The 57,671-nt window shown below is 35.0% G+C and carries 51 protein-coding genes, 2 tRNA genes and 4 pseudogenes (1 of these 57 running past the window's edge); 33 read left to right on the forward strand and 24 right to left on the reverse strand.

The features are described 5' to 3' along the window. Positions 1 to 15, forward strand: partial view of an AsmA-like C-terminal domain-containing protein gene (locus AAGD59_RS03270; protein ID WP_015589123.1) — the 3' portion only. 3,111 nt of this gene lie to the left of the window's left edge; 15 of the gene's 3,126 nt are visible here — the last part of the coding sequence; its start codon lies beyond the left edge, outside the window; it ends in the stop codon at positions 13 to 15. 294 nt (positions 16 to 309) lie between these two features. On the opposite strand, the gene AAGD59_RS03275 is transcribed toward AAGD59_RS03270, so the two are convergent. The 4 genes from AAGD59_RS03275 to AAGD59_RS03290 form a co-directional block, all read right to left on the reverse strand. After that, positions 310 to 717, reverse strand: coding sequence for a transposase (locus AAGD59_RS03275; RefSeq protein WP_051062209.1), 408 nt, complete (start codon positions 715 to 717; stop codon positions 310 to 312). Between the two features lie 19 nt (positions 718 to 736). Continuing rightward, positions 737 to 937 carry a hypothetical protein gene (locus AAGD59_RS03280; RefSeq protein ID WP_010082383.1) on the reverse strand — a complete coding sequence of 67 codons (201 nt, stop codon included), beginning with the start codon at positions 935 to 937 and terminating at the stop codon, positions 737 to 739. Beyond that, positions 921 to 1,250, reverse strand: coding sequence for a transposase (locus tag AAGD59_RS03285; protein WP_007548762.1), 330 nt, complete (start codon positions 1,248 to 1,250; stop codon positions 921 to 923). Before AAGD59_RS03285 ends, AAGD59_RS03280 begins: the two co-directional genes overlap by 17 nt. A 191-nt stretch (positions 1,251 to 1,441) precedes the next feature. Next, complete coding sequence (locus AAGD59_RS03290; protein WP_015589122.1) at positions 1,442 to 3,529, reverse strand: hypothetical protein; 2,088 nt, start codon at positions 3,527 to 3,529, stop codon at positions 1,442 to 1,444. Positions 3,530 to 4,229: 700 nt separating this feature from the next. Between AAGD59_RS03290 and AAGD59_RS03295 the strand changes: the two genes are divergently transcribed. The 3 genes and pseudogenes from AAGD59_RS03295 (at position 4,230) to lpdA (ending at position 6,600) form a co-directional block, all read left to right on the forward strand. Then, positions 4,230 to 4,397: a hypothetical protein gene (locus AAGD59_RS03295; RefSeq protein ID WP_153296805.1), complete on the forward strand. Its 168-nt coding sequence runs from the start codon at positions 4,230 to 4,232 to the stop codon at positions 4,395 to 4,397. Between the two features lie 433 nt (positions 4,398 to 4,830). After that, positions 4,831 to 5,151 (forward strand): annotated as a pseudogene (locus tag AAGD59_RS03300) (transposase); the annotation flags it as partial. A gap of 75 nt (positions 5,152 to 5,226) precedes the next feature. Then, positions 5,227 to 6,600, forward strand: coding sequence for a dihydrolipoyl dehydrogenase (lpdA, locus tag AAGD59_RS03305; RefSeq protein WP_015589121.1), 1,374 nt, complete (start codon positions 5,227 to 5,229; stop codon positions 6,598 to 6,600). A 5-nt stretch (positions 6,601 to 6,605) separates the two neighbouring features. On the opposite strand, the gene AAGD59_RS03310 is transcribed toward lpdA, so the two are convergent. Then, positions 6,606 to 6,998 (reverse strand): hypothetical protein, encoded by a 393-nt coding sequence (locus tag AAGD59_RS03310; RefSeq protein ID WP_006279962.1) that lies wholly within the window; start codon positions 6,996 to 6,998, stop codon positions 6,606 to 6,608. A gap of 69 nt (positions 6,999 to 7,067) precedes the next feature. On the opposite strand from AAGD59_RS03310, the gene murG reads away from it, so the two are divergent. Beyond that, on the forward strand, positions 7,068 to 8,099 hold the full coding sequence (gene murG, locus AAGD59_RS03315; protein WP_015589119.1) for an undecaprenyldiphospho-muramoylpentapeptide beta-N-acetylglucosaminyltransferase: 1,032 nt from the start codon (positions 7,068 to 7,070) through the stop codon (positions 8,097 to 8,099). Here the strand turns inward: murG and gshB are convergent. Further along, a complete protein-coding gene (gene gshB / locus AAGD59_RS03320) occupies positions 8,084 to 9,013 on the reverse strand; it encodes a glutathione synthase (protein WP_015589118.1) in 930 nt (309 codons plus the stop codon). The genes murG and gshB overlap by 16 nt on opposite strands. Before the next feature lie 60 nt (positions 9,014 to 9,073). Beyond that, complete coding sequence (locus AAGD59_RS03325) at positions 9,074 to 9,670, reverse strand: BON domain-containing protein (protein ID WP_006279461.1); 597 nt, start codon at positions 9,668 to 9,670, stop codon at positions 9,074 to 9,076. A 140-nt stretch (positions 9,671 to 9,810) separates the two neighbouring features. Here AAGD59_RS03325 and AAGD59_RS03330 point away from each other — a divergent pair. The 9 genes from AAGD59_RS03330 (at position 9,811) to recJ (ending at position 21,658) form a co-directional block, all read left to right on the forward strand. Next, a tRNA-Leu gene (locus AAGD59_RS03330) sits at positions 9,811 to 9,892 on the forward strand. 158 nt (positions 9,893 to 10,050) lie between these two features. Beyond that, on the forward strand, positions 10,051 to 11,385 hold the full coding sequence (tig, locus tag AAGD59_RS03335; RefSeq protein WP_015589117.1) for a trigger factor: 1,335 nt from the start codon (positions 10,051 to 10,053) through the stop codon (positions 11,383 to 11,385). A gap of 11 nt (positions 11,386 to 11,396) precedes the next feature. After that, positions 11,397 to 12,023 (forward strand): ATP-dependent Clp endopeptidase proteolytic subunit ClpP, encoded by a 627-nt coding sequence (gene clpP, locus AAGD59_RS03340; RefSeq protein WP_006280254.1) that lies wholly within the window; start codon positions 11,397 to 11,399, stop codon positions 12,021 to 12,023. After that, entirely contained in the window at positions 12,023 to 13,300 is a 1,278-nt protein-coding gene (gene clpX / locus AAGD59_RS03345; RefSeq protein WP_006279985.1) for an ATP-dependent Clp protease ATP-binding subunit ClpX, read from the forward strand. The genes clpP and clpX overlap by 1 nt, the downstream gene beginning before the upstream one ends. Positions 13,301 to 13,315: 15 nt before the next feature. Next, complete coding sequence (gene lon / locus AAGD59_RS03350; protein WP_141456951.1) at positions 13,316 to 15,769, forward strand: endopeptidase La; 2,454 nt, start codon at positions 13,316 to 13,318, stop codon at positions 15,767 to 15,769. Positions 15,770 to 16,052: 283 nt separating this feature from the next. Further along, positions 16,053 to 17,348, forward strand: coding sequence for a Na+/H+ antiporter NhaC family protein (locus tag AAGD59_RS03355; protein ID WP_141456953.1), 1,296 nt, complete (start codon positions 16,053 to 16,055; stop codon positions 17,346 to 17,348). A gap of 34 nt (positions 17,349 to 17,382) precedes the next feature. Beyond that, the gene (locus AAGD59_RS03360) at positions 17,383 to 18,633 is read left to right on the forward strand and encodes a cbb3-type cytochrome c oxidase subunit I (protein WP_174516867.1); all 1,251 of its coding nucleotides are present in this window, start codon (positions 17,383 to 17,385) and stop codon (positions 18,631 to 18,633) included. 1,003 nt (positions 18,634 to 19,636) lie between these two features. Then, the gene (locus AAGD59_RS03365) at positions 19,637 to 19,858 is read left to right on the forward strand and encodes a hypothetical protein (RefSeq protein ID WP_041573526.1); all 222 of its coding nucleotides are present in this window, start codon (positions 19,637 to 19,639) and stop codon (positions 19,856 to 19,858) included. A gap of 60 nt (positions 19,859 to 19,918) precedes the next feature. Further along, positions 19,919 to 21,658, forward strand: a complete 1,740-nt coding sequence (recJ, locus tag AAGD59_RS03370) for a single-stranded-DNA-specific exonuclease RecJ (RefSeq protein WP_010962506.1) — start codon at positions 19,919 to 19,921, stop codon at positions 21,656 to 21,658. A gap of 992 nt (positions 21,659 to 22,650) precedes the next feature. Here recJ and AAGD59_RS03375 read toward each other — a convergent pair. After that, the gene (locus AAGD59_RS03375) at positions 22,651 to 23,457 is read right to left on the reverse strand and encodes a YgfZ/GcvT domain-containing protein (protein ID WP_015589111.1); all 807 of its coding nucleotides are present in this window, start codon (positions 23,455 to 23,457) and stop codon (positions 22,651 to 22,653) included. Between the two features lie 186 nt (positions 23,458 to 23,643). On the opposite strand from AAGD59_RS03375, the gene AAGD59_RS03380 reads away from it, so the two are divergent. The 3 genes from AAGD59_RS03380 (at position 23,644) to AAGD59_RS03390 (ending at position 26,852) form a co-directional block, all read left to right on the forward strand. After that, positions 23,644 to 23,925, forward strand: coding sequence for a co-chaperone GroES (locus AAGD59_RS03380; RefSeq protein ID WP_173862882.1), 282 nt, complete (start codon positions 23,644 to 23,646; stop codon positions 23,923 to 23,925). Positions 23,926 to 24,025: 100 nt separating this feature from the next. Continuing rightward, the gene (gene groL, locus AAGD59_RS03385; RefSeq protein WP_141456977.1) at positions 24,026 to 25,675 is read left to right on the forward strand and encodes a chaperonin GroEL; all 1,650 of its coding nucleotides are present in this window, start codon (positions 24,026 to 24,028) and stop codon (positions 25,673 to 25,675) included. Positions 25,676 to 26,348: 673 nt separating this feature from the next. Next, positions 26,349 to 26,852 carry a protein-disulfide reductase DsbD domain-containing protein gene (locus tag AAGD59_RS03390; RefSeq protein ID WP_015589109.1) on the forward strand — a complete coding sequence of 168 codons (504 nt, stop codon included), beginning with the start codon at positions 26,349 to 26,351 and terminating at the stop codon, positions 26,850 to 26,852. A 156-nt stretch (positions 26,853 to 27,008) separates the two neighbouring features. Here AAGD59_RS03390 and AAGD59_RS06945 read toward each other — a convergent pair. Both AAGD59_RS06945 and AAGD59_RS03400 read right to left on the reverse strand, forming a co-directional pair. Then, a pseudogene (locus AAGD59_RS06945) lies at positions 27,009 to 27,564 on the reverse strand (transposase). Positions 27,565 to 27,683: 119 nt separating this feature from the next. Further along, the gene (locus tag AAGD59_RS03400; protein WP_007552972.1) at positions 27,684 to 27,953 is read right to left on the reverse strand and encodes an IS110 family transposase; all 270 of its coding nucleotides are present in this window, start codon (positions 27,951 to 27,953) and stop codon (positions 27,684 to 27,686) included. Between the two features lie 457 nt (positions 27,954 to 28,410). Here AAGD59_RS03400 and AAGD59_RS03405 point away from each other — a divergent pair, with 457 nt between their 5' ends. Both AAGD59_RS03405 and AAGD59_RS03410 read left to right on the forward strand, forming a co-directional pair. Continuing rightward, entirely contained in the window at positions 28,411 to 29,754 is a 1,344-nt protein-coding gene (locus tag AAGD59_RS03405; protein ID WP_265027797.1) for an alanine:cation symporter family protein, read from the forward strand. A 346-nt stretch (positions 29,755 to 30,100) separates the two neighbouring features. Further along, positions 30,101 to 32,779 (forward strand): hypothetical protein, encoded by a 2,679-nt coding sequence (locus AAGD59_RS03410; protein ID WP_174516893.1) that lies wholly within the window; start codon positions 30,101 to 30,103, stop codon positions 32,777 to 32,779. Here AAGD59_RS03410 and AAGD59_RS03415 read toward each other — a convergent pair. The 5 genes and pseudogenes from AAGD59_RS03415 to AAGD59_RS03435 form a co-directional block, all read right to left on the reverse strand. Next, complete coding sequence (locus AAGD59_RS03415) at positions 32,771 to 33,367, reverse strand: Maf family nucleotide pyrophosphatase (protein ID WP_007550161.1); 597 nt, start codon at positions 33,365 to 33,367, stop codon at positions 32,771 to 32,773. The two genes, AAGD59_RS03410 and AAGD59_RS03415, sit on opposite strands and share 9 nt — an antisense overlap. Continuing rightward, positions 33,345 to 33,608 carry a translation initiation factor IF-1 gene (infA, locus tag AAGD59_RS03420; protein ID WP_007550159.1) on the reverse strand — a complete coding sequence of 88 codons (264 nt, stop codon included), beginning with the start codon at positions 33,606 to 33,608 and terminating at the stop codon, positions 33,345 to 33,347. The genes AAGD59_RS03415 and infA overlap by 23 nt, the downstream gene beginning before the upstream one ends. 112 nt (positions 33,609 to 33,720) lie before the next feature. After that, positions 33,721 to 36,207 (reverse strand): hypothetical protein, encoded by a 2,487-nt coding sequence (locus tag AAGD59_RS03425; RefSeq protein WP_141456969.1) that lies wholly within the window; start codon positions 36,205 to 36,207, stop codon positions 33,721 to 33,723. A gap of 251 nt (positions 36,208 to 36,458) precedes the next feature. Then, positions 36,459 to 37,187, reverse strand: a pseudogene (locus AAGD59_RS03430) (IS5 family transposase). Positions 37,188 to 37,290: 103 nt separating this feature from the next. Then, on the reverse strand, positions 37,291 to 38,568 hold the full coding sequence (locus AAGD59_RS03435) for an adenylosuccinate synthase (protein WP_015589105.1): 1,278 nt from the start codon (positions 38,566 to 38,568) through the stop codon (positions 37,291 to 37,293). A gap of 180 nt (positions 38,569 to 38,748) precedes the next feature. Here AAGD59_RS03435 and AAGD59_RS03440 point away from each other — a divergent pair, with 180 nt between their 5' ends. Then, positions 38,749 to 40,344 (forward strand): hypothetical protein, encoded by a 1,596-nt coding sequence (locus AAGD59_RS03440; RefSeq protein WP_264378105.1) that lies wholly within the window; start codon positions 38,749 to 38,751, stop codon positions 40,342 to 40,344. Here the strand turns inward: AAGD59_RS03440 and AAGD59_RS03445 are convergent. Beyond that, entirely contained in the window at positions 40,298 to 40,624 is a 327-nt protein-coding gene (locus tag AAGD59_RS03445) for a hypothetical protein (protein ID WP_015589103.1), read from the reverse strand. The two genes, AAGD59_RS03440 and AAGD59_RS03445, sit on opposite strands and share 47 nt — an antisense overlap. 26 nt (positions 40,625 to 40,650) lie before the next feature. Next, a complete protein-coding gene (gene ccmC, locus AAGD59_RS03450; RefSeq protein WP_015589102.1) occupies positions 40,651 to 41,361 on the reverse strand; it encodes a heme ABC transporter permease CcmC in 711 nt (236 codons plus the stop codon). A gap of 135 nt (positions 41,362 to 41,496) precedes the next feature. Between ccmC and AAGD59_RS03455 the strand changes: the two genes are divergently transcribed. From AAGD59_RS03455 to AAGD59_RS03480, 7 genes are all read left to right on the forward strand, one after another. After that, complete coding sequence (locus tag AAGD59_RS03455; protein ID WP_015589101.1) at positions 41,497 to 42,327, forward strand: pyruvate, water dikinase regulatory protein; 831 nt, start codon at positions 41,497 to 41,499, stop codon at positions 42,325 to 42,327. Between the two features lie 49 nt (positions 42,328 to 42,376). Beyond that, positions 42,377 to 42,505, forward strand: coding sequence for a type B 50S ribosomal protein L36 (gene ykgO / locus AAGD59_RS03460; protein WP_006279631.1), 129 nt, complete (start codon positions 42,377 to 42,379; stop codon positions 42,503 to 42,505). 49 nt (positions 42,506 to 42,554) lie between these two features. Beyond that, positions 42,555 to 42,869, forward strand: coding sequence for an FtsB family cell division protein (locus AAGD59_RS03465; RefSeq protein ID WP_015589100.1), 315 nt, complete (start codon positions 42,555 to 42,557; stop codon positions 42,867 to 42,869). A gap of 287 nt (positions 42,870 to 43,156) precedes the next feature. Continuing rightward, entirely contained in the window at positions 43,157 to 43,459 is a 303-nt protein-coding gene (locus AAGD59_RS03470; protein ID WP_081600753.1) for a transposase, read from the forward strand. Between the two features lie 71 nt (positions 43,460 to 43,530). After that, positions 43,531 to 43,878: an IS3 family transposase gene (locus AAGD59_RS03475; RefSeq protein ID WP_081600752.1), complete on the forward strand. Its 348-nt coding sequence runs from the start codon at positions 43,531 to 43,533 to the stop codon at positions 43,876 to 43,878. A gap of 3 nt (positions 43,879 to 43,881) precedes the next feature. After that, complete coding sequence (locus AAGD59_RS06950) at positions 43,882 to 44,043, forward strand: DDE-type integrase/transposase/recombinase (protein ID WP_010082071.1); 162 nt, start codon at positions 43,882 to 43,884, stop codon at positions 44,041 to 44,043. After that, entirely contained in the window at positions 44,036 to 44,200 is a 165-nt protein-coding gene (locus AAGD59_RS03480; protein ID WP_010082072.1) for an IS3 family transposase, read from the forward strand. The genes AAGD59_RS06950 and AAGD59_RS03480 overlap by 8 nt, the downstream gene beginning before the upstream one ends. Positions 44,201 to 44,300: 100 nt before the next feature. On the opposite strand, the gene AAGD59_RS03485 is transcribed toward AAGD59_RS03480, so the two are convergent. From AAGD59_RS03485 to AAGD59_RS06955, 4 genes and pseudogenes are all read right to left on the reverse strand, one after another. Then, positions 44,301 to 45,383, reverse strand: a complete 1,083-nt coding sequence (locus tag AAGD59_RS03485; RefSeq protein ID WP_174517006.1) for an efflux RND transporter periplasmic adaptor subunit — start codon at positions 45,381 to 45,383, stop codon at positions 44,301 to 44,303. Positions 45,384 to 45,592: 209 nt separating this feature from the next. Continuing rightward, on the reverse strand, positions 45,593 to 46,675 hold the full coding sequence (locus tag AAGD59_RS03490) for a Fic family protein (protein ID WP_006280480.1): 1,083 nt from the start codon (positions 46,673 to 46,675) through the stop codon (positions 45,593 to 45,595). A 237-nt stretch (positions 46,676 to 46,912) separates the two neighbouring features. Continuing rightward, a complete protein-coding gene (gene dnaG / locus AAGD59_RS03495; protein WP_015589099.1) occupies positions 46,913 to 48,661 on the reverse strand; it encodes a DNA primase in 1,749 nt (582 codons plus the stop codon). Positions 48,662 to 49,279: 618 nt separating this feature from the next. Continuing rightward, positions 49,280 to 49,366 (reverse strand): annotated as a pseudogene (locus AAGD59_RS06955) (WPE palindromic element domain-containing protein); the annotation flags it as partial. Positions 49,367 to 49,561: 195 nt separating this feature from the next. On the opposite strand from AAGD59_RS06955, the gene ubiG reads away from it, so the two are divergent. Next, positions 49,562 to 50,737, forward strand: coding sequence for a bifunctional 2-polyprenyl-6-hydroxyphenol methylase/3-demethylubiquinol 3-O-methyltransferase UbiG (gene ubiG / locus AAGD59_RS03500; protein ID WP_015589098.1), 1,176 nt, complete (start codon positions 49,562 to 49,564; stop codon positions 50,735 to 50,737). 11 nt (positions 50,738 to 50,748) lie between these two features. On the opposite strand, the gene AAGD59_RS03505 is transcribed toward ubiG, so the two are convergent. After that, positions 50,749 to 51,171, reverse strand: coding sequence for a TrbC/VirB2 family protein (locus AAGD59_RS03505; protein WP_233395601.1), 423 nt, complete (start codon positions 51,169 to 51,171; stop codon positions 50,749 to 50,751). A gap of 157 nt (positions 51,172 to 51,328) precedes the next feature. Here AAGD59_RS03505 and metG point away from each other — a divergent pair, with 157 nt between their 5' ends. Further along, positions 51,329 to 52,966 carry a methionine--tRNA ligase gene (gene metG, locus AAGD59_RS03510; RefSeq protein ID WP_015589097.1) on the forward strand — a complete coding sequence of 546 codons (1,638 nt, stop codon included), beginning with the start codon at positions 51,329 to 51,331 and terminating at the stop codon, positions 52,964 to 52,966. A gap of 73 nt (positions 52,967 to 53,039) precedes the next feature. Here metG and AAGD59_RS03515 read toward each other — a convergent pair whose 3' ends face one another. Beyond that, complete coding sequence (locus AAGD59_RS03515) at positions 53,040 to 54,230, reverse strand: hypothetical protein (protein WP_244662733.1); 1,191 nt, start codon at positions 54,228 to 54,230, stop codon at positions 53,040 to 53,042. Positions 54,231 to 54,345: 115 nt separating this feature from the next. Then, positions 54,346 to 55,797, reverse strand: a complete 1,452-nt coding sequence (locus AAGD59_RS03520) for a replicative DNA helicase (RefSeq protein ID WP_141456959.1) — start codon at positions 55,795 to 55,797, stop codon at positions 54,346 to 54,348. A gap of 114 nt (positions 55,798 to 55,911) precedes the next feature. On the opposite strand from AAGD59_RS03520, the gene AAGD59_RS03525 reads away from it, so the two are divergent. The 4 genes from AAGD59_RS03525 (at position 55,912) to radC (ending at position 57,637) form a co-directional block, all read left to right on the forward strand. Further along, positions 55,912 to 55,994 (forward strand) — tRNA-Leu (locus AAGD59_RS03525). A gap of 24 nt (positions 55,995 to 56,018) precedes the next feature. Next, positions 56,019 to 56,615: an RDD family protein gene (locus AAGD59_RS03530; protein WP_174516777.1), complete on the forward strand. Its 597-nt coding sequence runs from the start codon at positions 56,019 to 56,021 to the stop codon at positions 56,613 to 56,615. A 142-nt stretch (positions 56,616 to 56,757) separates the two neighbouring features. Beyond that, positions 56,758 to 56,988 carry a hypothetical protein gene (locus tag AAGD59_RS03535; protein ID WP_041573522.1) on the forward strand — a complete coding sequence of 77 codons (231 nt, stop codon included), beginning with the start codon at positions 56,758 to 56,760 and terminating at the stop codon, positions 56,986 to 56,988. After that, complete coding sequence (gene radC, locus AAGD59_RS03540) at positions 56,963 to 57,637, forward strand: RadC family protein (protein WP_197907349.1); 675 nt, start codon at positions 56,963 to 56,965, stop codon at positions 57,635 to 57,637. Before AAGD59_RS03535 ends, radC begins: the two co-directional genes overlap by 26 nt. Positions 57,638 to 57,671: the final 34 nt, after the last annotated feature.

A 57,671-nucleotide genomic window follows, 5' to 3' on the forward strand; every position in this document is an offset into this window, starting at 1 on the left:
TTTGGTTCGATATGACCAAAAGGGAAGTTATTTAACAAAATTATGGACAAAAATGCAAGAATTTCAGAATGATCTACCTGGTTTTTTATTTAGTTGTTTAAGTAATACCACTCCCTTTAACCTCTCTATATTTGCTGAACAACTAAAAAGGGTAGGGGGGTGGTTGTAAATTGTATCTGTTCAGCAGAGTGGCAAAATAAGGTAGACGAGAAAAGACAACTATAGGAACAAATGGGTGTCATGCCAGTGCGTGACACTGGTTTGGCTTTGTTGCATCGCTCTTCGGATAGTAGGTAACGCACAATAAATTTATGAAGCTATCTCAAATTTAGCCATGCCTATTTCAGTAAATTTGTTAAGCAAATAACATTTGAGTAGCAGTTCCCTCTCACGATTCATTTCAGATTTGTTCCTAAAACTAAATCCAAATGTCTTTTTTAATCGCGAGAAAAAACCTTCTATATAAGATCTTTTTCCATAACTCATCTCTTTTTTCCACTTCTTTATACCATCTTCATCATATGACTTTATGAGCTTGACTGCAGAATTTCTCTCAGCCATATAGTCTAACTTTGGATGCTCTGCTGCGTTGTTTTTCGGAGGAATTTTCGTTTTTATACCATATTGATTACACAGCTTATAGAGCTTTTCTCTGTCATATGCCCTATCTGCATATAGTACTTTTATGACATACTGAAAATCGACTTCTTTTAGCAAATCACAAGCTCCATAGTGATCAGCCGTTACTGTATTTTACAGCTATGGCTTTTTTGCTGTTTGTATTCAACATTACATGCAATTTTCTTGTCTGTTCATAGCTGCGATACTTTCTATCTTCGCTATTTTCTTTGCTATGACCAGGAGTGTTGTTGTATATACTAATTCCTGTACTGTCTATAGCAATTTCGATATCTTCCATATTATTTTCTGCAATCATTGATCTTAATATTGAGTTTCTTAAACCTTCTTGATGATTGTGAATAGCTGATAACTTGCAAATTTTTCCCAATTTGCTCAAGGTATCCTGCTATAAACCCAACTGTTTGCCTCAGGCCTATTCTAAATAAACAAGTTATTATGTGCACCAAAATTACAACTTTATCGCTATAAATATTGTTGCCACCTGGTATTTTTGGACCATTCTCGTACCACTTTTCTATGGCTTCGTTGATATAATGAAAAATATTTCCTCTTTTTTCTAGAAATTTGTTATATTCGCTATGGTTACTGACCCTCATTTTTTGTGGCATATTTTTTCTTTCAAGGTTAAATGGCTATTTTATAATGAATTTTGTCAGTAGCCACCAGATTTTTTCAGTTGCTATGCAACAAAGCCATCCCAGTGTCAAGCACTGGAATGACATCACAGGGGCACTGGAATTTTTGTTTCAATATTTGTACATTAGCCATGCATCTGAACAGATACTGTAAATTAGCTATATTACATTAGCCCATCAGATGAGTTGTAATGGTTATAATTGTCTGATAAGTGATCTCTAACATCGTGACCTAACTCATTGGCATCAGGCTTAACTTCGTGATCTAACTCATTAGCATCGAGCTTAAACAAAGAAGGATTATCATCAGATTGTTGATTAGACTCTTTCTCTTTCGACCCAAATAACCATGAAAAGAGTGATGAGATAGAATCAATAATGGATTTAATTGCTGAAAAAATATTGGATAAGAAATTACTGGGTTGCTGAGTATCCTCTTCGGCTGATTCTGGTTCAGGCTCTTTTCCTGCTGTGTCATCCACATCTTGTTCAGGCTTACTTCTGCTTATGAGTGTCTTATCTAACCATTTGGACATATTCTTGTCTGGATTATGAAAATACATTTTCTCTATGTCCTTGTTTTCATCAACAAAAATTACTACAGTTGCATTCTGACTTAATGACCCTTCATTTAATCTATAACGTTCACTAACGAGCGATTCATGAGAGTTCTTTATATCTTGAATCAATCGAAGTTTTTCTTCTTCTACTAAAAGGTAACCTCTGTGTTGTATAGCATAATTGGTCCCTTTGTACTTAAATTGCAACATTCCTGTAACCTCTGTGTAGTCATCACCTTTTTGTTCTTCTTCTGGCTCTGGATTCGTGCGGTTTTCATTTACCTCTTCTTCAGACTTACTTCTGCTTATAAGTGTCTTATCTAGCTGTTTGAATATATTTTTGTCGGAGTTTCGAAAATACATTCGACTTATCTCCTTATTTTCATCAACGTGAATCGATAAAACTGTATTCTCATTCCCCAATCCATCACATTCACTAACGAGCGATTCATGAGAGTTCTTAATGTCTTTGATAAATTGAAATTTTTCTTCTTCTGAAAAGTACTTGCATCTTACGTTATAAGTGGTGCCTTTGTATTTAAAACTAAATATCCATCCATGGTCTTTATATTCATCTACTAGTTCATGAATATTCTTGACATTTTGTATAGCTTTAAATTTTTCATCTTCTGAAAAGTCCTTGTATCTTACGTTATAAGTGGTGCCTTTGTATTTAAAACTAAATATCCATCCATGGTCTTCATATTCATCTAGTCCAGAATTCTTGACACGTTGTATAATTTGAAATTTTTCATCTTCTGAAAGGTCCTTGAGGTATATACTACCAGTTGTATCTTTATATTTAAATTTAAACATCCATCCATGGTCTTCATATTCATCTAGTCCAGAACTCTTGACACGTTGTATAATTTGAAATTTCTCTTCTTCTGAAAGGTTTAGGCGGTATACACTACCAGTTGTACCTATGTATTTAAAAATAAAACTCCATCCATCGTATTTATATTCATCTACACCCATCTGCTTGCAAATAGCTTTATAATTTTTTTCTTCTACTTCTCGTCCAACAACATTTGCTATGAGTTCAGTATCCAGAATACTCAAAGTTTGGACTGTTGCCGATGGTGAAAAACACAATTGAAATATGTGGCCTAGCTCATGACCCAGAACAAAATCCATGGCACTTTGCTTATATGTCAGAGTATTCTGACAATCTGTTACTCCTCGTGTAATATATCCTGGACTACCATCTTCATCTATGCCGAGAAGATTGTTATACTTTGTATAATCGCTTCTATTATTGAAAATGTAAACCGTTATATTTTTACTTATGCTACTATCTTTGAAGCAAAACTTTTCTTTAAATGCCTCATAGGCAGTTTTAATGTCTGTTTCTATTTGGTTTTGTTCCTGCTCAGATAAGTTGTCGTATTTTATAGTACAATTTATATACCCGTATTTAACGGTAAAGCTGTTAGACAAAACATCATGTATATTTGTGGAAAAATAATTGAACTGCTTTGACTCGGCTTCTTTATACAATTGATGCCCATATTTATCACTAGAATACTTTGGTAGTTTAGGTACTTTGGCAATTAAGTTTTTGTTACTATCAAAAAAAGAAATATCAGAATTACCAATCCTAAAATCCTTTATAGATTGCCCGCAAGTGCCATCATTTGCACAATCATGATTATCTTTCTTATTAAACCATGCGTTGGTGTATTTTTCCATTTTGATACCTCACTACCAAACCTTACTATATTATTATCTTGGTAAAAATCATAATAATTCGTTAACTTGTATTTTAAATCTGTATCAAATGTGCTTTTCTCGTAAGGTATCAATTGTGAAGTAATTAACTTTATTTGTTTAAAATTTTGCTAAAATAGCTCTTTTTATACTATGTTTTATATAGCTAAACTGACTTAGATTTACTGACAATTTGAAAAACAAAAATTCGTCATTCCGCTACTATAGTATTTTCTAAAACGAATGATAAACGTCTAAAATGGTATTACCAACTAAAAGGTGTAAGTTTGTACATTGATGCATTAGAGGTCTGAGGCGACTTTTGATGGTGTGCCAACAATGCTCTATCGGATTTAGATCTTACTATTACCCACAAATATAAATGTTTGTTGCATAGCTCTTAATGGCATAACTTTTGCTTGAAATAACTGTTTATATGGTGCAATTTACAGCTTTTAGTTGCTAAAATTATAACTCTTAGTTTAATAATTTTAGTCTAATAAGCTTTCAGGTTAATAAAATTAAATTATTTGAGTAAATACAATATTATGTTTTTATTTGTGGGTAATAGTAAGGCTTAAAGCAAAATGTAGTACGAACGGTAGGTGGATCTAAAAGATCGAATTACAATCCTGTATACAGCATTTTGCATTATTGTTTGATTATATTTATAGGTACAAAAATGGCTAGAATAATTTTCATGGGAGTAGATGTTTCCAAGGAAGCATTGGACATCTCAATTAATGGCAAGCATAAGCGCATAGCAAACGTGAGTGATGCTATATCTAAGTTTATAGAAACAAATATAGTCGATTTACCCATCAAGTTATATGTAAACTGGTGGCTATGAAAAGCTCATTATAAAATTGTTGCAAGATAACTGTCCATAAAGCTCACCCGAATCGGGTATATGCATTTGCCAAAGCTTGCAATCATTTTGCAAAAACTGACAAGTTAGATGCTAAATTACTGGAAAAATACGCTGAATTTGTCAGTAAAGACGGTGAAGTAAAAGGATGTATAATTTCACAAAAGCAAGAGGAATTAAAGGAGCTGGGGGCAGTTGAGCGTAATTTAAATGATGCAATTCATGCAAACAAGTGTCGCCTGCAAAGTGCGACGGGAAAAGCTAGAGAATACATAGAAAGACAGATAGGGTTTGCTGAAAAACAATTGAAAGAAATTAGGCAAGACATAGAAGACACAATAGATTCTGACCCTGAATTGAAAGGAAAAAATGAGCTTTTAATCAGCTATAAAGGTATTGGTCAAAGACGGCGAGCGTTCTACTGACAGAGGTGCCTGAGCTTGGTAGATTAGAGAATAGAGAAATTGCATGCTTAGTTGGAGTTGCACCTAAAACTAGTGAAAGTGGAAGAAAAGTTGGCAAAGCTCAAATCAAAGGAGGCAGGTTTTATGCAAGGAAAGCACTATACATGTCAGCTCTTGTTGCTATGCGCCACAACAGAAAAATGAAAGCGTTTTATCAGCGTTTGGTTGATTCTGGCAAAGCTGCTAAGGTTGCATTAGTTGCTGTCATGAGAAAAATTATCGTTTGTTTAAATGCCATGATAAAAAATAACAACTTTTATCTTGACTCTTAAGACGGTAGATGACAGACCATTGATTGTATGGGTTCCATCTGTTATATATAATCTTTTTGAATACGAAGAAAACTGATGAATGAGTATGATATTACGGTTATAGGTAGCGGTCCTGGTGGTTATATAGCGGCAATTAGGGCGGCACAGCTTGGGTTTAAAACTGCAATTGTGGAAAAAGAAAAAAATTTAGGCGGTATATGCTTAAATTGGGGATGTATACCAACAAAATCACTGCTTAGAGCATCTGAGGTTTATAGGCTAATAAAAAGATCAAAAGAGTTTGGTATAGAAGTAAAGGGAGCGAATTTTGATATACAATCAATAGTGAAATACTCAAGAAACGTTGTTGATAAATTGTCAAGCGGTGTTGCATATTTGATGAAAAAAAATAATATCAAAGTTCATCAAGGTTTTGGTAAACTTGCAGGCAATGGTACTATAAAAGTCGTTAGCGATAAGGAAGAACAAGAAATTGTTTCCAAGCATATCATTTTAGCAACAGGCGTGAGGGCACGGAATCTGCCTGGAATAGAGGCAGATGGAGATTTAATATGGAATGCGCAGCACGCTATGACTCCAGAGAGATTACCAAAATCGCTACTAATTATAGGGTCTGGTGCAATTGGAATAGAATTTGCAAGTTTTTATAGTACTTTGGGGGTTGATGTAACAATCATAGAGATAAAGAGCACTATTTTGCCGCTGGAGGATAAGGACATTTCAGATTTAGCACAAGAAATATTCACAAAACAGGGGATAAAAATATATACAAACAGTAGCGTAAAAGCTCTTACTAAAAGTAAAGACTCTGCTCAAGTGCTACTAAGTAGTGGTGAAAGCAAAGAATTTGATAAGGTGATTGTTGCGGTTGGAATTCAAGCAAATATTGAAAATATAGGTTTAGAAAATACAAAAATTAAATTAAGCCCTTCTGGCTTTATTGAAACGAATGAATGGTATGAAACTAGTGAATCAAATGTGTATGCAATAGGTGATGTAGCTGGCCCACCATGTTTAGCACATAAAGCGAGCCATGAAGCCGTGATCTGCATTGAAAAGATTGCTGGTAAAAATGCTCATGCGTTAAAAAAAGAATGCATACCAAATTGCACTTATTCTCATCCACAAATAGCGAGCATCGGCCTTACTGAGGAACAGGCAATAAAAGGTGGGTATGATATAAAAATAGGAAAATTTCACTCTAATTTTAATGGTAAGTCTGTTGCACTCAGTGAAACTGAAGGGTTAGTGAAAACGATTATAGATAAAAAAACCGGAGAAATTCTGGGTAGCCACATGATAGGTGCAGAAGTAACGGAGTTAATTAGCAATTTTGCTCTTGCAAAGCAACTAGAAGGAACAGACTTCGACATAAAATCTACGATTTTTCCTCATCCAACCATTTCAGAGATGATACATGAATCAGTGCTTGCTGCAGATGTTAAATAGTTGAACTAACGTTCCATCGTTTTAGAGTTGTCAATGTCTTGAGTAGTAGTTTGATTAGGCACTTTAGTTTCAATAGATTGATTACCACCAGCATCAGAATTCTGTAACTCTTCTTTCAATCCCTTAGCTGCTTCTTTAACTTCAAGCTTTGCCTTTGGATGAAGATCTTCTGGGCCTTTTCCTTTAGTATCCAAACCTTGTTGTAGATTAGTGCTTTTCATTTTATTATGCTGCTCGTGCTCAGGTAGGTCAACGACCGAATTGAAAAGAATTTTTATTATATTTTTTAGCAGTTCTAAAAAACCTCCGCTTCTGCCTTCTCTTTGTTCTTGAGGTTTATTTTTCTCATTAGGTTCTTTTTTACTATTACTTTTAGGCATTTTTAACTCAACTATCATAACGCTTAATAAAATTCTACGTGCAAATTGTTAAATAACAGTTAACAATCTAGGATTTATTATTTACAGATGGATATTATTTTAGCAACAGGTGGCACAGGTGGGCATATCTTTCCGGCCATAGCTTTAGCAAAAGCACTAAAGACACAAGGATACAATTGCATATTATTCACTGATAAAAAAACAAATAAAAATACCGACATAGAAAGCTACACCTTACCATTACGTAGACCAAGCAGCAACAAATTTAAGTTTTTCCTTTTCTTGATATACAGCTCTATGTTAGCACTGTATCAAGTAAGAAAATTAAAACCAAAATCGGTCATTGGTTTTGGTAGCTATGCTTCTTTTCCAACTCTTCTTGCAGCAAGAGTTCTTTCTATACCTATAATTTTACATGAACAAAACACAGTTTTAGGGAGAGTAAATAGATTCTTTTTCAAGAGTGCAAAATTAATTGCAACCAGCTTTCCGGAGACTAAATATGCAGAGGGCAATAAATGTATTTTTACAGGAAATTTTGTTGATATAAAAGCACAGAGCCATTCTAGCACTGAGAAAATCCTAAATATATTGGTCATAGCAGGCAGCCAAGGTGCAAATTTTTTTGATGATGTAGTAAGCAGCGTAATTTGTGATTTACCTATTAAAATGAAAAAGAAAATTAGAGTGACGCAGCAATGTACGAAGAAAAATGTAAACAAGGTCAAAAGTCTATACAAAAGTGAAAAGATCGATTGTGAATTGAGTGAATTTTTTGATGATATGGAGAATAGACTGGCCAATGCTCACTTGGTAATTAGCAGAGCAGGAGCAACTTCAATAGCAGAGATCACTCTTGCTAGGCGTTCTGCTATATATATTCCTTACCCTTACTCAAAAGATAATCACCAATTTTATAACGCAAAATATATTGAAGACTCGAGAGCAGCTATAATAGTTGAGCAGAATAGTGAAGCAAAAAAAAATCTAACAGAGGTACTATTTGATCTATTAAATAATTCTCAAAAATTGCGTGATATGACCAATAGTACAGAAAAAACAGGGATAAAGAATGGGACTACTGAGTTTGTTAAGGTGATTGTTCACAGGTTTAGTTGATGGCTGCTTGCTTTTTCTTCAAACACGTCCCAAAGATCCTTTTCTAGCGATATATTATACAATTTATTGATATAAACTACTCCCGTGGGTGAAGTTGTGTTAATTTCGAGCAGGAAGTCATCTATAATATCAATACCAACAAATATTAGCCCTCTTTTCTTTAATTCAGGACCAATTTTGTTACATATTTCATTGTTTCTATCGTTCATTTGAGCGGGCTCAAAACTTGCTCCAAGTCGCATGTTTGTTCTGATCTCTCCACTGATTTTTGGAATTCGTTTCATTACACCAATTGGTTGGCCATAAAGTAGCAATATTCTTTTATCTTTATCTATGTTTTTACAAAATGATTGTGCAATCACAGGGCATTCGTATTTTGCTATCATGAGATCCACTACTACTTGAATACTATTCTCATCTTGTATTCTTATCACATCGTTTCCTCCATAACTATACAATGGCTTCAGAATAATATCTTGATAGTTGTAGTAGAAATCTCTAATCATTGATATATTTTCAGTAATCAAAGTTGGCGGAATTAGCTCTGGAAATAATGAAGTTATCAATTTTTCAGGACAATTTCTTATTTCTGTTGGATTGTTAATTACCAATGCGCTGGTTTTTTCTAAGATATATGTTGTTGTAATATAACGCATATCAAAGGGTGGATCCTGTCTGATAAATATGATGTCCATTTCATTCAAGTTGATTGCTACATCCTCTTTAGAGATAAAACTAAAATCATCAACGCTGACTTTCTGAGCCAGAGCAATTGGATGGTTTAGCTTTAGTGCTAAATTGTTAGGAGCATAGACAAAAACTTCGTGCTTCCTCCTTTGTGCTTCCTTTATTAGCACGAATGTAGTGTCAGTTTCAAAATTTATATTTTCATCCATCTGAAAGGCAATTTTCATTTATGTTCTCTACCTATTGTCACAACTGTACAAATGTTATAATTTGAAAGCGATTTTTGCCTAATGGCGTAACTTACTGTACCTGTATCGTACATAACTTACAACTTGTTTTACTCCCTTTACTTTTCTTGCAATTGCTATTACAGCTTTTAATTCCGCTTTATTTTGGGCTATACCCATCAAATAAACAACTCTATCAACCGTATTAACGCTATAATTAATTGACTTAATATTTCTTTTTCCCAGGAGTCTTGTTCTTATTTCCGCTGTTATCATGCCATCTACAGTGGTGTCTAGCATGGAAGCCATTTGAATTGGTATTACTCTTATTTCATTTATCACTTCTTTAATTTCTTTTTGCTGCCAAGCTATTTTTTCTGCTGTAAGTTGTTTTTCAGGAGTGTCAACACTTCCAATGAGCAATACTCTTCCTTCACTTACTTTAACCTTTATGGATGAAAATAGCCCATGTTTTAAGAGCCCCTTATTAATTCTGATGACCATAGTCGTATCATCAATGATATTTCCCAAGGATTTGTCCTGCATTGTTATTGCTGTTGCTGTCGCTGTAGCCACCACACCACCTATTATAAGGGTTGTGCAACCACTTTGTGTAATCAAAAAAATTGCGAGTAAGAAGCTTGTTATTAATCTCATTATTGATTTTCATGGTTTAGAGCTTTCATTAAGAAATGTTAATAAGCTTTTTTGATTGTGTAAATACCATAAATTAAGTAAGACTTTAAACCTTGAATATTTTTAATGGAATACCTATAATAGGGTACTGAAAATTTCTTGCGGATATGGCGGAATTGGTAGACGTGCCAGGTTTAGGTCCTGGTGAGCTTGCTCGTGGGGGTTCAAGTCCCTCTATCCGCACTTTAAAGTCATGTAACTTAGGTTTTAAGGGAAAATTTATAATCACTAAATACACTTTTGTTTGTGTAAAAACCTGTTCTTAAGGATTGTGTTTAACTTAAATTCTGGTAAAATGACTCTATTAAGATATGAATTAAAATGTTAATAAATGAATTATGATGTCTAATAATATACCTCAAAATACAGTCGAAGTAAGTAGCGTATATACCTACAAAGAGCTTAGTATAGATAAACTAAAGTATGAGTATGAAATCACAGTTGGTAGTGATTATATAAAACAAAAGGTAAATTCCAGGTTGCAAGAGATAGCAGAAAATGCAAAATCACCTGGATTTAGGGCTGGAAAGATGCCCTATGACCTTGTTGTTGCAAATTATAAAAACGAGGCTTTGGAATATGTGATAAATAATACAATTGATTATTGCTCAAGTGATTTGATGAAAAAAATTGAAGTCAAGTCTCACATTTATCCTAAGGTTGATGTTATATCATTACCAGATCTGGGCAAAGAAAATGAGGAGGGCAATTTTGTATACAAGCTATCTTTTGAGTCGATGCCTGAAGTACCGATGATAGATCTTGACAAAATAAACTTAAAGAAAATTGAAGCAAAGATTGAAGAGGAAGATATAAAAGAATTTATTGATTCTATCAAAACAAAGTTCCCCAATTTTGCCTCTGTTGATGATGCTTCTTATCAAGCGAAAGATGGGGATAAATTGATAATTGATTTTGAAGGGCGGATTAGGAATAAGCTCTTTCAAGGTGGAAGTAGCAAAGATTTTGCCGTTAATTTAGGGTCTGGCACATTTATTAATGGTTTTGAAGATCAATTAACTGGTATGAAAAAGGGAGAAACAAAGAACTTTAAGTTGAAATTTCCTGAAAATTACCAAGCCATTTCCCTTGCAGGACAGGAAGCTGATTTTTCTGTGCGAGTTAATGAGATTCAAATTGCCAAAGATTTTGAAAATGATGATGAAATAGCTAAGAGTATTGGGTTTAAAGATTATTCTTTGCTAATAAATCATGCAAAAAAAATGATTGGTGATCAGTGCACCGAAATGAGAAATCTCTTAATTAAAAAGGAGCTGTTTGATTATTTGGATGCTAATTATAGTTTTGATTTACCCACAGACATAGTAAAACAGGAGCAACAAAGAATGGAAGGAGAATTGGGTGCTCAAAATGATTCTCGTAAAGAAGCTGAAAAACGTGTAAAGCTTGCTATGTTATTTATGAAATTTAGTGCAGAACATAAAATATCATTAACTCAAAATGATGTTTTGAGTGTTATTGTAAATCAATATGTCAGTAAAGATGTGCAATTTGACAGAGTAATTAAGCATTTTGAATCAAATAAACAATTTCAAGAATTAGTTAGAGGGCAAGCGCTTGAGTATAAAGTGACAGATTATATAATAGAAAAAGTTAGTAAAGAAGAGCAGATTGTTTCTGTGAAAGAATTAAAGGAATTATTTGATAATATTTAATAGGAAAAGGTATGACTCTTATACCAATTGTAGTTGAACAAACTAGTCGCGGTGAGCGCGCTTATGACATATATTCAAGACTAGTGAAAGAAAGAATAATTTTTGTAACAGGTCCTATTGAAGACAATATGGCCAGTGTAATAGTAGCACAGCTTTTATTTTTAGAATCGGAAAATCCCGATAAAGACATTTGTATGTACATCAACTCACCAGGTGGTGTTGTAACTGCTGGTTTGTCGATCTACGATACAATGCAGTATATAAACCCAGACGTTTCAACTTTATGTATAGGTCAAGCTGCGTCTATGGGTTCTTTATTGCTTGCAGCTGGTACAAAAGGTAAGCGCTACTCTCTACCTCATTCAAGAATTATGATACATCAGCCATCTGGTGGTTATCATGGTCAAGCAACTGATATAGAAATACATGCTAATGAAATTTTGCGAGTTAAGAAAAAACTAAATCAAATTTATGAAAAACATACTGGAAATTCACTGAAGAAAATTGAAGGAATGATGGAAAGAGATAAATTCATGGATCCTGAAGAAGCAAGGAAAATTGGCTTAATTGACAGGGTGATAGCTGAGCGTACAGATATTGAAATTGAAAATATTAAAGTTAAACAAAAGGTGGGTTAATGGATAACAATAATGATTTACACTACTGTTCTTTTTGCAACAAGGCGCAAGATGAAGTAGATAAATTGATTACTAACTCTTCGGATGGTTTAAAGGTGTTTATTTGTAATGAGTGCATAGAATTATCCCATAAAGCAATAAGTCAAAAGAAAGATAGATCTTTTAATTCAGATCGTATATCTGATATGAAGCTATTACTAAAGAAACCTGAGGATATAAAAAACTTTCTCAGCAAGCATGTTGTAGGTCAAGAACACGCGCAACACGTTTTATCTGTAGCTATGTATAACCATTGTCAATCCATGGTACAATTTCATGCTATAAGTGATATTGAAATCGAGAAGTCAAATATAATGCTTATTGGTCCCACTGGTTCTGGTAAGACTTTGCTAGCCAAAACACTTGCTAAAGTTTCAGATGTGCCATTTGCTATGGCTGATGCGACAACTTTAACTGAGGCAGGTTATGTGGGTGATGATGTAGAAAGCGTGTTGTCGCGTTTATTACAAGCTGCAAATTATGACGTTGTAAAAGCACAGCGTGGTATAGTGTTTATAGATGAAATAGACAAGATTACAAGAAAATCTGAAAGCACTTCAATAACCCGTGACGTTTCAGGTGAAGGGGTCCAGCAAGCTCTGCTTAAGATTATGGAGGGTACAGTTGCTTATGTTCCGCCACAAGGAGGGCGAAAACACCCGCAACAAGAGTTTATACAAGTGGATACTAGTAACATACTGTTTATTTGTGGAGGAGCTTTTGAAGGCCTCGATAAAATTATTGAAGCGAGAAAAAAGGGAACGTCAGTTGGCTTTGGAGCAGATATAAGTCAGTCTAAAGAGCAAAAGAAAAAGAATGCTTTACATGATGTTCAACCTGAAGATTTAATCAAATTCGGTTTAATACCCGAATTTGTAGGGCGGGTTCCAATAACTGCTGTTTTAGATGAGCTGGATCATGAAGATTTAATACATGTGTTGACAGAGCCAAGGAATGCACTAATAAAACAGTACAAAGCATTGCTTGCGTTTAGCAAAGTAAACCTTGAGTTTTCAGATGAAGCAATATCAGCTATTGCTAAAAAGGCTATAAGCTACAAAACAGGTGCAAGAATGTTACGTGCTATCTTGGAGTCACTTTTGCTTGACATTATGTATACATCTGGAAACGGAGGCTTTGAAGGTAGCACTATAGTAATCACTAAGAAAATGGTAGAATTAGGAAAAGCAACGGTTAATCATAATAACAATGGCAATGTTATAACGGTTAATGATTAATTTGAGGCATATATTATGAACATTGAACGTGCTGTAAGCTCTAGTTTTACTGCATTGCCAGTATTACCTTTAAGAGATGTAGTAATTTTTCCAAATATAATGGTGCCTTTATTCATAGGCAGAGAAAAATCTGTTAATGCACTAGAGTATGCAATAAGTAGTAGTAATCACCAAAATGAGATTTTTCTTGTAGCACAGAAAGATGGCTCTGTTGATAATCCAGAGCCTGAAGATCTTTATGAAGTAGGTGTGTTAGCAAGCATTGTACAACCGTTAATAAAATTACCTGACAATGCAGTAAAAGTTATAATCCGGGGGATAAGAAGGGGAAGAGTTGTAGAATATATTAGCTCTCATACTTTATTACAAGCCAGGGTAGAGTTAGACAATCATTATAAAGAAGATGAAGACAATATTGATTTAGAAGCTTTAAGGCGGTCTGTTGTAGACGCGTTCGATAGCTGGTGTAAGCTAAACAAGAAAAATCAACCCGAGGTTGCCATTAACTCCATTGATCAAATCAAAGAAGTTGATCAACTTGTAGACACGGTAGCTTCACATTTAAATATAAAAGTATCAGATAAACAAAGTATACTTGAGGCTTATGACCCAGAAGAGCGTTTAAAAAAAGCTTTTGCTTTTATTGAGAGAGAAATGAGTATTTTGAACGCACAAAACCGTTTATATAAGACAATTAAATCGCAAGTTGAAAGCACTCAGAAAGTTTACTACCTTAACGAGCAATTGAAAGCTATACAGAAAGAATTAGGCGAATTTGAGAATGGTGATGAAGGGAATATACTCAATGAATTTGAAAAAAAGATAAATGAAACAAAGCTTTCTCAGGAAGCAAGAGAGAAAGCTATAACTGATTTGAAGAGATACAAGAAAATGAATCCCATTTCTCCTGAAGCTACAGTTATATCTAGTTACTTGCATTGGTTGCTTGAGTTGCCATGGGGAAAGTACAAAGATGCAAAAATTAACTTAAATGCAGCTAAGAAAATCTTAGATGAAAATCATTATGGCATAGAGAAAGTAAAAGATAGAATAATAGAATTTTTAGCGGTATTAAAAAGAGTAAAAGAGATAAAAGGTCCTATACTTTGCTTAGTTGGACCGCCAGGTGTTGGTAAAACTTCTTTAGCTAAGTCTATGGCAAGAGCAGTAGGAAGAGATTTTGTTCGCATAGCTCTTGGTGGTGTGCGTGATGAGTCTGAGATACGAGGGCATAGGAAAACTTATATTGGCTCAATGCCTGGTAAAATCATTCAACACATGAAAAAAGCTAATTCATGCAACCCGCTTTTTCTGCTTGATGAAATAGATAAGATGGGTTCTGATTCGCGTGGCGATCCTGCATCTGCATTACTTGAGGTTTTAGATACTGAGCACAATAAACACTTTACGGATCATTACTTGGAAGTTGAGTTTGATCTTTCAAGTGTAATGTTTGTAGCTACGGCAAACAGCTTAAATTTACCACATCCTTTGCGTGATAGGATGGAAATTATACAATTGTCCGGGTATACTGAAGATGAAAAAATCAGTATTGCTACACACCACCTTATTCCGAAGTTAAAGAAGGAGCATGGTTTGTATCAGAAGGAATGGGACATAACTAATGAGGCGTTATACGAGTTGATACGTTTATATACACGTGAAAGTGGTGTGCGGAGTATGGAAAGGGAGCTTGCAAAGCTCATGAGAAAGGCAGTTAAAGAAATATTGACTGATAAAAATAAGAAAATATCCGTAGGGGTTGACAATTTACAAGATTATTTAGGGGTACGTAAATATACCTTTGGCATTGCGGAAAATGAGAGTTTAGTAGGAATAGTAACTGGGCTCGCCTATACTGAAACAGGTGGTGATATTTTGATGATAGAATCAGTCCTAATTCCGGGCAAGGGAGAAATAAAATACACAGGAAAGCTTGGAGAGGTTATGCAAGAATCTATAAAAGCTGCGTATAGTTATATTCGATCAAATTGTTTGTTTTTTGGTATAAAGCCCGAAAAATTCCAAAATAATGATATACATTTACATGTACCTGAGGGTGCAGTACCAAAAGATGGCCCTTCTGCTGGCGGCGCGGTATGTACGTCTATTGTTTCTCTTATGACGAATATACCAGTTAACAAAAATGTTGCTATGACAGGCGAAGTGACATTGCGTGGTAGAGTTTTAGCTATTGGGGGCTTAAGAGAAAAATTGCTTGCAGCGCTCAGAGGATCAATCAAAACTGTGATTATACCAAGTGAAAATGAGAAAGATATGCAAGAGATTCCGGCAAGCATCAAAGAGGGGATCAACGTAGTTTTTGCTAAGAATATTGATGAAGTTATGAAAGTTGCTTTAATGCACCCTACTACTCCAATTGATGGTGATGATAATCAAAATAGTGTGCCTTCCTCTATAGAAAGTAAAGATGATACTTTTCCTATGTCGGAAACATTGAAGCATTAGATTAAAAAAATATTATCAATCTCCATTTCTCTTTTATCTGGCAAGAATCCACCAACTTGTGCATCCCATAAGGATATGACTTGCTTTGTTGTTATGTCATTCATATTTTTTACTTATTCTATCTCCCAGTTTAATTCAAGTAGATGATATATTATAATAGTCCTTTTCATGGAAACCTTTTCTGGTGGATTGCTTTCTAGAAAAACATTGGTCAAGGTGCCAACTGTGGTTTATAATAATATAAATTATATCATAGTTGATTTGCGTTTATCAGAGCTGAGGTATGTTTTATTTTACAAATTTTTTGCCTATTTTACTGTTCCTATTTCTTTTTGTAGGAAGCGGCATATATTTTACTGTTCTTGGCGTGTCAAATGCTTTTTATCAGTTATCTCCACTAGTAGCCATTGTTCCTGCCATAGCTCTGGGTTGGGTTTTATACAAGGGCAATACTGAAGAAAAAATGTATGCCTTTCTAGATGGGGTAAGAGATCGTAATATTATCACTATGTGCATCATTTTTTTACTTGCAGGTGCATTCAGTGAAGTAACTAAAGCAATCGGTAGTGCTGATGCCACAGTTAATTTGGCTCTTTCATTTATACCAACACAATTTTTACTCATAGGATTATTTTTTGTAGCAGCTTTCATCTCCACTGCTATTGGTACATCAATGGGCACCATTGCAACAATTGCTCCTATTGCAGTTGAACTGACACAAGCTGGGATTTCTCCTTCCTTAGGAGTTGCAACCGTTGTAGGAGGAGCAATGTTTGGCGACAATTTATCTATTATCTCTGATACTACAATTGCATCTGTGATGTCTCAAAAGGCTGATATAAAGAAAAAATTAAAACTGAATGCAAAAGTGGCACTAATTGCTTCTATATTCACAATAATTATATTATTTTATAGCTCAAGCAATAGTGCTGCTATTTCAGTTAAGGAGTATTCTTTATTGCTTGTGACTCCTTACATAATACTTATATTGCTTGCAAACTTTGGAATAAATGTATTTACGGCATTGGTTTTAAGCATAACTTTTGCTGGAATCATTGGATTTATAAATAACAACAATTATGGTTTATTGTTTTTAAGCCAAAACATCACTAAGGGGTTTATGAGTATGCATGAAATTATGCTACTGTCATTGATGGTTGGCGGGCTTTCAGGACTGGTAGGTAAAAATTCTAAGGAGCTTGCAGATAAACTTTCATCTTGGGTTATGATACAACGTGGTGGACAAAAAACTGCGCAATTATTTATTGCAAAAATAGTCAGCATATTTGATATTTTACTTGCAAATAACACCATCGCTATAATTTTTAGTGGTGAAATTGCTAGAGATATTGCTAAGAAATATGAAATACCGCCTCACTATAGTGCAGCATGGCTAGGCATATTTTCTTGTGTATTTCAAGGATTAATACCGTATGGCGCTCAATTGCTTTTGGCTAGCACTATTGCTGGAGTTTCACCTTTGGCAGTCGTGCCACACGTATACTATTGCTATGTTTTAGGTATTATTGCAGTGTTATATATTGTATTGAACAAAATTGAGAAAAAAGATTGTGCTTAATATACAAGACAACGCTCCGCTCTGTAGAAAATGGATGTTCTTGGCAGTATGTGCTCTTGCTTGCTCTGGGTTACTGTCAATAATTGTTATTTTTCTACGATTGCCTTTTATCTCCTCTCTTGTTCCTTCTGCACAATATATTTTTGATAATGCGCTGGTAATACACGTGAACTTGTCAATTTTAGTGTGGATGTGCTCTATAATATCTCTGCTCTTTATCATAAACCTACAAAATACCAATAGTTGGTTTAACTTTTCATGGGTTCTATCAACCCTTTCGATGCTGCTCATGTTTATATCCGCATTCGTTCCAAACACTGAAGTTATCAAAAGTAATTATATTCCCGTGTTACAAAACAAATTATTTTTGTTTGGACTCAGTTTATTTATTGCCAGTATATTAGTAAATACAATGCTAGCATACACATCAAAAAAAGAGGTTTCATTTCTCTCTGTTGGGCAAATTGGGCTAGTTATTATACTTGTATCGTCATTTCTTTGCTTTGTTTTAGCATATAATAATATGCCTCCAGGTCTATATCACTCAGATAATAATTTATTTTACGAATATCTCTTTTGGGGAGGCGGACATTTATTGCAGTTTGCTTTTACTCAAGGAATGTTTTTAGTCTATTTAATGATCAGTGATGTTAGTTTAGCTTCAAGCAATAAAATTACTATTTTACCACTATTTATAAACACGATTTTAGCTGTAGGCGCACCGTTTGTATATTTTGTTTATCCAGTTGATAGTGCCAAGTTAATACAGTTTTTTACTTGGCATATGAGGATTGCTGGAGCAGTTTTGCCGTGCTTTTTGATAATATTAGTGTGCTGCAACATCAGAACTTTTATTAATGATAAAAGCAACTATTTATTACATTCATTTTTGTTGTTCACTTATGGAGATGTGCTCGGAGTGTTGACTATTGAAGGAAATGTCACCATTCCCGCTCATTATCACGGTTCTGTAGTTGGGATCACTATAGCTTTTATGAATTTCATTTATTGGCTGTTACCCAAATTAAACTTTAAAGAGATAAAAGGTTCCATGGTAAGATTACAGATTTATGCCTACAGTATAGGGCATTTTCTCCATATCACTGGTCTTGTGTGGCTTGGTGGATATGGTGCTTTAAGGAAGGTTGCAGATCTGCCAAGTATTTCATCAATGTTAGCACGCACGTGCTTCATTATAGGTGGCGCTATATCAGTTGTTGGTGGAATGTTGTTCGTAATAATTGTGCTTTTACATCTGTTAAAAGGCAAAGCGCGTACCAACTGACCCATAGAAACAAAAAAAACTTCCTTGACAAACTCCGCCAGCCCCCTTATCATGAAACTGAAGCTATTTATTTATCTTCTCTGTACAGATTAAATGACAAAAAAACTCACGTATCTGGCGTCCCATGTTTAATTTTTTGCACTATGTGCACCTTATGTCTTTATAAAATTTCTAGGTTTTTACCTAATATAAGCTGAAATGCGCTTATAAAGCATTTAAAACATCAAAAAACGCCGATTTAAAAAATGGATAGTGAATAACTAGCTACCCTAGGGTTTCTTTTGCCTTTTTTTCTGTTTAGTAAATTTCTTAATGTTTATAATTTAGATTAGTTGCGGCTTAAAAGCAACTAAATCGCGGTTATTAAGCGTTTAGAATAAAAAAACGCCATACTTGAAAGTATAATGTAAGTAATTAGCCAACCACGGGGCTTCTTTTGCCTTTTTTTTCATTTGGTAAATTTTTTAATATTTATACGGAAGGTAGCGCGTGACGCTGGAACCCCAAAAAAAGGATGATGTCATCCCAGTGCTCCTTTTTTTGTCATCCGAGTAGCTGACACTGTCCTCCTTTGTCATCCCAGTGCCCAAACATTGGGATCCAGCATTTCACGCAATCCCATCAAGAACGTTGTATTTTACATAACACTTTTATGCTTACCAACTTAATAAAATTCCTGGATCCCAGTGGGCTTTGTTGCATCGCTACTTATGAAAGGCTAACTATAATTAGGATTATAAGCAACTTATTGAAAATCTTGTTTTTTTTGCAATCAATCTGATCAAATTTAAGAATAGTAACTTGTTATTTATATTAATAAATTTAATTCTATTGAAAATAGCTAAAGCATTGAAATTCTTGAATTTTAGCCGGATTAGTGAGTGGTAGTGAAATTTCTTTTACTCAAATTTAGGTATTCACTGACCGTTCTTGTTATAAATACCAGAATAATAAGCTACTGATATTCTCCACCTTTTTTATCTTTAATCCATCATAGCTAGCGATGCAACAAAGCCATCATAGTCAAGGCACTGGAATGACAAAAAAAGGAGGCACTGGAACGACAAAGTGGAGTGTCTGCTTCTGTCATCCTATGATAGCTAAAAAGACCTGGTCACGCGCTGGAATGACACCGAAGGGGCTACTGCCCTCTTGGATGGAGACCAGTGTCAGCTACTTAGATGATACCTTTTTTCTACTTAGTTTAGGTTATGCAGAAGTCTAATACAATTATAGAACAAGCTTAAAAATTCTGGTAAAGTAGTTTTATTTACAAAGAAAGAATATGCTACTTGAAATTGAAAAGCGCAGCATAACAAATGCATTGTGGAAGTTGCAAGAAGCAGATCAAAGGCAAATCTTAACTCTTACACAGAGATTTGAGTTACCAGAAATATTAGCAAGAATATTGGTTACTCGTGGTGTTAACATAGAAAATGCAAGCGACTTCTTATATCCACTAATCAGATCGCTATTACCAGATCCCTTTCACCTTCTTGATATGGATAAAGCTGTTTCTCGTATAATACGGGCAATAAAAAATGATGAAAACCTTGCAATATTTGGTGACTATGATGTTGATGGTGCAACGTCGTCAGCATTGATTAACAGGTACCTGAGAGCAATCGATATACACTCTATAATCTACATTCCAGATCGTGTTGATGAGGGTTATGGATTAAACACAGATGCTTTATTACAACTTAAAAAGAATGGAATTGATTTATGTATTTCCGTTGATTGTGGTACGCTTGCATATCAACCAATAGAAGATGCAAAGGCTTTTGGTCTTGATATTATAGTTGTTGACCATCACCTTGGTACGGAAAAATTACCAAGCGCCGTAGCAGTTGTGAATCCAAACCGCCTTGATGAGAGCTCTCCTTATAATAACCTAGCAGCAGTTGGAGTGTCATTTCTGCTAATTGTTGCTCTTAATAAAAGCCTACGTGAGCAAGGATTTTTTACCAACAAAAAAGAACCAGATTTATTTGATCTGTTGGATTTGGTTGCCCTGGGAACTGTCTGTGATGTTATGCAGATCACAGGCCTCAATAGAGCACTTGTCTCACAAGGATTAAAAGTTATGTCAACAAGAAAAAACGTTGGCTTGCGTGTTTTATTTGATGCTTTGGGAATCCTTGAAAAACCAAGTGTTTCGCGGTTGGGGTTTAGCATTGGACCGTGCATAAATGCTGGAGGAAGAATTGGAGAAGCATCGCTTGGTGCAAGGTTGCTTTCCACCGATGATGATGAAGAGGCACATTCAATCGCGCTAAAATTAATAGATTTGAATAATGCAAGAAAAGTGTTAGAAAATGAGGCTCTCTTGGAAGCTACAGCACAAGCGGAAAAGTCTGCCCAATCAGGTGCGAATTTTATAATGATAAGTGGCAATTGGCACCAGGGAATAATTGGTATAATTGCATCAAGGCTAAAGGAGCAGTTTCACTTGCCAACAGTAGTGATATCTTTAAATAATGGAATAGGAAAAGCAAGCTGTAGATCAATTTTGGGAGTTGATATCGGTGCTGCAGTCCTTTCCGCAAAGTTTATAAATTTGATTATTGAAGGCGGTGGCCATAGTATGGCGGCAGGATTTTCAATTAAAGAAGACAAAATAAATGATTTGCATGATTTTTTTACTGAAAGATTTTCAAACTCTATAAATGAGAAAACTTTAAAAGCTGATAGTATAGTAACTGCTAAAGCAATAAATTTGTCTTTATGGAATCAATTGCAACGCTTGGGACCATTTGGAGTTGGAAATCCTGAACCAAGGTTTATTATCCAAGGAGCAAAGATAAGAAAGCCTGAAGTTATAGGAGTTGACCATATAAAATGTTTTATTGCTGATGATAATGTTATGGTAAGAGCTATTGCATTTCGTTCTGCAAATACTCATCTTGGCTCTGCTATCATGCAGGGTAATGTTAAAGCTATTTTGGGTAAAATCTCTATGAATTACTGGAATGGCAATGAATTTGTACAATTTTTAATAGAAGATGTATTGACCATTAGTTGAGTGTATCTGTTCAGCAGAGTGGCAAAATAGGTAGACAAGATAAACCAAAAAATCGAGAAAAAGTGAGTTTACAACAACTGGTGTCATGAAATTATCTGACACTGATTTCCATCCAAGAGGGTGTCATCCCAGTGCTCCTATAATGTCATCCCAGTGCGTGACACTGGGATGACACCCTACTTAACCGTCATACCGCGATTCATTCGCGGTATCTCTTAGCCGCTAACAAGTAGCGGGATGACGAGCTTATCGTCATGCCACTGCGAACCGTCATACCGCGATTCATTCGCGGTATCTCTAGATCCCGCTAACAAGCAGTGGGATGACGAGCTTATCGTCACGCCGCCACGAACCGTCATACCGCGATTCATTCGCGGTATCTCTAGATCCCGCTAACAAGCAGCGGTATGACGAGCTTATCGTCACGCCGCCACGAACCGTCATACCGCCGCGGCGCTAACAAGAGATCCCGCTAACAAGCAGCGGGATGACGGCTGTCGCTTAGCCATAAACGTTAAAAAATTTACCAAACGAAAAAAAAGGCAAAAGAAGCCCTGGGGTTATTATCCGCTTTAAAATATTGGCGTTTTTTATGTTTTAAACGCTTGACAAGCGAGATTCAGCCGCTTTTAATTGCAACTAACTTACGCTGCAAATGTTTAAGAAATTTACCAAGCAGAAAAAAAGACAAAGAATCCCCGAGTTAGCTAGTCTTTTACTATCTCTGTCGAGTATTGGCATTTTTTGATGTCTTGTAACGCTTTATAAGCGCGTTCAGCTTATTTAGATAAAAATCTAGATGTAGATGAAGTTTTGTAAAGACATACAGTATCTATATACTGCAAAAAATTGAACATAAGACGCCGATACATTAAGTAATCCTTACCTTTTAATCTGCAGATTGGCGAAAGCAAATACAATAGCTTCACTATCATGATAAGGGCGCTGGCGAAGGGTGTCAAGTAAGTTTTTTCGTTTCTATATGCGCTACCTTAAGACTTCAACGTCTTAACGCACCTAACTCCATCTGCATATAAATTTGCATGGCTCTTTCCAGTATTAAGCAATGCAAATCCAATGTTGTCTACACTAGAGCGCAGTTCCCCTATTTCCTCATTGTTTTCATTTGTCACTTTAGTGCCAATATCTGGAAGTGCGTTATCCCCCTCAACAAGGTAAAGTTTTCTTCTGAATATTTCTTGTCTGCTCATTCGATTTACAACTTCCTGACCTATATAACACCCCTTATTAAAGCTTATACCGTTTACCTTATCGATTAAAAATTGCAGCGGAAACGATGAATTCTGCACCATATCTTTCGCTCCATCTGGAACGAGATTTTGAATTCTAACTTTTTCATACTGAGTAAAATCCCCAACCGGCTCTTTTATTTCATCTTTATGTATGATCCTCATTCCTAGCAGCTTGTGCCTTGGATCTTGAAAAATAACTTGTGACTTACCACTACACTCCGCCAACTTAGTATTAAACAAAACTCCAACCTTATATAGTGCGCTAACGTCTTTAATCTTCACTCTCAAGTAAGTTTTAAGCAAATCCAGTTTCTCGATTATTTGCTGCAAGTGCATGTTTTCGCACTCTAAGAGGGTGTATTTACCATATTCAATAAGAAAAAAATCATATAGATATTTTCCCTGAGGGCTAAGCAATAAAGAGTAAATGGCTTTTTGGCTATCCAACTTATTAATATCATTGGTTATAATACCCTGCAGAAAATCTCTAGTGTCAGGCCCATATAGCACTATCACACCACGACTTAAAAATGGTATATAACTCATGAAATCTCTATAAATAAATCTAAATTTTATTATATAACATTAGGCTCTTTTAGAAACTGCTTTTGGCGTGCATATTTTATAATGGCGTGCATATTTTACAAGCTCCAGCCCTTGAAATCTAACTTACGAGTATATATATATAAACTTATAAGTTAATTTGTTGATGAGGAAAAACAAATGTCAAGTATAAGTTTAAATGTATTAGATGATAGCGTGCTGATCAAGCCTATTAGCGAAGAAAAGCAAGGTGGAATTGTGCTTCCATCAAGTGCTGAAAAGAAACCTACTAAAGGTGAAGTTATAGCAATTGGTGAAGGTTCACGCAATTCAAGTGGCGAACGCGTAACTTTAACTGTGAAAGCTGGTGATAAAGTGTTCTATCGTCAATGGGCTGGTACAGAAATAGAACATAATGATGAAAAGCTTATCGTGATGAAAGAGTCCGATATACTTGCTGTCATTAAATAGCAGTCTTTATTTTACTAAACTTAAACAAAGCGCAACATGACGCATTGTGAATGATTTTATTATAGTTTTCTAAATTTTTTATTAACAAGAGGTGATAAAAATGACTAATGTAGTAGTATCAGGTGAGCAGTTGCAAGAAGCCTTTCGTGAAGTCGCAGCAATAGTAGACTCAACGGTGGCAATAACTGCGGGACCTAGAGGAAAAACAGTAGGGATTAATAAGCCCTATGGAGCACCAGAAATTACAAAAGATGGTTATAAGGTGATGAAGGGTATCAAGCCTGAAAAACCATTAAACGCTGTAATAGCAAGCATCTTTGCACAAAGTTGTTCTCAATGTAACGATAAAGTTGGTGATGGTACAACAACGTGCTCAATACTAACTAGCAACATGATAATGGAAGCTTCAAAATCAATTGCTGCTGGAAACGATCGTGTTGGTATTAAAAACGGAATACAGAAGGCAAAAGATGTAATATTAAAGGAAATTACGTCAATGTCTCGTACAATTTCTCTAGAGAAAATAGACGAAGTGGCACAAGTTGCAATAATATCTGCAAATGGTGATAAGGATATAGGTAACAGTATTGCTGATTCCGTGAAAAAAGTTGGAAAAGAGGGTGTAATAACTGTTGAAGAGAGTAAAGGTTCAAAAGAGTTAGAAGTTGAGCTGACTACTGGCATGCAATTTGATCGCGGTTATCTCTCTCCGTATTTTATTACAAATAATGAAAAAATGATCGTGGAGCTTGATAATCCTTATCTATTAATTACAGAGAAAAAATTAAATATTATTCAACCTTTACTTCCTATTCTTGAAGCTATTGTTAAATCTGGTAAACCTTTGGTTATTATTGCAGAGGATATCGAAGGTGAAGCATTAAGCACTTTAGTTATCAATAAATTGCGTGGTGGTTTAAAAGTTGCTGCAGTAAAAGCTCCAGGTTTTGGTGACAGAAGAAAGGAGATGCTCGAAGACATAGCAACTTTAACTGGTGCTAAGTACGTCATAAAAGATGAACTTGGAATCAAGATGGAAGATCTCACGCTTGATGATCTTGGTACGGCTAAAAATGTTAAAATTACTAAAGATAATACCACAGTTGTCAGCGAAAATAGCGATTCTGACAGTGTGAAAGCTAGAATCGAGCAGATTAAATCTCAAATTGAAACTTCAACTTCTGATTATGATAAAGAAAAGCTAAGAGAACGTTTAGCAAAATTATCAGGTGGCGTTGCTGTGCTCAAAGTTGGTGGAGCAACTGAAGTGGAAGTTAAAGAACGTAGAGATAGAGTCGAAGATGCGCTGCATGCAACAAGAGCTGCAATTGAAGAAGGTATAGTTCCAGGTGGTGGGGTTGCGCTTCTTTATGCTTCATCTGTTCTCGACAAATTAAAAGGTGCAAGTGACGAGGAACAAATAGGCATAAACATTATCAAGAAAGTTCTCAGTGCTCCAATTAGAAGGTTAGTCAAAAATGCTGGTCTTGAATCTGCTGTTATAATTGACTATTTGATTAAGCAGAATGATAAAGAGCTTATATACAACGTTGAGGCTATGAATTACGCTAATGCATTTACAGCTGGTGTGATTGATCCAGCAAAAGTGGTGCGTATTGCTTTTGAAACAGCGGTATCTGTTGCGAGTGTGCTGATAACTACTGAATCTATGATAGTTGATGTACCAAGCAAAGAAAATGCTTCATCTCCTATGGGTGCAGGAGAAATGAGTGGCATGGGTGGATTCTAAGTAGAATGAAACCGTGGAGCAATTGCTCCACGGTAGTTCCAAAAAATCTCACATTTTACTATTCGTTAAAGGTAATACGTTTGGTGCAGAAATGCACTACTGTTTGCATCCGTTTCATGCCTTTATATTGTGGTTGTCTAATAACAAAAAGGCAGCATAAAAGAACTATAATCCCTAGTATATTTATACTATAGCTAACACGTCATACCGCGATTCATTCCACAACTGTACGAACATTACAATATGGCACATAGTAAACGATGTCATGAAAGTAGCTGACACTGGAATTCAGGAAAAAGGATGATGTCATTCCAGTGCTTGACACTGGAATCCAGCATTTCCATAATCATCAAGACATTGTATTTTAACAAAAAACAGCTATTTTTATGCTTGCCAACTTAATAAAATTCCTGGATCCCAGTGTCAAGCACTGGGATGACACCCTCCTTATGGGCCAAAATCACAATGTTCGTACAGTTGTGGATTCATTCGCGGTATCTCGGCATAGATTCCGCTAACAAGTAGCGGAATGACGAATTTGTCGTTTTTCAGATTGTTGTAAGTCAGTTTAGCTATAGCATAATGCTATATTAATAAATAATCTATATAATGCTATTAAATGTAATAATTAAAATCTAAATCACTTTCTCTATAAAAGGAGAAATTTACCTTAATGAAAATATATATATATTTAATATTATTTTTATTTTTTTCTTGCGCTCAACTATATGCTGACGAGGAAATTGCAAAATTTGATTTACTTATTGGCGAGATAAATGAAGCAAGCTTCACTCTTAAAGGTGCAATAAAGGTTACAGTAGAACCAGGCTGGCACATATATTATAAAGATCCTGGAGATTTTGGCCTTCCCACGTCTATTAGTTACAAAGGTAATGCATCAGATATAAATATTCACTGGCCTATTCCAAAGGAACATAAAGATAAAGTAGGGAGAGAGACGTTTGTAAGTAACGTATATGAGGATATGGTATTATTTCCCTTTAAGATGAATATATTTTTAAATCAAGGGTATATTGACCTTAACTTCCATATAAATTATGCGATATGTAAAGATAGGTGCATCCCTAAAAATGTTGAGATAAAAATCAGGCAACCATTAAAGGATTTTATAGATTCTGATATCAATAAACTTATAAATGAGTGGTATGAAAAATAGAGTTCTCATGGGGTAGGTGTCATTCCAGCGCGTGACACTGGAATCTCATTTACTTTTTTGTTCACTATGTGAGGAACTTGGGCCTACAAGTATATAAACATAATGGTTTCACATAAAAAATTTAGATCCCAGATACTGTCTCTGCTGTCAAACAAATTATCCAACAAAATTACAATTAAATGGTTGATTCTTTTTAAGAATACCAAAAAAGACATGCATTAATTTTCGCATTAACGCAAGAACTATGACTTTTGGACATTTGCCTTTACTTGCTAGACGCTGACAAAACTTTTGAAAATGATTATTATGGTTTTTGACTACTATAGCTGGCATATAAAGAGCTTTTCGAATACGCTCAGATCCTATTTTGCATATGCAACTTCTCTTACTTACTGACGATCCCGATTGATAATGTCCTGGCAGCAAAAGCTGTAAATTGTTTAGCATTGTCAAAGTTATCAACTGATGGCATTTCTGCGACAACAGCAACAGCAGTAAGATATCCTATACCTTTTATAGTCTTAAGGTTTTCCACCATATTTTTTAGATGTGGATAGTTATTTATATGCTCATTAATTTCTTTTTCGAGAACAATAATTTGCTCCTCTATTGCCAAAATTACTTTAGATATAGCTTCTTTGCAACTGGAATGCATATTTTTGTTTTCCAAGCGATTTGTCTGTTGCACCTTATCATCTTTTAGCGATTGCATGCAACGCCCTCAAATGCCTCATTTCAGGTGCAATGGGCTTCCAAAGAGCAGGTTTGTTGGCGATACAAAATCTAGCTATCATAGCTGCATCTGATTTATCTGTCTTATTTCTGAGCAGCTCACTTTTGCCAAAAGCTTTCTGGGTTTACTATACTGACATTATGTCCTAAATCATGCATAAAAGTAGCCAAATCTTCTCCATACCAACTAGTTGCTTCAAGACATAAATGAGTAAGATTTGCTCCATGGCCATTGCACCAAACTACAAGTTTTGCAAAACCATCTTGATTATTTTGAAAGACTTTGTGTCGTTTTTTACTGTCCACTAACAAACAAACATCAAATTTCTTTTTTGAAATATCCACACCCAAAATAGCATTTACTTGCATAAAATTGCCTCCAAGACTATAAATAAACTGAGAGTTTAGACTAACCTTGTAATACGGGATATAATTCCAAAAGATACTGTTCAGTCTTTAACTCTATGGGAGGGAAGCAAAATCTGGCTTAATGGCATTAGTGTCGCATCAGCTTCACCCTCCCTGTGAGGTATTTTAGCTCTAATGCCTCACATCATAAAGATACAAGTGTCACGCACTAACTGTACGAACATTGAGATATAAGAGTAATTTGTACCAAGAAAAAAGATGTCATCCCAGTGCCCAGACACTGGGATGACATCGTCTTAACATTGTACCATATTACAATGTTCGTACAGTTATATGTCACGCTACTTGGATGACAAGAAAAGGTTTCTAGAATGACGGAAACGAAGTCATACATAGAAAATAGGTTAGGTATTTTCAATTTTTGTTGTATACTCAAATAAAAATCTCACTTTTACAGATGGATACAGTAAAGTTTGTTTTATTACTGCCAACAATATTACTCATGCTAGTTGCTGGTGTTTACCTATCGATTAAACTAAAATGGCTACAGGTATTTAGATTACCATACGCCCTTTCACTCCTTGGAGCTAAAAAAGGAGAAAATAAATTTTCTTCTATAGCCGCTCTGTTTACAATTTTAGGGGGAAATTTGGGAGTAGGAAATATTTCAGGAACTGCTGTTGCTCTAAAAACCGGAGGACCGGGCTCTATTTTGTGGATGGCGATAATTATTGTTATCACTTCTGTGATAAAATATGTCACTTGTTATCTAAGTATAAAAACCAGAAAGGAAAAGAACGGACGGTTTATAGGTGGCCCTGTAGCCTACATGGCTGATGCATTTAACTCTAGAAAAGCTACAATTGTGTTTCTAGTTGTTATGATAATGGTTTCAATAACAGTTGGTAACCTTGTTCAGGTAAATTCTCTATCAATACCACTTAACATGATAGATGTGCCTGTAGTCATTGGTGGCATTGTAATGGCCATAATATTTTTTGTTGTTGCAGCTCTCAGCTTAAAAAAAATTAAAATTTTTATATCGGCTATGATACCGATAATGACGGTAAGTTACCTCACACTTTGCGGTATCATATTATTTAAATTTAGTGAAAATATTCTTCCTTCTCTAAAACTAATAACAAGCAGTTTTTTTACAACCAGTAGCTTTAACTCTGGTTTATCTTTAGGTTTGATTTTAGAAATGTTGACTATTATTCAAGTTGGAACTTTGCGAGGTATTTTTGCAACAGATATAGGGCTTGGCCTTGAAGGAATCGTACATTCTTCAATTGTTCCTAAGAAAAATAACAATAAATTTATTATTGAGCAGAGTCTAATTACGATAATATCGCCTTTTATAGTTGCGTTTATAGTGTTTATTACAACAATGGTACTGTTTGTCACAGATTCTTGGATTACTGATTTAGAGAGCACTAACATGTGCATATTTGCTTTTAGAAAGGCAATGAATTGGCCTTATATTGACTATTTAATTATGGCCATAATGTTTTGTTTTGCTTTTACTACTATTTTTACTTGGTTTTTTTGCTCAAAACAGACAATACGCTATGTGTCTATGGATAATAAATACACTAAAATCTGGATTGTAATTTTTACCATGATCATTCCGCTTGGTGCGATAGGTAAAGTCCGGTTGCTATGGGATGTTGCTGATATCTCGATTGCTGCTTTGTTGTTTATCAACATACTCGCTATACTCAAGCTAACCTCTCAAGATCCAGAAGTGTTTACTATGAGTAGCAGATATTTGAAGTTGCAAAAACAGAGCTATAGCTAAAGCAATTTAGGCTATGCAGCTGTTGTGATATAAGAGTGATTTCCGCCAAGAAGGATGTCATCCCAGTGCCCAGACACTGGGATCCAGGAATCTTGATTGGCACTAAGTTAGTGAGCATAAAAGTAGCTAATCTTATGTTAAAACACAACATTTTTGATGGGGTTCGTGAAAGGCTGGATTCCAGACTGGAATGACAACTTAAATCGTTTGATGTTACCATAAAATAGCTTGTGTCATCACATTAGTAACACAACCTTCCTTAATAAAAATTCAACCAATGCTTGTGATAATTATATTAGCTAGTATTAGCTAGAACTAAAGGCAGAGGGTTATTAGTGAGGGATATATGGGCACTAACGATACACAACAAGAACACATTTATAATGAGCGCATTCAAGAAATTTTTCCTTTATTTGATAAAATAAGAAAGGAAGACGACCCAATTTATAATGCTAGAGTTGATTTTAACACAGTAAAGTTTTTAACAAAACACGCCAACTGGAATTGGGACGAAGAAGAAAACAAAGATAAAGCATATGGAGTTATTCTTCAGAAATGCGACAAGACAAAGAAAGCTGGACAAGACCTTGAAAGTGAAGTTAAAGAAAGGTTGAAAGAGTATGTTGATGATGTTGCAGGAGTTTCAATATACGGTAATCACGCAAGTATTACGCTGGGAAATAACAAAAAAGAGTTTAAAATCAGCGAATTTTTAAACAGTGATTTTTGTGAGAAGAATGAAATCTCGGGATTTTCAACATTGCATAGTGATGGAAAGAGCGGAATGCATGGTTTTGTTGCCGAGGAAGAAGGGAAAAAAATAAGACATTATGTCGTAACTGATGGTTCATATGAAATGACTTTAAAGTGGTATGCGGAGGGGAAGGAATGTAAGATCAAAATTAAGATTGATGCTAACGGTGTAGACCTTGTTAAAGGTGATGATTTTTCTCTAGAACGGTTAGAAGTAAACAGAGATGTAAAAATAGGTGGTTTATTCTTGCATGAAATACAATTCAGGGAGAAAGGACAAGGAAAAGTGAATGAGGTGCAACATAATAAAGACAGTAACGAGCTATCATCTGAAACTACAACAAGAATTGATGTTAATAGAGATGTTAGCGTTCAAGCTACTGATATAACTCGAAAAAAAGAAGATCACCATTCACATTTTGGACCACAATCTAACAGCAGAAGGCAGTCTTACGATAGCGGAATTGGAAAAGATTTTGATGATAAAATTAATTCTCAGGAGGCTAAAGAAAAGCGTGAGCTTAGACAAGCAGCACGAGAAGCAAATTCGGGAGGTCAAGTTTATAACCTACAATCGCTTTTTGAGGAGAATCCTCAGAACAAAAAAACTCCTCCGCCACTTCCACCTAGAACTAGTTCACTACCACCTAAAAAAGGTGTTTTCGATGAGCAAGGGGGAGCCAAATCTGGAAGCCAAAAACCAGATGACTTGCGCGAAAATGAGCAAACACCTAATAATCAGCAAAAAGGTGCAACTTCTGATTCTTCAGATAGTTCTACTTTCACCAAGTCTGTAAGCCACAATCAAGATAATAGGCAAGAAGATGAACGGTATGACAATCCTACATTTGGACATGCTGTACCTGGAAGCCAAAAACCAGATAGAAGTGAGCAAACACCTAATGATCAGCAACAACCTAAAACCCAGCAACAAGAAGGAAATAGCAAAGGCGATCTGTTACAAGACATCAGAAATTTCAAGAAAAACAACTTACGGCACATTGATGTTGATGATAGAAAAGCATCAATTGCAGGAAGTAGAAAAAATAACCCATCACCGTTAGAGACATTAAAGGACAGAATTCCTTATTCATCTTCTCCAGATAACAGTGATAACCAAGATGCTAGTGATGCTAAGTGGAAAGAAAGTGAACAGCCGCTCTCTGCTACAGCACTCAATAATAAAAGTGACTCGGGCTATTCATCTCCAACTCATGACAATAATGAACAATCTCAAGTAAATCCTGAACAGTTAAAGAAGAGCTTAGAGAACATTGAACAAAGTGATCAAACTCCACCTGAAAATCTTCTTAAAGAAATCAGAGATAGATCACAGCAGGATAATAGAGGATTAAGGCAAGTTGATCCTACTGATAAACTGTCACAAGATAAAGAAGATGGATTGCAAAAAGACGATTTAGCAGATGTAAAAATAGTGGAAGGTCCAACTGTTAGTGTCTCTGCTTCAACACCAAATAGTATAAGTGATTCAGGCTATATATCTCCAACTAATAGTGATAGTAAATCTCAAACAGATTTAAAACAGGTAGGAAGGAAATTAGAAGAACATATTAGACAAAGTAATCTAACTCTATTTGAAGAACTTAAAAATACATTAGGTCAAGAAAATCTCGGGTTAAAACCAGCTGATCAGAGTCAGATTAGCGAAGAAACTAAAAAACGCTTGAGAGAAGTTGGGTTGCTAAAAGACAGCTCAACAGACATAAAAGCAAACGATTCGGGCTATTCATCTCCAACTCATGACAATAATGAACAATCTCAAGTAAATCCTGAACAGTTAAAGAAGAGCTTAGAAAACATTGAACCAAAAGAAATCGGAGATACGAGTGAGTTAAAAGGAGCATTGGGAAACCCGGATAAAGGGTTAAGAGAACCGGCACAACAGGCTACTAAAGAAAATATTCCTAAAGATTCATTCTCAGAAAACATTTTAGAAAAGATAGGAGAAGGTAAACAATATGACCCTATACGTAAGTGGTTAGAAAAAACAGTGGCAGAACGAGAAAATAATGACACTAATCCAACTGTAGATAAAAATAGCGAACTATATAAATTACTAGAGAAAGATGAAGCACAACTGAAAGCTGGAGTAATAGAAGAAGAAAGAGGAGATACTTTAACAGAACACACTGATGGTTATGATCGCAATAGAATTGCATTAGCTAACAGAAATAAAAGACCACTAGATTGGGCTAAACAGGTTGCTGAGTCACAACAAAAAAAAGATACTAATAAAGGTATTTCAATATAAATTGAAGTTAAAATAATTGCTTAGCAAACAATAGGTTTCATGTAATGGTAACCCTATAACGGAAGAGTAGGAGCCGCGTAAGAACAATACGAACACTCCAGCTAGGCCTTGTATATTGCATCCCCCCGCCCTATTTTTCCACTCTTCTGATGCTAAATAATACTTAATTTCTTGTTCACTGAGACGTTTAAATTTCACTATTGTAACCACAGTCCTGATATGTTGTTTAGATTGATCGGGAGTTAATAGACATACACTGGTGTATACTCTATGCCTTCTTCCTGATAACAAGCGGATACATTTTTCTGCTTGCTCAACGTTTTCAGCTTTGAGCAATATCCTTCTACCACAAGCAACAACTGTATCAACACCAAGCACAAAGTAATTTGGATTTGAGCTTTGTATTTTCTCCGCTTTACTTTTTGCCATACGGATTGAGTAATCCTTCGGAAGTTCCTTTTTTAAAGGGGCTTCATCTATATCTGCTGGCAAAATTAAACCTGGCTCAATGTTTATTTGTTTTAGTAAAGCTATACGCCTTTTCGATGATGAAGCAAGAATAAGATTATTTAGAGATCGTTCTGTCACTTGTACCTTTAAGCCTTCTAATGATCCTACCCTTTCTCGCATTCCTATCGTAAATGCTCATCTCAACTAACACCCTATCCCCTATAATGATGCGTATTTTACTTCTTCTCACTTTCCCTGATACATGACAGATAATCTCATGTTCATTGTCCAGTTTCACTCTAAATTCTGCTGCAGGTAGTAAAGCAGTTACTGCCCCTTCCACTTCAAAAATTGTTTTCGATTTCTCGTCTTTTATCATATGTTATATTATAATTTAATAATCTTTTTTAGTCTACTATAGATTTTAAATTATTATCAACACAAAAGACCTTTTGCGCCCCACTTAAGTTGCAACTTAACCCCAACCATCTTCACAATGATACCCTACCTACGTTTCTACTCTCTGCCACCTTCTCAATAGAACTTATAGGACTTATGTTGAAAGATAAATCATTATCACAATTTTCTTCATCGCTATCAAGTCCACTATCAACGCTTAAAGATCTGAGTAATGTTGTCTTCTCTCTCAGTGGAACATAAGACTCATTATCAACGCTTGAAGATTTGGATAACCTTTTCTTCTGTCGTGGAGCATTACCAGACTCATTAGAAATTTCTCCCGTTAATTGATTGTTGAAGCTCCTTTGTTCATCAGCACGAATTTTTTCTTCCAGTCCATCAAGCATTCCTACCAATTCATCACCCCATTCATTTTCTTCTTCTAATAATTGTTTACACTTTTCTTTCTCACGCTCTAGCTCGTTTCTTAACTCTTCGACTTTATCTTCATCTTTAGTGAGTTCAAGTGTAAGCACCTTATCTCCTGGAAATTCCTCGTACTCGTTTTCTAGTTCTTCAATGTTGAGTTTTAGTCTCTCTTCTCCAAGTGTATCTTGTAAATCGCTATCCTGCCTATCTGATTCTTTAATCTTTTGCCCAATTTCTACTTGTACCTTATATTCCTGATCTAATTCTCTTAGCTGATCTTTCAAGCGCTCTTTCTGCTGGCGTCGTTCAACCATTATCTGTTCCGCATCTTCTCGTGCTTGATTTAGCTCTTTTTCCAAATTCTTCTTTCCTGCATTAACAATTTTCAGCTCTTCCTTTAGCTTTCTTTTTTCTTCATATACACCTTTAAGTTCTTGTGCTTTCCCTTGTAGCTCTTTTAACACACCTGCTAATTCTTCATTTTTTTGTGCCAGTTCAGTTTGCAATTCCGTGTTTTTTTGCTCCTCTTTTTCAAACCTGTCTTGTAAATCGCTATTCTGCTTCTCTAACTTTACAATTGTTTGATTAGCTTCTGCTTGGGTTGTTTCTAGTTTCTCCTGTAGTCGCTGATTTTCTTGTATTAATTCATGGTGCTTTTTATTTATCACTTGCAACCCTGCTTCTATTTCTTGCTTCAATTCAACAGCTTCTTTTTTCAAATTTGACATTTCTTGCTTCAATTCAACGTTTTTTTCGGACAGCATCTGATTATTTAAAATCAATTCATCCATTTGTTGTGAAGCAAATTCTGTCTGAGTTCCAGTGTGCTGTAAATTGACTTCCGTTTTAGTTTCGATTTGTTGTGAAGCAACTTCTGTTTGAGTTTCAGTGTGTTGTAAATTGACTTCCGTTTGAGTTGATGCATTGCTATTAATAGAAGGAGGAAGGCTATTGTCAGCATCAACTTTAGGGTCTAATTCCCCCTCTGGTTCCTTGCGATAGGCCACTATAGATTCATTTTGAAAATTGTTATTAGCAGTAGGCACAACATCAGCAGCCTTACCCTTTTCTAGTACAGCATCATATAAGGAGAGACTTTGAATATATAATTCATCATTTTGCTTTATCAATTCTAAGATCTCCTCCGATGAAACAAAATCTTCACCATTAAATTTTAGTACTTCAGTTATGCGACCGCTACTCACATTCATAATCATGGTACAAATTGAAACATTCCCGAACTCATCCTTTATAGGCCAAGTGCTTGTCATTTCATAACATGTGCCTTCTTTAAATTCATAATATCTTTTCTTATCTTCTTGATAAGCGTATATTTCATGTTTTTTATTGCAATAGATATTCAATTTTTTAATATCTTTCTCTTGCTGTAAAATGTCACTAATTCTTGTTGGCTCACTTTTATTGTAATTAATAAGGTTAACATTCAAAACTCTATGAGCATTATCAGTTTCTGTGTAATAAGCTTGAAGCTCTACGTCTTTCCTCTCAAAATATTTACTTGCAGTTTTTTTTCCCTGCTCTGCCAACTCTATGCATTTATCTATATCTTCCTTAAAGCTCTTATTAGCAGACTCTGTTACTGCTTTATCTATGTACGTTTGTTTAAAATCTCTATCGTTTATTAGGTCATAAAAACTCCACCCATCCCCAAAAGCCCCCTGCACGTAAGTGAAATTCTTTTTTTCCTTTAGTTCTCTTAAGAACCACACCTTTTCTTTCAGATTTTTCAGTTGAAAGCTTACCCTTGCCTTTACACTAGAGTTTTTGGCAGGAATACTAACTTCTTCTAATTCTTTAAGTAATTTGTTATTTTTTATAATTGAGGAGCAAAACTTTACAATAGCAGAATTTGCAAACGAAGGATCTTTTTTTATATCTTCATCAATAATTTCTTTAAAACGTGCAAATTGAGGTAGAACATAAAAATTGATTATTTCTTTTTCTGATCTTGTTTTATTAGCATAAGAGATATCACCTAATTGTGAATATAACTCTTTTAATGTATAGTAGATAAGCGTAGAGCAATAAACCTCCCTATTCAGTGAAGTTGGTCCAATACACTTTTCAAGTTGATCACCTGTTTTTCCTGCCTCTGCTGTTTTTTCTTCTTTAGCCAAACTTCCAATCATAATACACCTCCTTAACTATATTTATATTATACCAATTAACATATATTAAAAGAAATCAAACTGTATAACCTCGTCCTACACTAACTTTTATGATTACTTAATTGTGTAAAAATAACTGCAAGTGTTAAACTTGAGCTTTTATTTTTCATTATACATTTCTTACTACATGTTTATACTGCTGTCTTGCATAATAGACTATTCGAAGTTACACAAGTATTTTTTTTATTAGATAAGAGTTAGTAAGAGCCTGTTCATAATTTTTTCAGAAGTAAGGCAGTGAAAGCCAGAACTACCATTTGTAGGCTAGTATTGAGTTTTCGCTCACAATTTTTCCACAATCTTCTACATTTTTCTAACCAAGCAAAAGATCGCTCCACAACCCATCTTTTGGGCAATACAACAAAGGAACGTAATTCATTTCTTTTGATCACTTCAACGGTTGCACCAATAATCGTTTTTATTTGAGTTACAAAATTCTTTCCAGTATAGCCTGCATCAACCAGTACATTTTTAACTCCCGAGAGGTTTTCTTTTGCATTTTCGACCATTCTCACAGCACTGCTACGGTCAGTTATCTCTGCTGTTGTTGTATAAATTGCATGCTTGCGTATCTACTGCAATACGGCCCTGAAATCTTCTTGCCTGCATCATAGCTTCAGCAGTATCTGCATTTTTTATACTCTGTGCATCAATTATGCAGAAGCTTTTCCGACCATTGTTTTGTCGCAATTATTTTTTTTTAATACCAGCTCCAGAACACTTTCTTTATTTGCATCTGGTTTTTCACTCCACTTCTTAAAATAGTCGTAACAATTGCGCCATTTTGGGAACTCTTTTGATACCATTCTCCACTGGCAACCACTTTTTAACACGTATAACACTCCACAAAATACATCATGTAAATCAAGTGTTCTTGGTTTTGTCTTCTTTCTGCAAGATTCCAGATCTGCTACAATAATCTCAAACTTTTCTCGACTTATGTCACTTGGTTATAAACTTCGCATATCCTACTTTATATACTTTATCCTCTCACTTTATCTCTTTTTTGAGATTACGTACAGGCTCTAAGATACAAAGACGTTTTCAGAAATCTTTAAGCTTAATAACATCCTCTCTCTTTGGACTAGTTGAGATTAGATGAATTGGTACACCTATTAATTTTTCTAACCTGTCTATATATTTTATTAAATTGATAGGCAATGCTTTAATCGACCTTTTACCTTGAGTGTTTTCTTTCCAGCCAGGAAACTCTTCATATATTGGCTCTAATTCCCCTTGTATTGAATGCGATGCGGGTAAATAATCATACATTTTTCCGCTATACTTGTAACCAGTGCATATTTTAATTGTATCAAAAGAATCAAGCACATCTAATTTGGTTAATACAATGCTTGAAACTCCAGAGAGTTGTACGGCCTGGCGCACTAAAACTGCATCGAACCATCCGCAACGCCTTCTCCTATTGCTCACTGTTCCAAGTTCCTTGCCTATAGTAAATAAGCTGTCCCCCACTTCGTTCTTTTGCTCAGTAGGGAATGGACCATTGCCCACTCTTGTTGTATAAGCTTTTACCACACCAATAATGTAAGCATTGGAGGATAATCCTGAGCCTGTTATTGCTTGCGATGCTACGGTATTACTTGAAGTAACAAAAGGGTAAGTTCCGTGGTCGATATCTAAAAATGCGCCTTGGGCACCTTCAAATATTATTTTCTTACCTTCTTTCATCAAGTCATTTAATATCTTCCATACAGGTTTTTTATATGGAAGAATTTTTTCTGAAATCTCTTGAATTTCCTTTAATATTTCTTCTTTTTTAACCACCTGGTAGTTAAGGCCTTTTCTGATAGCATTGTGGTAATTCAGAAGAGTATCCACTCTTTTGTTGAGCTCATCTGCGTTTTCTAAGTCACAAAGGCGTATAGCTCTCCTGCCAACTTTATCTTCATAACATGGCCCTATCCCTTTGTTTGTTGTACCAATTTTGTGATTTCCGTTTAAATCTTCAAATAGCTTTTCCTTGTCCTTATGTACGCTAAGTATTAATGGACAGCTCTCGGATACCATCAAGTTGTTATAGTTTATGTCCACTCCTTTAACTTTCAATGACTCTATTTCTGAAACTAGAGCATGCGAATCAAGAGCAACACCGTTTCCTATAATAGATATTTTGCCTGGCCTCAAAACAGCAGAGGGCAGTAAATTTAATTTATAAACCTCATCATCTACTACTATAGTGTGCCCTGCATTATTTCCTCCCTGAAATCTCACAACTACATCTGCATTCTCAGAAAGATAATCTACTATTTTACCCTTGCCTTCGTCACCCCATTGCAGACCAATAATTACAATGTTATTCATCATTATTTTCTAAATTAATACATAAATATTAATACAGTACGCTACAAATGAAAAGAGAAATCTACGCCTTTCCTACACCCCTTAAATAAAGAAATATACTGTCGATTTTCTTAATATATTACCAAATTATTCATCATTATATGATATAACTTACAGCATATTTACAGTAAGGTGTTATTTATGAAAGAGACAAAAGGAAAAAATAATAAGAGTCCAGTAGTTAGATTAAAGGCCACAGCTAAAGAGTTCAATTTTAGTAAATTAAGAGCAGATCAAGATAATAAATTAGCGAATTCCGGTGAAACAATGTTCTTAGATTTTCAAAGGATGAATTTTATTATTAACGGAAAAGAAATAGATAAAAATCTTATTATTGCATTTAAGGAAGGAGCTAAGCACCGCAAAAGCGAACTTTTTAATAGTGATGATATATATAATGACGAAATATTTAACAAAAAAGGAACAAGAGAAATAGATACGGATCATGGCAAAGCTTTTGTTGCTTCAGTACTCGAAGATATTGAGAAAGAGCTTGTAAGTAATGCATTGGGTGAGCTATGGAAAAATCACTGTGAAAATTCCAAAACTGCCAATCATCAAAAAACCGATTCATATAAGAAAGAATTTGAAGAATTTTACAATGCTGGCCAAAGGTATATCCATCTATTACCAACAGAGAAAGATGAAAACAAGGATTACCGTTCCTTTGCAAAAGAAGTTTTCAAAAAAATGTTCAGATACGCTGGGGCAGAAGTTCCAAGTGATGCTATTTTAGAAGAGCTAGTTACCAATTGTAATCAAGCAGGGTATGAGGCTGCTCCATTTATACAAACCCAACTTGCACTTGGACAGTCGTTCATAGTAGAAAATCCTAAAAAAGTAATAAACATTGATTGTGCTAACCAAAATAATGTGAGAATTAGATCTGATATGAGGCTACCAATACTCTCTGTTAAAAATCAAGTTATGCATGGCGATAAGATATGTAATCTGTCTAGTTCATTGGAATTTACAATTGAATCTCACAATGGTGAAGACTTTGTAACATACAGAGATGGTAAATTGTCACTTACTATTCCTAAAGAGTTAAAAAATTATAAAGATAATGGCAAGAGCTTGTTTGACATTATTAAAGAATATTTTCAGAAATTCTGTGCAAAATTAGGATTTAAACCTGAGACAAAAATACAAATAGAGCATGGCTTCGGTGCTCAAAGTAACTATTTAGATGGTACAATATCAACCACAGGATCAGATGCAAATGAAGAATTTATCAATCTTTTAAGCGAAAATCTCAGAGAGAGGTTATTGGGGTCAGGAGTTGCTCTAGAAGATGAAGATGTTGATGATATTGTTGAAGTCAGAGTATCTACCGTTATAGATCTATTGAGTGATTATGCTAAATTGGAAGATAATAAAGAACACAGAGAGTTATTAATAAGTAAAGTAGCAGATAATTTAGGACTTTCCACTCAAGATAAAACAGCACCAGAAGTATTGATGGAATTAGGCTCTTTACCTTCTTTGATAAAAGGTCAGGTTAATCATAATCAAGTGCAGTCTGTTGTAAATACTTTTATTAAGTTAATTATTGAAGGGAAAAGCGAAGTATACAAAAAAGGAGGTGCGATTAATGCAATTCATAAGGAGATAGATAAGGCAATTGTTGAGCAAGAAAAAAAAGCAACCAACAAACAAGATATAGAAAATGATAAATGGACAGATAGAATCAAAAAACAGAATTATTCTGCGGAATCACATGAACATTTACCTTAAAGATATTAGTAGGCTCTTTAAATATTTTAGAGTTCATGGTTGCAACGGTTGCTATTTTACAGCGCACCTCATCGTAAAAACTACGTGCCGTTGCATCATATGTTTCAAGAACGTTGGTAAAATGTTCAAGTTGATCTCGATTCAATACCTGATCTATTCTAGTTAGTTGGTCATTGCTGCTTTTAAAATTAGTTAGATCACATAACATAGCACGTTCTTCAGTTTCAGCAGGCAAGTATTTAAAGTGACCAAAGATATTTTGCCTAATTTTCTCTAGCATATTTACCTGTATACTTACAAAGCTACCTAATACCGCATACTGATTTCTCTCTTTATCTTATATAAATTAATTAAGTAAAGTGAATACAGTATCCACACTACTAAAAAAAATGTGGCACAAAACATAAACATTGCAACCAGTGGCAACAGCAGGGAACTTTCTATTGCTATTCCACCTTTTCTCAAAATGCTTGCTGGCTGATGGAGAGTGGACCATAAATTCACGGAAAATTTTACTATAGGAATATTTATAGCACTAAAGATGGCAAATACTGCTGCTGATTTTTCTGCCCTCGCTTCATTATCAAAAGCGCTCCACAATGAAAGGTAGCCAACATATAGGAAAAGTAAAATCAGCATTGAAGTAAGTCTTGCATCCCATACCCACCAAGTGCCCCAGGTTCCTTTTCCCCAGATGCTGCCTGTGATTAAACATATTGCCGAAAAGATTGTCCCTGCAGGAGCAGCAGCATGTGCCAAGACACTAGCAACGCTATTGTTCCATACCAATGAAATGAAACTGAGTGATGCAATTAATCCATATATTCCAAGAGCAAGCCATGCAGAAGGCACATGAATGTACATGATTCGTACAATTTCTCCTTGTTTATAATCTTCTGGAGAGAAGAATAACGCCAAAGACATTCCAATTAAAAAACATGCGAAACAAATAACCCCAAGCCAAGGTAGAGCTTTCTTAGAAAAATAAGAGAAATTTGTAGGCTTTAATAAAAACATTCGTTTTGAGAATAATTGTGTTAAGAATTTACCAATTAGTTTGAGTTTTATCAACAGGATAGTTTTTCTATATTTACGTAGGTCAACAAATTAGCATAATTTCAGTAGCAGATTGCTAGCTATTATTTTTAGTATATGACCCTTAAAAAGCTTAATCTACACTTAGTATCAGATTCAAGTGGTGAAACTGTTATATCAGTTGCAAAATCAGCTCTGAAACACTTTCGTTCTATAGAAACGATCGAATATGTTTGGTCTTTTGTGAAAAAAGAGGAGCAGATTGACAAAATTCTGGAGGAAATTAATAGGAAAAGTGATGAGCATAATTTTGTTATATGCACTATTACTGATGATGAGCTAAGAAAATATTTAAAAGATAACTGTATAAAGTTGAAAATTCCCTATAGAGCAATATTATCACATATTATTAGAGAAATTTCGTCCTATCTTGAAATTGAAAAAGACGAAAAGCTTGACTTGCATACTGAGATAAATAACGAATATTTTCAGCGCATTGAGGCAATAAACTACACTATTAATCATGATGATGGACAAAATATTCAAGATATTGATAAAGCAGATATAATTTTGGTTGGAGTTTCACGTACATCAAAATCTCCCACCAGTACGTATTTAGCTTACCGAGGCTATAAAGTTGCAAATATTCCTTTTGTTAGTGGAGTACCCTTTTATGTTGACTTGGCAAAATTAAAAAATAAACTAACGATAGGGGTAACAATAGACGTAAGTAGGCTAATAGAAATACGCAAAAATAGACTTACTTCAATTAACAACGAAGATAATAATATATATGCTAACCCTGAGAAAGTAGAAAAGGAAATTAAAGAAGCAGAGGAGCTCTTTAAACAGAATAACTGGCCAATTATCGATGTCACGCAAAAGTCGATCGAAGAAGTATCAGCAACAATTATACAATATTTTAATAAAATGTTATCAATTGACTAACTCTTGATAAGTGATTATAATGTAAAGTAATTTAATTCTTACTATAGATATGAAAGTCAAAGGGTCGCTAAAATCTCATCGTAACAGAGATAAAAATTGTAAAGTTGTGAAAAGGGGTGGTAAGATTTACATTATAAATAAGGTAAAGCCAAGGTGTAAAGCGCGTCAAGGTTCTTAGCTTTTTGTTCACCTTTTCATGTTATATATTTTTTATATGTGAAAGTACGGTGCTTATATCTAAAAAGAAGCAAAAGTTACTGTGTTTAAGCGCAGCCTTACTCATTTCTTCCCTTACATTATATTTCAGCATTAGCACAATTACAGGTAAACGTGGCTTATTGACGTTAATCGATTTAAAAAAAGAAATCGAGTACAATAAACTTTTGCTAAAGGATGTCTCTTCTGAAAAGGAAAAGTTGGACAACAAAGTATTTGGCTTATATGAAAAAAGCTTAGATTTAGATCTGCTTGATGAGCAAGCAAAAAATGCTTTAGGTTATGTGAACCCTAATGAACTTATGGTTGTTCTTGACGTGAAATAGCAGTAGAGATCTCCCTACGTCATACCGCCGCGGCGCTAACACGTAGCGGGATGACGGTTTTTCAAATTGTCGGTAAATCTAAGTCAGTTTAGCTATATTGTCTCTCACACCGCTTAGCTGAACAGACAATGGCGTCAACTTAAGGAAAAATGTCAGCGATAGTGTATAAAATTTCTCTCTAAAATTTTTACCATTAAATTACCCAAAAGCTGCATGACCTTACCCAGAAAAAGTGGAGAGAAAGAAAGGAGTTTTTTCGGGTAAAATAAAATTTTGGAGGATTAGAAATGGTAAGAGAATATACAGCAGAATTCAAATTGGAAGCTGTTAAACTGGCAAATGAACAAAGAAAGGCAGGTCAAACAATTACAAAAATAGCAAGAGATTTAGGAATAAAGGGTGGTTTATTAGGAAAATGGATAAAGAAACACAACGAAAAAAAGTCGGCAGCAGATGCATTTCCAGGTAGAGGTAACATGGCTCCTTACGACAAAGAGAGGTTTGATTTACAAAGCAAGAGTAACAAGGGAAAGAGACATTTAAAAAAAAGCCCTGGCCAGTCAAAAAGAGTAAAATATTTTTTTATATAGTAACTGCTATAAAGTACAGGAATTATGTAGGATTTTCTGCTAGTGGCTACTATAAGTGGACTACAAGAAAAATAAGCAGTAGAGAATCAGCAAATAAAGAGCTACTCGAAGCTATTCAAAAAATATATCAAGTTTCTAAATGTAGATATGGAGCTCCTAAAATTTATGCTGAATTGAAGGCTTTGGGTAAAAGTTGCAATTTGAAAACGGTGCAAAGTATTATGCAGAAAAATGACATCAGGGCTATACTGAGAAGAAAGTTTAAAATTAAAAAACAACAAACAGATAATAGAGCTGTAGCTCCCAATATACTAGATCAAAACTTTATTGTTGATCAACCAAATAAAGTATGGGATTACTTACATCAAAACCAAGGAGGGATGGCTATATTTGGCAGCAATAATTCTCACGTATGGTAGTTAATGAGTAGTGCAATAAATAAACAATTGGTTATGAACTCTTTATTAATGGCCATTAATAGGCGTAAACCTGTTAAAAATCTACTGCTGCACAGTGACCAAGGTTCACAATATACTGCGCAAGGGTATCAATATCTCTTAGCTGTAAAGAATATAGATGAGTAATAAAGGCTGTTGTTACGACAATTCTGTTGCAGAAAGCTTCTTTAGCTCATTGAAAAGAGAAATACTTATTGATACTTCACAACACTCTGCTCAACAAACTAGAACTGCAATATTTGAATACATAGAAATTTTTTATAACAAACAACGTCACTATTAACTATTGCGTTCCAGAACAATTTGATGCATCATTCTTTTTGTAAAAAACATTCCACACTTTCTCTCCACTTTTTCTGGGTAAGGTCAAAGGATCTTATGTCTTAAACCTTATCACCAGGCTTAACAAATAGGTGGCCCAATACTATTAACTTTATGGGTTTATCTTCGTTATTTGCTACTATCCAAACCCCATCGCTCTCATGATCAACAATTTCTATTGGTGCAAATACTACATAATTATTGTCATCAACAATCTTTATTCCAAGAGCACCCTCGTCACTTAAGCTCAGGGCTGAAGAAGGAATTTTATATGCAAATCTTTCGCCTGAAGGTAGTCTTACGTTGGCAGTTAATCCCTGCAAGGATATCATTTTATTATTAGTTACCTTTACCTCTACCCTATAAGACCCAGTTTTAGGCTCAGCAATTTTACTAATAAAACTTACTTCACCTGCCAATTCTTTTCCGTCCAGTAAATTAATTTGAGCTGTGCTGCCTAGCTCTATTTTACTTACTTCATTTTCCGAAACGTATAACACCACAAGAATTTGATCGAAATTAACCACGTCAGCTATTTTTTGCCCAGCATTAACAAAATCCCCTTCGTTTGCATTGATTTTATCAATATAACCATCTATAGGAGATGTGACTGCAGTATTTTCTAAATCCAATTCTAGCCTTTTTAGGTCAGCTTTTGCACTTTGTAACGCAGTAAAAGCTGCTTCTACTTGTATTTGTGCCCCATAGCCTTTTTTATTCAGTTTGTGAGAGGAATCATACTCAATTTCACGCTGCTTTAATAAAGCTTTGGCTTTCTGAGCTTGCTCAATCCTGTCATAATCTTCTATCTTTAACACTACATCATCTCTTTTTACCTTTTCACCATCAGGTAAATAAATAGCAATAATCTTACCACTTATTTTTGAGACAAGGCTAGCTCTATGTAAGGGATTTACTGTACCAGAAAAATTTAAATATATAGTGCGGTTTTGCGGCGCACATTCTTGAGTTTTTACTGAAAAGCTACTAGTTGCATTATCGCTATGAACCGCCTGATCTTTTTTTAAAAATGCACTGCTGATAAAAAACAGTAGAATAAAAGCAATACTGGAAATGATGATTACTTTGTTTCTCACCTTTAAACAATAGAATTTGTTGACCAATCTTGTTAGAAACAACTGCATAAATTTTCGAATCAGAAATGTAAGTATAATACATGTACCATTGTCACTCCATAAATAGTTTTATATGAGAACAAACACAAGATTTTCCTACAATAAGTAAGTTTTTTATTGCTAAAATGCAATTTTTAATCGAATAAAAATGTAAAATTGCAAACAAAGTTGTGCATAAGACTGGATTTAAAAAAATCTTGAAAAATATACTAAAACTTTTAAATAATAACTTTATATCTAGTGGCTTTGCCTTCTCCAAGACGCTGTAAGTATTTCATCCCTAGCAGTTTCTTTGTAATTGCCTCTACTGTTCTTGGAGGAAATCCTAGAGCTTCTATAGCATCTTTTCTACTAAATTCTTTATCTGCAAGGCTAAGTGCCCATTCCCAGAAGAACAATTGTTTTCTTGATAATAAATATTCAGTATTCTCCCTCTCAAGAATATAATGCGCCTCATTTGCTTGCGTTTTGAGTACATTAAGAAAAAATATTAACCACGGGGAAATATCTTCTTTGCCACTTTTCCAGCTACTTTGTGTTTTATTAAGCGCTAAGTAGTAATCAAGTTTGTTAGTTTCAATTATCTTTTCATGTGATACAATAGATACAAAATCATAACCCTGCTGCAACAGCATTAAATTAGTCATCAATCTACTAGTTCTGCCATTTCCATCTTGAAAAGGGTGTATTGCCAGATACTCAAAAACAAAGTTAGCAACAATAATAAGAGGATGCTTAAATTTATTATTTAAGGACCAGTGATACCAATCAATAAGCTCTTGTACTTCCTTTCTAACAAGGTAAGGTGGTGTGGGATCAAAAATTATACCAACAACTTTTCCATTCTGATCTTTTGCCTCAACTCTATTAGAACTTGCTTTGTATTTTCCTCTATGATACAAATCTTTTTCACTATAAAGTAGCATCTGGTTGTTAATGTGCAATATTGATGACTCACTAATTGGAATATCCGTATAATCATGAAATATTAGTGTAAGCATTTCTAAGTAGCCAGCAATTTCTTGCTCATCTCTATTTTTAAATTTTTTGACACGTAGGTTTTTATATAGATCCTCAACTTCTTTATCGGTTAGACGATTTCCTTCAATACGGTTAGAAGCGCCAGAAGATGTAACAATAACTGAATGAGTTAATCTTTCAATTGTTTGTGGTAGTAGTTTTTTCGTTATCTGCCAGCTATTTTTAACACTATCAACTGCAGTAATTAACTCGTACACTTGTTCAATTACAGGCCCTTCTAGGTTGAGACGTGTACTAAGACGAAAATTCTTCCAGTTCATATTCTTCTCACATGCATATTATGTGAGATAATGTGAGATAATGTGATAAAAGTCAATAGTAAGCTTTATATGCATAGCAGAGCTAACTACAAAAATTATACATTTTCAAGTGATCCTAACCATATCAAAAACTACAGGGCAAAGCTGTTGGAGGAAGGCTTAATTAGTTAAAAATTTCAATCTTATGTAAAATATTGTCTTATTTTGTAATTTTCTTGTTGACTAACGAGACGATATCTACTTTTCAATAAACTCCATTTGCATTTCTTGTATACTACTTTCTATTTGCTCTATTTGTTCTATTAACCTTTCTTCTAAGTCAAGATTACCGCTCAGCCTCGCTTCGGTTCTTTCTTTTCGTAATGCATTTAATTCTTTTAGTAACACTATATTATTCCACACAATTTCTGCAGATTTTCTCTCGTTCAGTTGGCTATTTAGTACACTAGTTTTTTCAAATACATACTTTATAACGTTAAACTGTTTCAATTCTTGTAACAAAGCCTCTTTATCGAGTTTGCTTTTGTTACTTATTACATCAATTACACGCTGTTGTAATCTTTTCATCTCATTAGTAAATTCAAAATGAGAAAATTGCTCAAAAAATATAGGACGGTTCAAAATTTCAGGAAATTCTACGGCTATACGCAAAATTACGGCCTGATTTTGCTCTGCTTCAATTAGCTCTGGAGATTTGTTATGAAGATACTCACCTTTTGTTGCTCCAGTTTTACTATTAAAAATCTGTTTTTTGAAGCTACTTCTTAGTTCACTAGCCTTATTGTAAAAATAATCTCTGTAATACCTTCTAATACTGCTGTTGCTAATAGTATTTACATATTCCATGAACTTGTGCTCAAGAATTGAATATTTTTCCGGAGCAAGTTTTTCATAATTTTGCAAATTGCTATCGATTATGTGATGCCATAAATATTCAGAATGCAGTTTTGTTGAATGGTCAAGAGCAGTCAACACGTCTTCTTTCTTGTATGCCAGTTCGTTACATATATCGTATGGATCTTTATTACTTGGCAAAGTCACAAACTTTAACGTGTATCCAGGCTCTAATATTGGCAGAGCAAGTTCTGCAACTCGAGTAGCAGCATGACGTCCAGCACTATCGCCATCCATACAGATGGAGATTTCTTTAGCAAATCTCCATAGATTTTTTATCTGCTCTGCAGAAATTGCGGTACCAAGCGGAGCAACTGCATTACTAATTCCTGCTTGATGTAGCGCTATAGCGTCCATATATCCTTCAACAACGAGTATGTGCTGTTTTTTACGTATTTCGCTTAAAGCAAAGTTTAATCCGTATAAATTCTCCCTCTTCTTAAAGAGCTGACTCTCTGGACTGTTTAAATATTTCGGCTGTTGCTCAGAACTTAGCACACGTCCGCCAAAACCAATAACTCTCCCTGCAATGCTCTGTATAGGAAATATCAGCCGGTCATAAAAATAATCATGAAAATTTTTGTTTACTAATCCAATATCAATCAAAATTCTGTCTTCAATACCTGAAGAGTTTAAATACTCTTTCAAACCAGAGCTTGGTGCATAACCTATCTTAAATTTATCTATGATTTTAGGTGAAATCTTACGCTGCTTTAAATAATCTACAACACCTTGATTTTTTTGTGCAAACCAATTTGCAGCTAAATCAAGCGCTAAAAATAGTTTATTGTCCTCTTTTGTAATACTAAGATTTTTGGGCAGTTCAACACCTGTAACCGATGCTAATTTTTCCAATGCTTCTTTAAAGCTTAATCCTTCAGTTTGTGAAATAAATTCAAATGCATCACCACTAGCCAAGCAACCAAAACAGTAATATAACCCCTTAGTATTGCTCACCGAAAAAGATGGGGTTTTTTCGTTATGAAATGGACAGAGCCCAACAAAACTATCTCCTCTTTTTATTAATCTGACTTTTTTACCTACTATGTCGGATAATAATAATTTTGATTTTATAATATCTATATGATCCATCTTGTTAAATTAGTAGTAGGATAAAAATTATATAGAATTTATACACATCTGACTCGAAATTTATTTCTATAACTAAAGCAATTTAGATTTACCGACAATGTAGCTATACAAATTCAAGAGCAATCCTGTCATCCAGGTAGCCCACAGAAACAAAAAACTTCCTTGACAAACCTCGCCAGCGCCCTTATCATGAAACTGAAGCTATTTATTTATCTTCTCTGTACAGATTAAATGACAAAAAAACTCAACGTATCTGGCGTCTCATGTTTAATTTTTTGCACTATGTGCACCTTATGTCTTTATCAAATTTCCGGGTTTTGACCTACACAAGCTGAAATACGCTTATAAAGCATTTAAAACATTAAAAAACGCCAACTTAAAAAATGGATAGTGAATAACTAGCTACCCTAGGGTTTCTTTTGCCTTTTTTTCTGTTTAGTAAATTTCTTAACGTTTATAATTTAGATTAGTTGCAGCTTAAAAGCAGCTAAATCGCGGTTATTAAGTGTTTAGAATAAAAAAACGCCATACTTGAAAGTATAATGTAAGTAATTAGCCAACCACGGGGCTTCTTTTGCCTTTTTTTTCGTTTGGTAAATTTCTTAATATTTATACAGAAGGTGTCATTCCAGTGCTTGACACTGGAATCCAGTTCTTATTATACAGCTATCTGGTGTACTTATTTAAAATTAAGTTTTCTGGATCTCAGTGCCAAAGCACTGGGATGACACCCTTCCTGGCGGAGATTATTCTCAAATCACAATGTTCGTACAGTTGTGGAATGAATTGCGGTATGACGTAGGAAAACCTTAGCTATAGCTTTAGAACTCCCAAAAGGTCAGAAGCATTGAATGACTTGACAGAAAGTTCAAACCCATATAAAATGTCCTTATTTCTTATATGTTAGGTATAGTATCAATTGCCTCAGATCATGCTGGTTATGAATTAAAATCAGAAATAAAACCTTACCTGGAAGCCCTAGGTTACAGAGTAGTAGATCAAGGCTGCACTGCTAAGCAAAAGTGTGTAGATTACCCAAACTATGCTGTTAAAGTTGTAGAAGATATAACAAGCAAAAAAGCAAATTATGGGATATTAATTTGTGGTACAGGTTTGGGCATGAGTACTGTGGCAAATCGTTTTGAAGGAATCTACGCTGCTTTATGTAACAGTGTTGAGATCGCAAAATTAGCTCGCGAGCATGGCAACGCAAATGTACTGTGTCTTGGTGCAGGGTTTACTGCGAGTGGATTAGCAAAAGACATAGTCAAACAATTCCTCGAAACAGAATTTTCAAAAGAAAGCAGACATAAAAAACGCCTTGATAAACTCAGCAATATAACCTCTAAGAAAAAAAAAACAAAAACTTATAACGAAGATGAAATATCAAAATTCGCTAAAATGGCAGGCCAGTGGTGGGATGAGAACGGCAAATTCAAACCATTGCACATGATGAATCCTGTTAGAGTATCTTACATTATTGAGAAAATAAAAGAGTTAAAAAAATGCAATTTAAAAGAATTATCATTGCTTGATGTCGGGTGTGGTGGTGGCATTTTGTCAGAGTCAATGGCACGCGTTGGCATTAACGTTGTGGGAATAGATGTATGTGAAGAAAACATAAAAGTAGCGCATTCACATGCAAAAAAAGTAGGGTTAAATATAGAATATATACACACCAGCATTGAAGAGCTAAGCAATGACAAGAAGTACGACGTGGTTCTGTTGATGGAAGTAGTTGAACATGTGGATAATTTAGAGCTTTTCATGAAAAAAGCGATAGAACTGCTAAAACCGGAGGGGTTAATCTTTATATCCACAATAAATAGAACTATCAAATCCTTCTGCCTTGCAATAATTGGTGCAGAGTACATATTAAATTGGCTGCCAAAAGGTACACATAACTGGAATAAATTTCTCAAGCCGTCAGAAATTGCAAATCACTTAAGAGAAAATAATGTAACGCTGCAAAACATGGCTGGCATGGAGTACAACGTAATAAAGCGTGAGTGGAATCTAACTAAAGGCGTGGATGTTAATTATATACTCTGCGGTTTGTTAGATTTAACTCTATAAAAGCACCATTTTCACTTCCAATACTTTGAAGGATCTTGGCCAGCTTTTATACAGTAGCCTTTATTAGTTAGCGCCCAACCGGAACGACAAGCATAACCTGTACCTACACGTTCATATCCAGGAGCAGCAACACACTTTCCATTCTCCAAGGTTTGACCTTTAAAAAGACAACAAACTTCTTTTTCTGTTACCTTTGTTACAATTTGAGGAGCACCAAAAAACACAGCAACAAACATACCCAGTGCGAAAAGTGCAGGCCAAGGCATTCTGCCAAATATTGCAAGTAAGCTTGAACCAATTATTACCACTGTAATCATTGGTCCACCTATTCCATGAACGTAACCTATTACATTACACATTACATCTGTTGCTCCATCAGCGTGTGCATCAAATGCATAGAAAACTATAAATAGAATTACAAGAAAATTTCTCATTGTTCTTTCAATAATCATGCCTGATTGTTTCTTATTTTAATAAAATTTCAGTAAATAGCTTTTTTCAAAAATTATGCTTAACCCAATCAATATTTATTTATTACTGCCTTTTTAATACTATAATTAACTCAGTTGATTTTTATCAAAATGCTAAACCATGGAACAATTCGAGAACTTTTACATCACCACGCCAGTATATTACGTAAACGATAAGCCGCATATTGGTCATGCATACACTTCTCTCTTGTGTGACGTGGTGGCAAGGTTCATGAAACTAGCTGGGAAAAATGTCAAATTTACCACCGGTACAGATGAACATGGACAAAAAATAGAAAAAGCAGCTAAAGCAAAGGAAATGCAGCCAAAAGAATTTACAGATGATGTGAGCGTTTCATTTAAAGAATTGGCTAAGTTCATGAATTTTGAGTATGACGATTTTATTCGCACTACGGAGGAACGTCACAAAAAAGCAGTTATAGCTTTATGGAATAGACTTGAAGAGAGAGGGCAAATATATTTGGATTCCTATTCGGGTTGGTATTCAGTTCGTGATGAAGCATTTTATCAGGAATCAGAGCTGATAGATGGCAAAGCACCAACAGGCGCAGAAGTTCAGTGGATAAAAGAAGAGAGCTACTTTTTTCGCTTGTCAAACTGGCAAGACAAATTACTGGAACTCTATAAAAATCAGCCAAGTTTTATCTTTCCTGAGAGCAGAAGAAATGAAGTGATATCGTTTGTAAGATCAGGGCTCATTGACCTCTCAATCTCTCGCACTAGTTTTAACTGGGGAATAAAAGTACCAGGTAATGACAAACACGTAATCTATGTCTGGATAGATGCATTAACCAATTATCTTACATCAATAGGTTTACCTAGTACTGAAGGTGAGGAATATAAGAGGTTTTGGGCAGAACCAGAAACACAGATTCCAGTGTCAAGCACTGGAATGACACCAAACCAAGGGAAAACGCAGATTCCAGTGTCAAGCGCTGCAAACCTAGCTGACAACTCTTTCAACGTTCATGTAATCGGTAAAGACATATTGCGCTTTCATGCTGTATATTGGCCAGCGATTCTCCTTGCAGCAGACCTACCACTGCCAAAACAAATTGCAGTTCATGGTTGGTGGTTGAACGAGGGAGAGAAAATATCCAAGTCCCTTGGTAATGTCATAGATCCAATTGGCCTCGCTCAAGAGTTTGGTGTTGATCAGCTACGCTATTTTCTCCTCAGGGAAGCAAGCTTCGGCCAAGATGGCAACTTTAGTAAGAAAAATATGATCAGCCGGATAAATTCAGAACTGGCAAACAACATAGGCAATTTAGTGCAAAGAACAATTTCATTTTTACACAAGCAATGTTCTGGAATTGTACCAACAATCGATCAAAGCCTACTTAAAGGTGAAGAAAGTCTTCCAGGTTGCAAAGCTATACTCGATCAAGTGATGAATCACCTATCAAAGTATGAATTTAACCATATCATACTTCTAATCATCAACATCTCTTCTGAAGCAAATGCCTACATAGACAAAAGTGCACCCTGGACACTAAGCAAAACTGACAGAGAGCGCATGAATTTAGTAATTTACAAGTTACTGGAATATATCAGGATAATAGGCATTTTATTGCAGCCAATCGTTCCCAAGTCAGCAGAGATGATACTAAATCAACTGCAAATTCCGAAAGAACAACGAGATTTAAAATCTTTGTGCGACGCGTGCGTAAGTTCAGGCATAACATTGCCTAAACCTACGCCGGTTTTTTTGAGGGTTGATGCTAAAGAGGAGAAATAGTGTAAAAACTATTTCTCCTGGATGGGATTATCTTTAGTTAACGACGGTGCACACCGCTGTCTACATATTCAAGTTAGGTGGCAAGTGCCTTAGTTACTTTAGCACAATATGGTTTAGTAACATCAGCACCTATCACTACTACTTCAGTCATTGCCGACTTAACCTTTCCTAGGCTCCATGCAAACCAGCCTTGACCATTTTCTTCTTTAGTTGGCTGACTTTCTGGGCTAGAAATCTCAGTACCTTTTTCATCACCAGATTCTGCATCATAAAATACATCCTGATCCTCAGAAAGACTCATTAAATAACTTTTAGCAGCATCAACATTTAAATGATCAGGTTGCTTAGGAACGTTATCAATATTCATCTGATTTTCCTGGCTAGGAGTCTCAGTTTTTAAATTTTCTTGTGTAGCCACATTCTTTTTTTCATCAGTTTGCTCTCTTAAAAATTGCCTTACCATCTTCTGTTTTTCTCTAAACAAAAAATCAAATAATATTGGAGAAAGCTCTAGCTTTGCCCCCTCTGGAATAACAATACCATTACCTTGAGATTCACTTGAAAGTTGACTAGCACCACTTGCTTGATCTGCCTTATTACCAAACATCAAGTTTTTAACACTATTCCAGTATGGTGAAAATTTTTCTGAGACCCATGAAAATTCTATTTTAGTTGATGGCATAGTATCATAAACATTTTTTAATTTATTTCCAACACTACTAATTGTCCCTTTTGCTTGTGAAATAATGGCTTGCTCTTGAGTTTGTACTTCGAAATCTCTCTTAGTAAGCTGCTGGTTTATGCTATCAAATTCTACCGCATTACCTGGCTGAGAAGCATTAATCCTTCTGGTTGCAGCCAACTCATTTTTCATTCTAAAAATCTCCCGATCTTTCTCAGAAATAGTTTTATCTTTATCTTCTATCTCTTTTGCTTGATTAGCCAGTTGAGTATTTTTTTCGGATATTTCTTTTACTTTCTCAGAAATTATTTTACCTTTAGCTTCTACTTTACTTTTTTCATCAGAAAGCTGAGCTTCCTTCTCAGAAATAGTTTTGTTCTTACTAACTGCTGCATACGAAAGTGCAATAGCTACAGCAGAAAATACAGCACCACCAATAATAAATGGAAGGCCAACACTTAATGCTGCAACTGGAGCTAAGAAACCAATATAAGGAGCTGCAGCAAACACTCCAGATGCTAATAAAGTTAAAGCAGCCAGAGTTCCAGCTATATAATAGGGTACATTGTTTTTATTCATCATCTCACGTATTATAAAATATAATACCATATATAAAAGGATTTTTAAGAAATTGTCAAGCTATCTTTACATAAAAAAAATAATCAATGAACTTGGGAACAAGAAGATTGCTGCCAAGCTATGAACTATGCCTTTCCGTGTAATCTTTGAATGCACCTCTGTTAGAGTCAAAATATAGCTTCACACTGCCAATTGGTCCATTTCTCTGCTTTGCAATAATGAGCTCTGCAATGTTTCTAATTTTTTCCATTTTCTCTTGCCATTCCCGATGTTTATTGTTTCCTTCATTTGGCTGTTTTCTTAGTTCATAATACTCTTCTCTATAGAGAAACATTACTATATCTGCGTCTTGCTCTATGCTCCCTGAATCACGTAAATCAGAAAGTTGTGGTTTTTTATCATCCCTCTGCTCAACAGAACGAGAGAGCTGAGATAGTGCAACAATGGGAATATTTAGCTCCTTTGCAATTGCTTTCAAACCCTGCGTCACTTCCGAGATTTCTTGCACTCTATTTTCATTACTCCTTTTTGTTGTTCCTCTGATTAGCTGCAAATAATCAATGAATACCACTTCTACATTATATAATTGATACAGCAAGCGTATTCTGGTGCGAAGGGCACTAATTGATAGCGCAGGGGTGTCATCTATGATGAAAGGCAGTTCAGATAATTCTGTACTAGTATTGATAAATTCATGCAATTCAAAATCACTAATTCTCCCGGTTAATGCCTTATAATAACTAATCCCTGAATCTATAGTGATCAGCCTTGCAGTTAATTGCTCTGCTGACATTTCAAGTGAGAAAAACGCTACATGGTGTTGTTTATCTGCTCTTTTTTGCAACATCTTACAAGCATTAAGTGCAATGTTTAGCGCCAATGCTGTTTTACCCATAGAAGGCCTTGCAGCTAAAATTAATAAATCAGATTTTTGTAGACCACCAAGAAGCTGATTTAGATCTTGAAGTCCGGTTGTAACGCCTAGCGCTTCTGGATTATTTTTCAGTGTGCTGATCTTCTCAACTACATCTTTAATTGAACTTGCAAGTTTTATATATGTTTTCTCACCTTGTTTTTTTACTGCCAAATTGAACAATTTTGTCATTGCTTGTTCAATTTGCGCCTGTGCAGGATTTTCAATATCGTAGTTGTAGCTATCACCAACTATTTCTTGCCCGAGCTTAATTAAACATCTCCTTAAGTAAGTATCACGGATTATTCTAGTCAAACTATAAATATCAAGTGCAATACTTGCCTTCGCTGCAAGCTTTGCTAAGTACTCTACCCCGCCACACTCGGTAAACGCTTGGTCGTTCTCAAAAAACATTTTGAGGCTCAGTTCATTGGCAACTATACCGTGTTTCCTGGTTTTAGATATTTGCGTAAAAATACTTTGATGCAGTGGATCATAGAAATTTTCTGCTGTAATTGTGTCTTCAACTGCATCACAGATTCTATTATCACGAATCATTGCACCAATAAGCATCTGTTCAGCTTCTAAATTATGCGGTAATTTACATATTTCCTTATCTACACTTCTTGAACTGAGGAGATTGGCTAATTCATTCATTTTAAGTTTTGAGAGTAACTGTTGATTATTGTAGAATATTTAGTCCTCATTTGAAAGATGTAAAGGCAAAAAAATTTGACTAATTCCGTGTTGCCTATAGCATTAAAACTTAATGCCCCTGTGGTGGAATGGTAGACACGGCAGACTCAAAATCTGTTGCTTGCAAAAGCATGCTGGTTCAAGTCCGGCCAGGGGCACGTTAAATATTGGAAAGTATATATATGTTACATAAATTTTTTAATCGTTTATTTTCTATTTTTTCTTCTATAAATGTTATTCAAAAGGTAAAGAAAGATGAAAATGGGATATGTTATGTAACCGGCCTCAGGCGCTATATATCAGTATTGCTTGATTTGATTATTATCGTTTTGTTCTTGCAGTTTTGCAGCCAAGCCTTAAATCAGCTCTTTATGAACTCAGAGGATAGCAAAATATTAAGTCAAATTGCTGCAAAATCCCCAATGCAAGCACCACTGTCTGCGGAAGAAAAGACAACGCAGAGTAGACTTATAAAATTACTAATCCTAAATCAAATAGTCCAGTTTATTATGCTCTTTTGCTATGTAATATATATGTGGGTAAAGTTTGCTACTACACCTGGAAAACTATTATTTGGGCTTAGAGTTGTGGATGCACAAACTTTCGAAAAGATGACCCTAAAACAAGCAACAAAGAGATTTTTTTCCTTTATATTGTCAGTTGCACCATTGTTCTTGGGCTTTTTATGGTCAAATTTCAACAAACGCTGTCAAACTTGGCACGATAAGATCGCAGCCACAGTGGTTGTCACGAGTAAAAGCCTTAGAAGGCAGAGCTAAAAACTACTTGACACCCTTCGCCAGCCCCTTTATCATGATACTGAAGGTATTCATTTATCTTCAATCTGTGCAGATTAAACGACAACAGTATTACGTATTGGCGTCTTATTTTTAATTTTTTGCACTATGTGCATGCACTGGGATGACACCTCTGGGCACTGCCGTCGTAAAGGAACCAGTGTCAGCTACTCGTATGACAAAGGAGGACAGTGTCTCAGCTACTTTCATGACACCATTTGCTGTCTTTAAAAATGAATGTTCTTACAATTGTGCGTCATGCGCTTTATTAAATATTTTACTTAAAAATCTAATTTCTTATTATACAAGAGATAAGCAATTCATTGATGATGAAAAATTACAAAAAGGGGCATAGAAAGCGCCTAAGGGAGAAAATTATTTTAGATAATGGACAATCATTACTTGATTATGAGGTTTTAGAGCACATTTTATATTCAGCATACAGTAGAATTGATGTAAAGCCGATAGCAAAGAGTTTGATAGAAAATTTTGGCAGTTTGAATAAAGTTTTTAATGCTGACCTGGAAGCGCTGCAAAACGTTGATGATGTCAGCAATGCAGCGATATCTGCCATCTTTTGTGTAAAACAAGCCTTTGTTCGTTCTGCAAGAGAAGAAATAAAAAACCTGCCTGTAATCGATAACTGGGAAAAATTGCTTGATTATTTAAGAATAAGTATAGGAAGCCTCAATAAGGAAAATTTTCGTGTCATCTATATGAATAAAAAGTATCGTCTAATAGCGGAAGACCTGCAAAATATTGGTACAGTAGATCAAACTCCTCTTTATGTCAGAGAGATCATCAAGCGCGCACTTTTGATTGGTTCAACATCCATTGTAATATCTCACAATCATCCAAGCGGAGATACACAACCTTCAAATAGCGATATATCTCTCACTAGACAACTAGCAGAAGCTTGCCAAAGTATAGGAATAGAATTAATAGACCACATTATTATTACATTCAGTAGCTATTTTAGTTTCAAGGAAAATAGGTTGTTGTGAAAGCCTTTATAGCTACAGTAACTTAGATTTACCG

Origin of the sequence: Wolbachia endosymbiont (group A) of Cephus spinipes, assembly GCF_964026895.1 — a bacterium.
Taxonomy (GTDB): domain Bacteria; phylum Pseudomonadota; class Alphaproteobacteria; order Rickettsiales; family Anaplasmataceae; genus Wolbachia; species Wolbachia pipientis.

Bases quoted from the DNA above. Each gene is read 5' to 3' on its own strand.
- AAGD59_RS03280 (WP_010082383.1), bottom strand. From the start codon at position 937: ATGATTGCAGAAAATAATATGGAAGATATCGAAATTGCTATAGACAGT.
- AAGD59_RS03285 (WP_007548762.1), bottom strand. From the start codon at position 1,250: ATGCCACAAAAAATGAGGGTCAGTAACCATAGCGAATATAACAAATTT.
- AAGD59_RS03290 (WP_015589122.1), bottom strand. From the start codon at position 3,529: ATGGAAAAATACACCAACGCATGGTTTAATAAGAAAGATAATCATGAT.
- AAGD59_RS03295 (WP_153296805.1), top strand. From the start codon at position 4,230: ATGGCTAGAATAATTTTCATGGGAGTAGATGTTTCCAAGGAAGCATTG.
- lpdA (WP_015589121.1), top strand. From the start codon at position 5,227: ATGAATGAGTATGATATTACGGTTATAGGTAGCGGTCCTGGTGGTTAT.
- AAGD59_RS03310 (WP_006279962.1), bottom strand. From the start codon at position 6,998: ATGATAGTTGAGTTAAAAATGCCTAAAAGTAATAGTAAAAAAGAACCT.
- murG (WP_015589119.1), top strand. From the start codon at position 7,068: ATGGATATTATTTTAGCAACAGGTGGCACAGGTGGGCATATCTTTCCG.
- gshB (WP_015589118.1), bottom strand. From the start codon at position 9,013: ATGAAAATTGCCTTTCAGATGGATGAAAATATAAATTTTGAAACTGAC.
- AAGD59_RS03325 (WP_006279461.1), bottom strand. From the start codon at position 9,670: ATGAGATTAATAACAAGCTTCTTACTCGCAATTTTTTTGATTACACAA.
- tig (WP_015589117.1), top strand. From the start codon at position 10,051: ATGTCTAATAATATACCTCAAAATACAGTCGAAGTAAGTAGCGTATAT.
- clpP (WP_006280254.1), top strand. From the start codon at position 11,397: ATGACTCTTATACCAATTGTAGTTGAACAAACTAGTCGCGGTGAGCGC.
- clpX (WP_006279985.1), top strand. From the start codon at position 12,023: ATGGATAACAATAATGATTTACACTACTGTTCTTTTTGCAACAAGGCG.
- lon (WP_141456951.1), top strand. From the start codon at position 13,316: ATGAACATTGAACGTGCTGTAAGCTCTAGTTTTACTGCATTGCCAGTA.
- AAGD59_RS03355 (WP_141456953.1), top strand. From the start codon at position 16,053: ATGTTTTATTTTACAAATTTTTTGCCTATTTTACTGTTCCTATTTCTT.
- AAGD59_RS03360 (WP_174516867.1), top strand. From the start codon at position 17,383: ATGTTCTTGGCAGTATGTGCTCTTGCTTGCTCTGGGTTACTGTCAATA.
- AAGD59_RS03365 (WP_041573526.1), top strand. From the start codon at position 19,637: ATGCAACAAAGCCATCATAGTCAAGGCACTGGAATGACAAAAAAAGGA.
- recJ (WP_010962506.1), top strand. From the start codon at position 19,919: ATGCTACTTGAAATTGAAAAGCGCAGCATAACAAATGCATTGTGGAAG.
- AAGD59_RS03375 (WP_015589111.1), bottom strand. From the start codon at position 23,457: ATGAGTTATATACCATTTTTAAGTCGTGGTGTGATAGTGCTATATGGG.
- groL (WP_141456977.1), top strand. From the start codon at position 24,026: ATGACTAATGTAGTAGTATCAGGTGAGCAGTTGCAAGAAGCCTTTCGT.
- AAGD59_RS03390 (WP_015589109.1), top strand. From the start codon at position 26,349: ATGAAAATATATATATATTTAATATTATTTTTATTTTTTTCTTGCGCT.
- AAGD59_RS03400 (WP_007552972.1), bottom strand. From the start codon at position 27,953: ATGCAAGTAAATGCTATTTTGGGTGTGGATATTTCAAAAAAGAAATTT.
- AAGD59_RS03405 (WP_265027797.1), top strand. From the start codon at position 28,411: ATGGATACAGTAAAGTTTGTTTTATTACTGCCAACAATATTACTCATG.
- AAGD59_RS03410 (WP_174516893.1), top strand. From the start codon at position 30,101: ATGGGCACTAACGATACACAACAAGAACACATTTATAATGAGCGCATT.
- infA (WP_007550159.1), bottom strand. From the start codon at position 33,608: ATGATAAAAGACGAGAAATCGAAAACAATTTTTGAAGTGGAAGGGGCA.
- AAGD59_RS03425 (WP_141456969.1), bottom strand. From the start codon at position 36,207: ATGATTGGAAGTTTGGCTAAAGAAGAAAAAACAGCAGAGGCAGGAAAA.
- AAGD59_RS03435 (WP_015589105.1), bottom strand. From the start codon at position 38,568: ATGAATAACATTGTAATTATTGGTCTGCAATGGGGTGACGAAGGCAAG.
- AAGD59_RS03440 (WP_264378105.1), top strand. From the start codon at position 38,749: ATGAAAGAGACAAAAGGAAAAAATAATAAGAGTCCAGTAGTTAGATTA.
- AAGD59_RS03445 (WP_015589103.1), bottom strand. From the start codon at position 40,624: ATGCTAGAGAAAATTAGGCAAAATATCTTTGGTCACTTTAAATACTTG.
- ccmC (WP_015589102.1), bottom strand. From the start codon at position 41,361: ATGTTTTTATTAAAGCCTACAAATTTCTCTTATTTTTCTAAGAAAGCT.
- AAGD59_RS03455 (WP_015589101.1), top strand. From the start codon at position 41,497: ATGACCCTTAAAAAGCTTAATCTACACTTAGTATCAGATTCAAGTGGT.
- ykgO (WP_006279631.1), top strand. From the start codon at position 42,377: ATGAAAGTCAAAGGGTCGCTAAAATCTCATCGTAACAGAGATAAAAAT.
- AAGD59_RS03470 (WP_081600753.1), top strand. From the start codon at position 43,157: ATGGTAAGAGAATATACAGCAGAATTCAAATTGGAAGCTGTTAAACTG.
- AAGD59_RS06950 (WP_010082071.1), top strand. From the start codon at position 43,882: ATGAGTAGTGCAATAAATAAACAATTGGTTATGAACTCTTTATTAATG.
- AAGD59_RS03480 (WP_010082072.1), top strand. From the start codon at position 44,036: ATGAGTAATAAAGGCTGTTGTTACGACAATTCTGTTGCAGAAAGCTTC.
- AAGD59_RS03485 (WP_174517006.1), bottom strand. From the start codon at position 45,383: ATGCAGTTGTTTCTAACAAGATTGGTCAACAAATTCTATTGTTTAAAG.
- AAGD59_RS03490 (WP_006280480.1), bottom strand. From the start codon at position 46,675: ATGAACTGGAAGAATTTTCGTCTTAGTACACGTCTCAACCTAGAAGGG.
- dnaG (WP_015589099.1), bottom strand. From the start codon at position 48,661: ATGGATCATATAGATATTATAAAATCAAAATTATTATTATCCGACATA.
- ubiG (WP_015589098.1), top strand. From the start codon at position 49,562: ATGTTAGGTATAGTATCAATTGCCTCAGATCATGCTGGTTATGAATTA.
- AAGD59_RS03505 (WP_233395601.1), bottom strand. From the start codon at position 51,171: ATGAGAAATTTTCTTGTAATTCTATTTATAGTTTTCTATGCATTTGAT.
- metG (WP_015589097.1), top strand. From the start codon at position 51,329: ATGGAACAATTCGAGAACTTTTACATCACCACGCCAGTATATTACGTA.
- AAGD59_RS03515 (WP_244662733.1), bottom strand. From the start codon at position 54,230: ATGATGAATAAAAACAATGTACCCTATTATATAGCTGGAACTCTGGCT.
- AAGD59_RS03520 (WP_141456959.1), bottom strand. From the start codon at position 55,797: ATGAATGAATTAGCCAATCTCCTCAGTTCAAGAAGTGTAGATAAGGAA.
- AAGD59_RS03530 (WP_174516777.1), top strand. From the start codon at position 56,019: ATGTTACATAAATTTTTTAATCGTTTATTTTCTATTTTTTCTTCTATA.
- AAGD59_RS03535 (WP_041573522.1), top strand. From the start codon at position 56,758: ATGACACCTCTGGGCACTGCCGTCGTAAAGGAACCAGTGTCAGCTACT.
- radC (WP_197907349.1), top strand. From the start codon at position 56,963: ATGAAAAATTACAAAAAGGGGCATAGAAAGCGCCTAAGGGAGAAAATT.